General features: G+C 66.0%; 53 protein-coding genes and 1 pseudogene (2 of these 54 cut by a window edge). 30 read left to right on the forward strand and 24 right to left on the reverse strand.

Annotated features, from left to right (window positions below):
* Positions 1-185 carry the end of a hypothetical protein gene (locus B1756_RS10265; RefSeq protein WP_186336446.1) on the forward strand. It extends 682 nt beyond the left edge of the window, so 185 of the gene's 867 nt are visible here — the last part of the coding sequence; its start codon lies off the left edge, out of view; its stop codon occupies positions 183-185.
* Between the two features lies 1 nt (position 186).
* Here the strand turns inward: B1756_RS10265 and B1756_RS10270 are convergent, their stop codons facing one another.
* A complete protein-coding gene (locus B1756_RS10270) occupies positions 187-1,263 on the reverse strand; it encodes a WD40/YVTN/BNR-like repeat-containing protein (RefSeq protein WP_086888451.1) in 1,077 nt (358 codons plus the stop codon).
* A gap of 215 nt (positions 1,264-1,478) precedes the next feature.
* Here B1756_RS10270 and B1756_RS10275 point away from each other — a divergent pair, with 215 nt between their 5' ends.
* The 3 genes from B1756_RS10275 (at position 1,479) to B1756_RS10285 (ending at position 3,624) form a co-directional block, all read left to right on the forward strand.
* Positions 1,479-2,672 carry an MFS transporter gene (locus B1756_RS10275; RefSeq protein WP_086888452.1) on the forward strand — a complete coding sequence of 398 codons (1,194 nt, stop codon included), beginning with the start codon at positions 1,479-1,481 and terminating at the stop codon, positions 2,670-2,672.
* 87 nt (positions 2,673-2,759) lie between these two features.
* The gene (locus B1756_RS10280; protein WP_086888453.1) at positions 2,760-3,056 is read left to right on the forward strand and encodes a UPF0175 family protein; all 297 of its coding nucleotides are present in this window, start codon (positions 2,760-2,762) and stop codon (positions 3,054-3,056) included.
* A gap of 4 nt (positions 3,057-3,060) precedes the next feature.
* Positions 3,061-3,624, forward strand: a complete 564-nt coding sequence (locus B1756_RS10285) for a PIN domain-containing protein (RefSeq protein WP_086888454.1) — start codon at positions 3,061-3,063, stop codon at positions 3,622-3,624.
* A gap of 92 nt (positions 3,625-3,716) precedes the next feature.
* Here B1756_RS10285 and uvrA read toward each other — a convergent pair whose 3' ends face one another.
* Entirely contained in the window at positions 3,717-6,680 is a 2,964-nt protein-coding gene (gene uvrA, locus B1756_RS10290) for an excinuclease ABC subunit UvrA (protein ID WP_086888455.1), read from the reverse strand.
* Positions 6,681-6,938: 258 nt separating this feature from the next.
* Here uvrA and B1756_RS10295 point away from each other — a divergent pair, with 258 nt between their 5' ends.
* Positions 6,939-7,460 (forward strand): hypothetical protein, encoded by a 522-nt coding sequence (locus B1756_RS10295; RefSeq protein ID WP_086888456.1) that lies wholly within the window; start codon positions 6,939-6,941, stop codon positions 7,458-7,460.
* Between the two features lie 27 nt (positions 7,461-7,487).
* Here B1756_RS10295 and B1756_RS10300 read toward each other — a convergent pair whose 3' ends face one another.
* From B1756_RS10300 to B1756_RS10310, 4 genes are all read right to left on the reverse strand, one after another.
* The gene (locus B1756_RS10300) at positions 7,488-8,342 is read right to left on the reverse strand and encodes a universal stress protein (protein WP_086888457.1); all 855 of its coding nucleotides are present in this window, start codon (positions 8,340-8,342) and stop codon (positions 7,488-7,490) included.
* 96 nt (positions 8,343-8,438) lie between these two features.
* Positions 8,439-8,585, reverse strand: coding sequence for a hypothetical protein (locus tag B1756_RS19420; protein WP_161493174.1), 147 nt, complete (start codon positions 8,583-8,585; stop codon positions 8,439-8,441).
* A 55-nt stretch (positions 8,586-8,640) separates the two neighbouring features.
* On the reverse strand, positions 8,641-9,759 hold the full coding sequence (locus B1756_RS10305) for an aminotransferase class V-fold PLP-dependent enzyme (RefSeq protein ID WP_086888458.1): 1,119 nt from the start codon (positions 9,757-9,759) through the stop codon (positions 8,641-8,643).
* Between the two features lie 282 nt (positions 9,760-10,041).
* Complete coding sequence (locus tag B1756_RS10310) at positions 10,042-11,154, reverse strand: transposase (RefSeq protein ID WP_086888459.1); 1,113 nt, start codon at positions 11,152-11,154, stop codon at positions 10,042-10,044.
* 257 nt (positions 11,155-11,411) lie between these two features.
* Between B1756_RS10310 and B1756_RS10315 the strand changes: the two genes are divergently transcribed.
* Positions 11,412-11,900 carry a chemotaxis protein CheD gene (locus tag B1756_RS10315; protein WP_228434325.1) on the forward strand — a complete coding sequence of 163 codons (489 nt, stop codon included), beginning with the start codon at positions 11,412-11,414 and terminating at the stop codon, positions 11,898-11,900.
* An 8-nt stretch (positions 11,901-11,908) separates the two neighbouring features.
* Here the strand turns inward: B1756_RS10315 and B1756_RS10320 are convergent, their stop codons facing one another.
* Positions 11,909-13,138, reverse strand: a complete 1,230-nt coding sequence (locus tag B1756_RS10320; protein WP_086888460.1) for a chemotaxis protein CheC — start codon at positions 13,136-13,138, stop codon at positions 11,909-11,911.
* 211 nt (positions 13,139-13,349) lie between these two features.
* On the opposite strand from B1756_RS10320, the gene B1756_RS19645 reads away from it, so the two are divergent.
* Together B1756_RS19645 and B1756_RS10325 are read left to right on the forward strand one after the other, a co-directional pair.
* Positions 13,350-13,499, forward strand: a complete 150-nt coding sequence (locus B1756_RS19645) for a DUF7557 family protein (RefSeq protein WP_186336447.1) — start codon at positions 13,350-13,352, stop codon at positions 13,497-13,499.
* Between the two features lie 3 nt (positions 13,500-13,502).
* A complete protein-coding gene (locus B1756_RS10325; protein WP_086888461.1) occupies positions 13,503-14,201 on the forward strand; it encodes a triose-phosphate isomerase in 699 nt (232 codons plus the stop codon).
* A gap of 33 nt (positions 14,202-14,234) precedes the next feature.
* Here B1756_RS10325 and nrfD read toward each other — a convergent pair whose 3' ends face one another.
* Together nrfD and B1756_RS10335 are read right to left on the reverse strand one after the other, a co-directional pair.
* Complete coding sequence (nrfD, locus tag B1756_RS10330) at positions 14,235-15,611, reverse strand: NrfD/PsrC family molybdoenzyme membrane anchor subunit (RefSeq protein ID WP_086890139.1); 1,377 nt, start codon at positions 15,609-15,611, stop codon at positions 14,235-14,237.
* A 169-nt stretch (positions 15,612-15,780) separates the two neighbouring features.
* Positions 15,781-17,019: an NAD(P)/FAD-dependent oxidoreductase gene (locus B1756_RS10335; RefSeq protein ID WP_086888462.1), complete on the reverse strand. Its 1,239-nt coding sequence runs from the start codon at positions 17,017-17,019 to the stop codon at positions 15,781-15,783.
* A 321-nt stretch (positions 17,020-17,340) separates the two neighbouring features.
* Between B1756_RS10335 and B1756_RS10340 the strand changes: the two genes are divergently transcribed.
* On the forward strand, positions 17,341-18,606 hold the full coding sequence (locus B1756_RS10340) for an MFS transporter (RefSeq protein ID WP_086888463.1): 1,266 nt from the start codon (positions 17,341-17,343) through the stop codon (positions 18,604-18,606).
* Positions 18,607-18,699: 93 nt separating this feature from the next.
* Here B1756_RS10340 and B1756_RS10345 read toward each other — a convergent pair whose 3' ends face one another.
* Both B1756_RS10345 and B1756_RS10350 read right to left on the reverse strand, forming a co-directional pair.
* On the reverse strand, positions 18,700-20,058 hold the full coding sequence (locus tag B1756_RS10345) for an ABC transporter substrate-binding protein (protein ID WP_086888464.1): 1,359 nt from the start codon (positions 20,056-20,058) through the stop codon (positions 18,700-18,702).
* A 141-nt stretch (positions 20,059-20,199) separates the two neighbouring features.
* Positions 20,200-21,525 carry an ABC transporter substrate-binding protein gene (locus B1756_RS10350; RefSeq protein WP_086888465.1) on the reverse strand — a complete coding sequence of 442 codons (1,326 nt, stop codon included), beginning with the start codon at positions 21,523-21,525 and terminating at the stop codon, positions 20,200-20,202.
* A gap of 276 nt (positions 21,526-21,801) precedes the next feature.
* Between B1756_RS10350 and B1756_RS10355 the strand changes: the two genes are divergently transcribed.
* The 7 genes from B1756_RS10355 to B1756_RS10385 all read left to right on the forward strand — a co-directional run bounded on the left by B1756_RS10355 (position 21,802) and on the right by B1756_RS10385 (position 31,096).
* The gene (locus B1756_RS10355) at positions 21,802-25,038 is read left to right on the forward strand and encodes a methyl-accepting chemotaxis protein (protein WP_086888466.1); all 3,237 of its coding nucleotides are present in this window, start codon (positions 21,802-21,804) and stop codon (positions 25,036-25,038) included.
* Between the two features lie 108 nt (positions 25,039-25,146).
* A complete protein-coding gene (locus B1756_RS10360) occupies positions 25,147-26,037 on the forward strand; it encodes a homoserine kinase (RefSeq protein WP_086888467.1) in 891 nt (296 codons plus the stop codon).
* Positions 26,038-26,142: 105 nt separating this feature from the next.
* Complete coding sequence (locus B1756_RS10365) at positions 26,143-27,135, forward strand: MBL fold metallo-hydrolase (RefSeq protein ID WP_086888468.1); 993 nt, start codon at positions 26,143-26,145, stop codon at positions 27,133-27,135.
* A gap of 126 nt (positions 27,136-27,261) precedes the next feature.
* Positions 27,262-27,741, forward strand: a complete 480-nt coding sequence (locus B1756_RS10370) for a Tfx family DNA-binding protein (protein WP_086890140.1) — start codon at positions 27,262-27,264, stop codon at positions 27,739-27,741.
* A gap of 102 nt (positions 27,742-27,843) precedes the next feature.
* Positions 27,844-28,629: an SDR family oxidoreductase gene (locus tag B1756_RS10375; protein ID WP_086888469.1), complete on the forward strand. Its 786-nt coding sequence runs from the start codon at positions 27,844-27,846 to the stop codon at positions 28,627-28,629.
* Positions 28,630-28,775: 146 nt separating this feature from the next.
* Positions 28,776-30,260: an APC family permease gene (locus tag B1756_RS10380; RefSeq protein WP_086888470.1), complete on the forward strand. Its 1,485-nt coding sequence runs from the start codon at positions 28,776-28,778 to the stop codon at positions 30,258-30,260.
* 2 nt (positions 30,261-30,262) lie between these two features.
* Complete coding sequence (locus tag B1756_RS10385; RefSeq protein ID WP_228434327.1) at positions 30,263-31,096, forward strand: universal stress protein; 834 nt, start codon at positions 30,263-30,265, stop codon at positions 31,094-31,096.
* Positions 31,097-31,112: 16 nt separating this feature from the next.
* On the opposite strand, the gene B1756_RS10390 is transcribed toward B1756_RS10385, so the two are convergent.
* On the reverse strand, positions 31,113-31,919 hold the full coding sequence (locus B1756_RS10390; protein WP_086888471.1) for a universal stress protein: 807 nt from the start codon (positions 31,917-31,919) through the stop codon (positions 31,113-31,115).
* Between the two features lie 146 nt (positions 31,920-32,065).
* Between B1756_RS10390 and B1756_RS10395 the strand changes: the two genes are divergently transcribed.
* Positions 32,066-32,605, forward strand: coding sequence for a hypothetical protein (locus B1756_RS10395; protein WP_086888472.1), 540 nt, complete (start codon positions 32,066-32,068; stop codon positions 32,603-32,605).
* A 22-nt stretch (positions 32,606-32,627) separates the two neighbouring features.
* Here B1756_RS10395 and ubaA read toward each other — a convergent pair whose 3' ends face one another.
* Positions 32,628-33,500 (reverse strand): SAMP-activating enzyme E1, encoded by an 873-nt coding sequence (ubaA, locus tag B1756_RS10400; protein WP_086888473.1) that lies wholly within the window; start codon positions 33,498-33,500, stop codon positions 32,628-32,630.
* Positions 33,501-33,675: 175 nt separating this feature from the next.
* On the opposite strand from ubaA, the gene B1756_RS10405 reads away from it, so the two are divergent.
* The 4 genes from B1756_RS10405 (at position 33,676) to B1756_RS10415 (ending at position 37,403) form a co-directional block, all read left to right on the forward strand.
* Positions 33,676-33,861: an HVO_0416 family zinc finger protein gene (locus B1756_RS10405; RefSeq protein WP_086888474.1), complete on the forward strand. Its 186-nt coding sequence runs from the start codon at positions 33,676-33,678 to the stop codon at positions 33,859-33,861.
* A 236-nt stretch (positions 33,862-34,097) separates the two neighbouring features.
* Positions 34,098-34,256, forward strand: a complete 159-nt coding sequence (locus B1756_RS20050; protein ID WP_422656506.1) for a DUF7563 family protein — start codon at positions 34,098-34,100, stop codon at positions 34,254-34,256.
* Between the two features lie 162 nt (positions 34,257-34,418).
* Positions 34,419-36,290 (forward strand): UvrD-helicase domain-containing protein, encoded by a 1,872-nt coding sequence (locus tag B1756_RS10410; RefSeq protein ID WP_086888475.1) that lies wholly within the window; start codon positions 34,419-34,421, stop codon positions 36,288-36,290.
* A 3-nt stretch (positions 36,291-36,293) separates the two neighbouring features.
* The gene (locus tag B1756_RS10415; protein ID WP_086888476.1) at positions 36,294-37,403 is read left to right on the forward strand and encodes a M24 family metallopeptidase; all 1,110 of its coding nucleotides are present in this window, start codon (positions 36,294-36,296) and stop codon (positions 37,401-37,403) included.
* A gap of 7 nt (positions 37,404-37,410) precedes the next feature.
* Here B1756_RS10415 and B1756_RS10420 read toward each other — a convergent pair whose 3' ends face one another.
* Complete coding sequence (locus B1756_RS10420; RefSeq protein WP_086890141.1) at positions 37,411-38,493, reverse strand: DUF7972 family membrane protein; 1,083 nt, start codon at positions 38,491-38,493, stop codon at positions 37,411-37,413.
* A 107-nt stretch (positions 38,494-38,600) separates the two neighbouring features.
* Here B1756_RS10420 and B1756_RS10425 point away from each other — a divergent pair, with 107 nt between their 5' ends.
* Positions 38,601-39,248 (forward strand): riboflavin synthase, encoded by a 648-nt coding sequence (locus B1756_RS10425; RefSeq protein ID WP_086888477.1) that lies wholly within the window; start codon positions 38,601-38,603, stop codon positions 39,246-39,248.
* Between the two features lie 227 nt (positions 39,249-39,475).
* On the opposite strand, the pseudogene B1756_RS10430 reads toward B1756_RS10425, so the two are convergent.
* Positions 39,476-40,483 (reverse strand): annotated as a pseudogene (locus tag B1756_RS10430) (PrsW family intramembrane metalloprotease); the annotation flags it as partial.
* A gap of 162 nt (positions 40,484-40,645) precedes the next feature.
* Between B1756_RS10430 and B1756_RS10435 the strand changes: the two are divergent.
* Positions 40,646-42,073, forward strand: coding sequence for a ribonuclease FAU-1 family protein (locus B1756_RS10435; RefSeq protein ID WP_086888479.1), 1,428 nt, complete (start codon positions 40,646-40,648; stop codon positions 42,071-42,073).
* A gap of 4 nt (positions 42,074-42,077) precedes the next feature.
* Here B1756_RS10435 and B1756_RS10440 read toward each other — a convergent pair whose 3' ends face one another.
* On the reverse strand, positions 42,078-42,536 hold the full coding sequence (locus B1756_RS10440) for an NUDIX hydrolase (RefSeq protein ID WP_086888480.1): 459 nt from the start codon (positions 42,534-42,536) through the stop codon (positions 42,078-42,080).
* A 114-nt stretch (positions 42,537-42,650) separates the two neighbouring features.
* On the reverse strand, positions 42,651-43,637 hold the full coding sequence (locus B1756_RS10445) for a bile acid:sodium symporter family protein (protein WP_086888481.1): 987 nt from the start codon (positions 43,635-43,637) through the stop codon (positions 42,651-42,653).
* Positions 43,638-43,950: 313 nt separating this feature from the next.
* On the opposite strand from B1756_RS10445, the gene B1756_RS10450 reads away from it, so the two are divergent.
* The 4 genes from B1756_RS10450 to B1756_RS10465 all read left to right on the forward strand — a co-directional run bounded on the left by B1756_RS10450 (position 43,951) and on the right by B1756_RS10465 (position 46,433).
* A complete protein-coding gene (locus B1756_RS10450; RefSeq protein WP_086888482.1) occupies positions 43,951-44,703 on the forward strand; it encodes a GIDE domain-containing protein in 753 nt (250 codons plus the stop codon).
* Between the two features lie 93 nt (positions 44,704-44,796).
* On the forward strand, positions 44,797-45,006 hold the full coding sequence (locus B1756_RS10455; RefSeq protein ID WP_086888483.1) for a hypothetical protein: 210 nt from the start codon (positions 44,797-44,799) through the stop codon (positions 45,004-45,006).
* A gap of 121 nt (positions 45,007-45,127) precedes the next feature.
* Complete coding sequence (locus B1756_RS10460) at positions 45,128-46,027, forward strand: acyltransferase (protein WP_086888484.1); 900 nt, start codon at positions 45,128-45,130, stop codon at positions 46,025-46,027.
* Positions 46,028-46,100: 73 nt separating this feature from the next.
* Positions 46,101-46,433 carry a DUF7577 domain-containing protein gene (locus tag B1756_RS10465; RefSeq protein WP_086888485.1) on the forward strand — a complete coding sequence of 111 codons (333 nt, stop codon included), beginning with the start codon at positions 46,101-46,103 and terminating at the stop codon, positions 46,431-46,433.
* A gap of 27 nt (positions 46,434-46,460) precedes the next feature.
* On the opposite strand, the gene B1756_RS10470 is transcribed toward B1756_RS10465, so the two are convergent.
* Positions 46,461-47,204: a hypothetical protein gene (locus B1756_RS10470; protein ID WP_086888486.1), complete on the reverse strand. Its 744-nt coding sequence runs from the start codon at positions 47,202-47,204 to the stop codon at positions 46,461-46,463.
* 278 nt (positions 47,205-47,482) lie between these two features.
* Here B1756_RS10470 and B1756_RS10475 point away from each other — a divergent pair, with 278 nt between their 5' ends.
* Complete coding sequence (locus tag B1756_RS10475; protein WP_086888487.1) at positions 47,483-47,728, forward strand: hypothetical protein; 246 nt, start codon at positions 47,483-47,485, stop codon at positions 47,726-47,728.
* Between the two features lie 90 nt (positions 47,729-47,818).
* Here B1756_RS10475 and B1756_RS10480 read toward each other — a convergent pair whose 3' ends face one another.
* Positions 47,819-48,247, reverse strand: coding sequence for a universal stress protein (locus B1756_RS10480; RefSeq protein WP_086888488.1), 429 nt, complete (start codon positions 48,245-48,247; stop codon positions 47,819-47,821).
* A 73-nt stretch (positions 48,248-48,320) separates the two neighbouring features.
* Positions 48,321-49,580, reverse strand: coding sequence for a peptide chain release factor aRF-1 (gene prf1 / locus B1756_RS10485; RefSeq protein WP_086888489.1), 1,260 nt, complete (start codon positions 49,578-49,580; stop codon positions 48,321-48,323).
* 195 nt (positions 49,581-49,775) lie between these two features.
* Between prf1 and B1756_RS10490 the strand changes: the two genes are divergently transcribed.
* On the forward strand, positions 49,776-50,624 hold the full coding sequence (locus tag B1756_RS10490) for a MinD/ParA family ATP-binding protein (protein WP_086888490.1): 849 nt from the start codon (positions 49,776-49,778) through the stop codon (positions 50,622-50,624).
* Positions 50,625-51,048: 424 nt separating this feature from the next.
* A complete protein-coding gene (locus B1756_RS10495) occupies positions 51,049-51,570 on the forward strand; it encodes a DUF8159 domain-containing protein (RefSeq protein ID WP_086888491.1) in 522 nt (173 codons plus the stop codon).
* 134 nt (positions 51,571-51,704) lie between these two features.
* Here B1756_RS10495 and argS read toward each other — a convergent pair whose 3' ends face one another.
* The 4 genes from argS to B1756_RS10515 form a co-directional block, all read right to left on the reverse strand.
* A complete protein-coding gene (gene argS / locus B1756_RS10500) occupies positions 51,705-53,489 on the reverse strand; it encodes an arginine--tRNA ligase (RefSeq protein ID WP_086888492.1) in 1,785 nt (594 codons plus the stop codon).
* A 112-nt stretch (positions 53,490-53,601) separates the two neighbouring features.
* A complete protein-coding gene (locus tag B1756_RS10505; protein WP_086888493.1) occupies positions 53,602-54,441 on the reverse strand; it encodes an acyl-CoA thioesterase in 840 nt (279 codons plus the stop codon).
* A 220-nt stretch (positions 54,442-54,661) separates the two neighbouring features.
* Positions 54,662-55,228, reverse strand: coding sequence for an NUDIX domain-containing protein (locus B1756_RS10510; RefSeq protein WP_086888494.1), 567 nt, complete (start codon positions 55,226-55,228; stop codon positions 54,662-54,664).
* A gap of 25 nt (positions 55,229-55,253) precedes the next feature.
* A protein-coding gene (locus B1756_RS10515) for a pyridoxal-phosphate dependent enzyme (protein WP_086888495.1) crosses the window boundary here: on the reverse strand, positions 55,254-56,387 show its 3' portion. It continues 69 nt past the right edge of the window; the window shows 1,134 of its 1,203 coding nt (coding positions 70-1,203); the start codon falls outside the window, past its right edge; it ends in the stop codon at positions 55,254-55,256.

Genomic DNA, 56,387 nt, shown 5'->3' on the forward strand with positions numbered 1-56,387 from the left:
CGTGGCTGCTCGCGGACGTCTCGACCGTCGGCGCGCTGCTCAGCACCGCGATCGTCGCGCCCGTCCACGCGGTGGCGATCGTCGTCGTGCTCGACGCGAGTCCCGACTCGGCACTCGGCTCCGAACCGAACGCTGACTCCGATCTCGAGGCCGACCCCGAGGGCGAGACCGAACCCGACGACTAGTCTACGCGTCGACGACCGCCAGCCCGCGCGGCGTCTGGCCCTCGTAAGCCTCGGGCCACTCGAGTCCCAGCGGCTCCCAGCGACCGCCGAAGTCCTCGCTCACGAAGAGCCCGTGGTTGTTGAACGCGTAGACGACGCCGTCGTCGCTTGCGGTGGCGAACAGCGCGCGAACGACGCCGTTGCCGGTGGGCAGACCCGTGTCCTCGAGTCGGTCCCACGCCGCGCCGGTGGCGTCTTCGGCACCGGCACCCGATCGGCGGTAGACGTACGTCTCCGCGTTCTCGGCCGTGTGAGCCGTCCGAGCGCCGCTCGCACTCGAGACGATCACGGCCCCGGGATCGCCGGGGTCGACGGCCAGTCCCCAGCAGTAGGTGTGCTCGAGGCCCCGCTGTGGGTGTCGCCAGAACTCGCCGCCGTCGTCGCTCTCGGCGTAGCCGTCGCCCGCGGCGGTGTAAACTCGACCCTCGCGGTCGGGGTGGACGGCGAGGGTGTGATTGTCCCGTCGCGACCCCTCGGGACGCTCGTCCCACGTCTCGCCGCTGTCTGTGCTGTAGACGAACGCGCCGGCCTCGATGCCGACGTAGAGCCGCTCCGGATCGAAGGGGTCGACCTCGAGCCAGCGGACGTGGTGGGTGTGTGGTCGCGGCGGGAAGTACCACTCCTCGGCGGAGGGCAGATCGCCGATGCCCTCGAGGTGGGTCCAGGAGTCGCCGCCGTCCGAACTACGGTAGACGCGGCTCGGTTCCGTCCCGGCGTACACCACGTCGGGGTCGTGCGGACTGACCTCGAGCGCGGTGACGGACTCGCTGACGAACGGTGTCTCGAGCGGGTCGAACGAGCCCCCACCGTCGGTCGTTCGGAAGAGGCCGCCGCTCACGGGTTCACCGGTCGCTCGTTCCGAGCCGCTACGTGCCTCGCTCTCCTCGAACGTCCCGACGAACGCTCGCTCCGGCGCGTCCGGAGAGGCAGCGACGCACTCGAGTCTGTGGCCCTCGAGACGGACCTCGCTCGTCCACTCGACGCTCGAGTCGGTACAGACGAGGAGCCGATCCTCGAGGCAGGCGTAGACAGTCGCCATGGTTCGTCTTGGCGTTCCAGGGGCTTATGACCGTTCCCGGCCGTGCCGGGCCGGTCGGCGCGTCCCAGCGGTGGTTCCCCGTTTCGTCCTCGCGATACGCTCGAGTCAGGACAGTCTGGTTCGCGGCGACCCGGCCGCTGTACAGGTATCACTCGCCTTTGCGAAGACTGATTAGCTCCCTCGAGAACGCATCCGACGGGTGACGATCGACAGTCGTGCGTGTTATTTCCGAACCGAAACGCGTGATTGCAGACCTCCGGAGCGACGGGCGCGGAACCATCCTGCTGGCCGTGGCCTTTGGCTGGTTCCTGTCGATCAGCGTCAGGATGATCTACCCGGCGCTGTTGCCGGAGATCAGCGAGACGTACGACCTCACGCTGACGACCGCCGGGCTCTTGATCACGGTGCTCTGGGTCGCCTACGCGTTCGGACAGCTTCCCGGTGGCATCCTCGCCGACTGGGTCGGGGAACGCCCGCTGTTGATCGCCAGTTCGCTGCTCGCCGCGACGATGCTCGCGCTCGTCGTCTTCGCGAACTCGCCGATCGTCCTCTTTCTGGCGACGACGCTGTTCGGCGGGGCAACGGCCCTCTACGGTGTCTCGAGGTTCACGATCCTGAAGAAGGTCTATCCCGATCACCTCGGGACGGCGACGGGCGCGACGATGGCCGCCGGCGACGTCGGCAACACGGTGATGCCGCCTCTCGCCGGGGTCCTCGCGGCTGCAGTCGCCTGGCAGTACGGCTTCGGCTTCGCCATCCCGCTGTTCTTGCTCGCGGCGGTCGGGCTCTGGACGACGCTCCCGAAACGGACCACGGAGCCGACGTCGCTGGGTGAGACGATCACACTCGAGGACGTCACCGCGACGCTTTCCCGGCCGTACGTCCGGCGCGCGACCCTCCTCCTCGTGCTGTGGGCGCTCGTCATCCACGCCTTCATGGGCTTCTATCCGACGTACCTCATGGACGAAAAGGACCTCTCCGCGGCGGTCGCGACCGGACTCTTTGGCTTTTTCTTCGCACTCGGCATCCTGCTGAAGCCGATCGCCGGGCGAACCTACGACCGGATCGGCGTCCGGGCTCCGCTGCTGGTGATCATGGCTTCGGCCGCGCTGGCGCTCGTCGCACTACCGTTCGCAGGAGAACTGTGGCTGTTCGTCGTCCTCACGATCTTCGCGAGTAGCCTCCTCGGATTCGAGACGATCGTGATCTCCGACCTCACGCGACGGCTTCCGGACGGCACACAGGGGACGAGTCTGGGTGCGCTCCGAACAGTCTACATCGCGCTCGGGGCCTCGAGCCCGGTCATCTTCGGAGCGATCGCCGACCGCGGGTACTTCGACGAGGCGTTCGTCGGACTCGGCGGGATCGCGCTGGTGGTCCTCGTGGTCGTCTTCGTCTCGAGTGACTGACCGGGTGGCCGGTGAGAGCGCGAGAAACTGCCCCGCTCACTCGGGACCACAGCCATACTTAATGCGTTGCAACACGATGCAATACACATGGAGAACGTGACCGCTCGGATGAGCGACGAGGAACTGACGCTCCTCGATCGGCTCGCCGAACAGCGCGGGAGCGGCCGCAGCGACGCGATTCGGGAGGCCGTCCGGCGCGGTGCTCGCGAGGAACTGATTCGGATCGCCCTCGAGCGCTACCGCGAGGGCGAGGTCGGGATGCGCGGGGCCGCCGAAATCGCCGACGTTTCGATCGCGCAGATGATGGCTGAAGCGAACGAGCGAAACGTCCTCTCGAACTACGACGACGCCGATCTCGAGGCGGACGTCGACGCGCTCCGGTGAGCGGATGAGCGACGATCGGACCGACCGCCGGACGCTCCTCGTCGACGCGAGCGTCTTCATCACACTGGCAGATATCGGCTCGCTGGAGTTGCTTCAGGAGACCGGGGGAGACGTTTCGATGCCGCACGCGGTCGTCGAGGAAGTCTCGTCCGAACCCGCCACGAGCGACCTCGAGCGGGCTCGCGGTGACTGGCTTTCGACGGTCGATGGTCACGATTCCTCGACGTCTGATGAGTGGGCCGACCGGCTCGAGACGGCCGCGACCCAGCTCGGCCGGTCGACGAACCCGGACGACCGGGCCGGTGACGTACCGCTACTGGCGGCAGCGTTGGCTCACGAAAACCCGGTCGTCGTCACCGACGACAAACCCCTCCGAAAGACCTGCAAGACCCTCTCGATTCCCGTCTCCAGTTCGATCGGCGTCCTGATACGGGCCGTCGAACGCGGCGATCTCGAGCCCGGGACGGCGACCGACAGGCTCGAGGCGATGGACGAAGTTGGGGCACGACTCAGTGTTGGGCTGTTCAGGCGTGCAGAGCGGTTGATCGAGGAAGCCACAAAGAAGTAACGGGTCGGGTCATACGGTTTACTGTACGTCAGTTCCGCCACGACCGCGATCCGCCCTGCGGTCGAGCCGGTAAATCGATACAGTAATCCGTCTCAGTCGTCGTCCATCGGTGCCGTCACGGGCTCGACGCGCTCGCCGCGTGGCCCCTCGAGATCCACTTTCGGGAGCAGGTCCCGGAGGTAGCGCCCCGTGTGCGAATCCTCGAGTCGGGCGACCTCCTCGGGGGTTCCGGTGGCGACGATCTGGCCGCCGTGCTCGCCGCCTTCGGGGCCGAGGTCGATGACGTGGTCGGCGTTTTTCACGAGGTCGAGTTCGTGTTCGATGACGACGACGGTGTTGCCGTTGTCGGTCAGCCGGTGGAGCACCTCGATGAGCTTGCGCTCGTCTTCGTGGTGTAAGCCGGTGGTGGGCTCGTCGAGCAGGTAGAGGGTCTCGCCGGAGTCTTTCTTCCCTAACTCTTCGGCGAGTTTGATCCGCTGGGCTTCGCCACCGGAGAGGGTGGTCGAGGGCTGTCCGAGGGTCATGTAGTCGAGGCCGACGTCCTTCAGCAGCTTCAGCCGGCGGCGAATCTGGGAGTTCGACTCGAAGAACTCGTAGGCCTCGCCGACTTCCATGTCGAGGACGTCCGAGATGGTCTTGCCCTTGTAGGTAACGTCGAGCGTGGCGTCGTTGTAGCGAGCGCCGTCGCACTCCTCACAGGGAACGTAGACGTCGGAGAGGAAGTTCATCTCGATCTTGACGGTGCCCTGTCCGCCACACTCCTCACAGCGGCCGCCCTTGACGTTGAACGAGAATCGCCCCTTCTCGTAGCCCCGTTGCTTCGAGAGCTTCGTCTGGGCGAACAGCTCGCGAACGTAGTCGAAGACGCCGGTGTAGGTCGCCGGGTTCGAGCGTGGCGTCCGACCGATCGGCGACTGGTCGATCAGGCGTACGGTCTCGATTTCCTCGAGCCCCTCGAGTGCGTCGTGGTCGCCGGGGACGACCGAGGTGTTGTCGTTCATGTCTCGGGCGAGGCCCTTGTAGAGGACCTCGTGCATGAGCGTCGACTTGCCGGAGCCCGAGACGCCGGTGATCGCGGTAAAGCATCCCAGCGGAATGTCGACGTCGACGTCGTCGAGGTTGTGCTGGCGGGCCCCACGGATCGTCAGTGCACCGTCGGGGTCGCGACGCTCCTCGGGGACCGGGATCTGTGTGCGCCCCGAGAGGTAGTCGCCGGTGATCGACTCCTCGCAGTCCATGACCTCCTCGACGGGGCCGTTGACGACGACCTCGCCCCCGCGCTTGCCTGGCCCGGGACCCATGTCGATGACGTTGTCCGCCCGGCGCATCGTCTCCTCGTCGTGTTCGACGACGAGCAGGGTGTTGCCGAGGTCCCGGAGTTCACAGAGCGTGTCGAGCAGGCGGTCGTTGTCCCGCTGGTGGAGCCCGATCGAGGGCTCGTCGAGGACGTACAGCACGCCCACGAGGCCGGAGCCGATCTGGGTTGCGAGCCGAATGCGCTGGCTCTCCCCGCCCGAGAGCGTCGATGCCTCTCGATCGAGGGTCAGGTACTCGAGTCCGACCTCGACCATGAAGCCAAGCCGGGCGCGGATCTCTTTGAGGATTTCCTCGGCGATCACCTTCTCGCGCTCGGAGAAACTCGCCTCGAGCGTCTCGAAGTGCTCCAGGGCGTCGCCGATGCTCATCGCGTTGATCTCCGTGATCGCGGTGTCGTCGACGAGCACGGCTCGGCTCGCGGGCTTGAGGCGGGTTCCGTCACAGGACGGACACGCCGTCGCGGACATGTAGTCCTCGATGTGCTCGCGGGTCGAATCCGAGTCCGTCTCGAGGTACCGGCGCTCCAGGTTGGGGATGACGCCCTCGAAGCGTTTGCGCTTGCGCCGGGTACCGTTCTTCGTGTGACGTTCGAAGGTGACCTGCTCGCTCGTTCCGTAGAGGAACGCCTGCTGGATCTCCTCGTCTAGCTCCTCGAACGGGGTCGACAGCGAGACGTCGAAGTGGGCGGCGACGGCGTCGAGTCGGGTCTGGTAGTACGACCGGTTGTAGCTCCAGGGTTCGAAAACGTGTTTCAGCGGCTTCGATTCGTCCTGGATCACGAGACTCTCGTCGATCTCCTTGGTCTCGCCCAGCCCCTCACACTCCGGACAGGCACCGTGTGGGGAGTTGAACGAGAACGACCGGGTCTCGATCTCGGGGACGTCGATCCCGCAGTGAGTACAGGCGAGATCCTTCGAGAACTCGGCGACGAACCGATCGTCGTCGTCGTCCTCCTCGCCCAGCGCACCGGTCCGGCGCGCCTCGGTGCCGAAGTCCTCGACGACGTCCTTGGGTGCGTCCGGCAGGATGACCTTCATGACGCCGTCGGCCTCCTCGAGTGCGGTCTCGACGCTGTCGACGATCCGCGGGCGAGCCTCGGTGCTCACCTTCACGCGGTCGACGATCACGTCGACGGTGTGGACGAAGTTCTCGTCTAAGTCGGGTTTCTCGAGGGTGAGGTCGTGTTCCTCGCCGTCGACTTCGACGCGGGAGTAGCCTTCCGAGACTAGCTCGTCGAAGAGGTCCTCGAAGGCTCCCTTCTGATCGCGGACGACCGGCGCGGCGAGTTTCGCCTTCGTTCCCTCGGGCAACTCGAGGATGCGCTCGACCATGTTCTGGGCCGACTGCTCGCCGACCTCGCGGCCACACTCCGGGCAGTGGGGGGTTCCCACCCGGGCGTACAGTAGCCTGAGGTAGTCGTGCAACTCGGTGACGGTCCCGACGGTCGAGCGGGGGTTGTTCGCGGCGTTCTTCTGGTCGATCGAGATCGCCGGCGAGAGGCCTTCGACGGTCTCGACCTGTGGTTTGTCCATCTGCCCGAGGAAGTTCCGGGCGTACGCAGAGAGGCTCTCGATGTAGCGACGCTGGCCTTCGGCGTAGACGGTCTCGAAGGCGAGTGAGGACTTGCCCGACCCCGAGAGGCCGGTGACGACGGTAAACGACTCCCGTGGGATCGTCACGTCGAGGTCTTTCAGGTTGTGCTCTTCGGCGCCCCGTACCTCGATATTCTCTCTCGTCATGGGTTCGTGACGAACGGCGGGGACGGTCTCCGACTCGGTACCCGATTCATCGTGATATCGTCAGTGGCCCGAGCAACTTAACGGGTCTGATACCGGCCTGCAGGCCGCTCTGTTCTGTTATAGTAACAACTGCAACGATCCACACACTGATCGCCGATCCGTCTGGCGATCAGGTGCGTACTGACGTGCAGTGACTACTATAGCACGTATCAGGATTCGGTCCAAAGTGACTTCGCCCGGGAGTGAGAACCCTCCGGCATGGACGAGGACACCGAGGAGGCCACCGCGGCGGCGCTGTCCCGCGCGGACGTCGTCGAGTACTGTCGCATTCAGGCTGGACTCCTCTCGGGCGAGGTCGAACGGATGGGCGAGGAGGCGACCGATCTGCTCGAAGAAGTCGACGAACACGTCACCGAGATTCGCGCCCGGCTGGCAGACCACAAGGACCGGACCCGGACCGAGACGCCACCGTCGACCGACGGTCCAGCACCCGGCGGGCCCGACGTCGCCGAACTCGAGTCGCTGCAGGCCGACCTCGAGGAAAAGCAGGCGCGAGTCGAGCAAAAACAGGCCCGGATGGAAGCCACCCAGGAACTGGCCGCGAGCTACGTCGGCCTCGCCGAGGACATAGAGTCGGACGGCGTCGACGGGACGACGGCCCTCGAGCGTGTCCTCCAGTTCGAGGCAGACGAAGACGCCCCCGCGTACTTCACCGAGCGGGAGACGTTGCTCGAGGCTGCGGCGTCGTCGGGCGCGTCACGAGAGTCCGGCGAGGAGTAGCACGTGATCGGTCAGTGTCCTGCTCGCTCAGTCCTGCGCTGCGGTGACCGTCAGCACCGGAACCGGCGCTGTCCTGAGCACGCGTTCGGTGACGCTGCCCAGCAGGAGTCGATCGAGACCACTTCGGCCGTGGGTCCCCATCACGATCAGGTCGACGTCGTTCTCGACGGCATACGATCGGATCGACCGGTAGATCGACCCGTAGCGGACCGCACTCGTCACCTCGACCCCTGCAGCCTCGGCCCGGTCGACGGCGTCCTCGACCACCGTCTCGGTGTGGGTCTCGAGACGGTCCACCCGGAGGTCGCTGCCCTCGCTTACCTCCGCTGGAGCGACGTCGATCGCCGAGAGCACGTGGCAGTCCACCGAACCCTCGGCTTCGCCCTCGAGATCCTCGACGAGCGAGATGGCGCGTTCGAGGGCGGCATCGGCGTGGCTGCTCCCGTCTGTGGGGACGAGGACGCGCTCGATGGGACAGGGCCGTCGGACGTCGTCGCCAGCACGGACGACGAGAACCGGGACGTCGGCGTCGCGAACGACGTCCTCGGTGACGCTACCCAGTAGCAGCCGGCCGACTCCCCGCCGGCCTCGGGTCCCCATCACGATGGCGTCGATCGGCTGTTCGGCAGCGAACTCGAGAATCGACTCGACGGGCGTCCCCGTCCGGACCTCGTCGATTACGGGCGCGTCCGCCTCGGCCGCCCACGATCGGTCGTCCTCGAGCAGGTCGTCGATCGTCGCCTCGTCGCCGCCTGCGTCTCCCTCTCGCACGTGGAGGACGTGGACGGTGACGGCCGATCGGGCGGCGATCTCGCCGGCGTACTCGAGGGCGGCGCTCGCCGGCTCGCTTCCATCGGTCGGGACCAGAATGCGCTCGAACATACAGGGGGGTACGAGGAAGGTGTACTTGACGATGGGTGTCGATTCCAGTAGCCGGGAGTGTTCCGACCGCGTGTCTCTCACAGCCGTCGCATCTGCTCACTCGCGGTCGATACCGGGCCGATCGAGTACCGCGTCTGTCTCCTCGCGATCGACCGCCTCGAGTCGACCGAGCCGCTTCCGCTGGCGCTGGGCCGATTCCTCGTCCATCCAGCCAGCCCAGTCGACGAGTGACCAGTCGGTCACCGTCGGTCACTCCTCTCATCATCGACCGTCGACCCGATCACCGGAAGTGGAACGATCACGACGCCAGCACCTCGAGCACCCGATTCACCTCGGCCTCGGTGTTGACGGCGTGGATCGACACCCGTACGGCCCCGGGATAGGGGAGCGAGCGGATCACGATCCCCTCCTCGGCCAGTCGATCGACGGTCGCCTCGGGATCGTCGTCGGCGATCGTCACCAGGCCGGACTCGAACTCGAGCGGGCTCAGCAGTCGCTCCTCGGGAAGCCCGTCTTTCAGGTGGTCGGTGAGCGACTCGATCCGGCTGCCGATCGTCTCGAGGCCAACGTCCTCGACGAGGTCGATGGCCGCGGCGAGGCCCGCGTGGGGAGCCGGACTCGAGGTGCCGACCTCGAACCGTCGTGCGCCCGACTCGTACTGGTAGGGGTCGGCGTTCGCGTCGTCGACGCTCCGGTAGCCGATCGCTTGCGGGACGAGGTCGTGCTCGTCGACGACACCTTTCCGGACGAAGAGAAAGCCCGAGCCGAACGGGCCCATGAGCCACTTGTGGCCAGCACCGGCGACGAAGTCCGCGCCCCACTCGCGGACGTCGACGGGGACCTGTCCCGGCCCTTGCACGGCATCGACCAGCACCAGCCCACCGGCCTCGTGGGCGATTTCGACCACGTCGGCCACCGGCAGCCGCGTCCCGTGGGTCCAGGTGAGCGAACTCAGGCAAACGAGTCGGGCCTCCGCGGTGACCGCAGCGACCTCCTCGAGATCCAGTCGACCGTCTTCGGTCTCGAGCACCCGGACGTCGATCCCGCGCTCGCGCTCGAGGCGCTGCCACGGGAGGACGCCGGCGGCGTGCTCGAGATCGGTTCGGACGACGACGTCGCCTTCGTTCCAGTCGATCGCGCCGGCGACGCGATTGATACCGTCGGTCGTGCTCTCGGTGAGTGCGATCTCGTCGGGAGAACCTTCGAGGAAGTCGGCGACGGTAGCCCGTGCATCGTCGAAGGCGTCGAACGCGGCGGTGTAGGGTCCCTCGGCGGTCGGCGCGTCGTACTCGTGGTGCTCGAGAGCCGACTCGGCGGCCTCGACGACCTGCCGGGGACTCGGTCCGGCAGCGCCCCAGTTGCAGTAGACGCCCGACTCGAGGGCGGGGATCGACTCGCGCAGCGCGATCGGGTCCATGCGAGGTTCGACGGCCCGCTGGTGGTTCGTTCTGTCGGTTTGGCCAGTCGACTGCCGGGACCGGTGCGGTTGACATCTTCCCCGCGCTGAACAGTAGTTGCCGATTCAACGCGGACAGACGAACGAAACTGGTCGATCAATCGATTTGGATTGCAGCGTTCCAACGATCTATGCGACACAGCGAGGAAGGGAGCGAAGAAACGCCGCTGTCGGCGGCGTTTCTGAGCGTTGTCACTCAGTTGCGGCGTTCTGACCGATCAGCTCGGTCGGACCGATCTCTCTCTATCCGTAATCGGTCACAACAATGAATTCCCTGAAGACACGCGTCGAGATCGGCGGTTTCTCCGGGATAACACCGCCAGAGACGAGTACATTTGCGAGGATCCACAGATTGTACATCGAAACCGCGAACAGGAAGTAAAAGAGCCGTACCGAGAACGTCGGCGACGACGTTCTCGGGAGAAAGTCACCGATCTGGCGGTAGGAGGTCTCAATTCCCCAGCGGCGGCGGAACGCCGCCGCGTACGCTCTCGCTGCCTCAGGCTCGAGGTCGAGATTCGTGACAAACCAGACGTGCTCGTCCTCGGTCGATCGATGTGGGACCGCAAACACAGTCACGGCAGCTGAGGCGGTTGACTCACGCTTCCGCTGCATGAGATAGTCGTCGATAACCGTCTCAGCACCGGCGCTGAGACGGGCTTTCATCCCGTTGCTCAGGCGTGCACGGATGATGTAATCGACGCCAAGTTGCTCGAGTTCCGGAACGACGTGAATCTGGTAGAACCCTCTGTCGAGGGAGACGTGTCTGATCGAGGCGTACTCTCGTGCCGTTTCCAGCAGCGAGCGAACGGCTTCGCGTTTTTCGCGAAAGCCGTTCGCCTCCAGTGCCAGCACGTCGAGCGTGAACCGCGTTCCTGGTGCGACGATACAGATCGTCGCAAAACAGTAGGTTCGATTCGTTCCCTGATCGGGATAGGTGATCAGGACGTGGTCAGTGTCTGCGTCGCCGTAAAACCGCCACTGGTAGAGGTCGATCGCAACATCGACACAGTCGGGCAAGAGTCGTTGTTTCCGGAGGATCTCGAAGAGATCGTCGCGGACGCCAGCGAACTGGCCGGCGATGGCGTCCGTCTCCAGATTTCGAAGGTGGTAGAACAGTGATTTAGCGAGTCCGTTGCGAGCCGTCGACGTCACGTCGACCGAATCGCCATCATCGAGTTGGCACGTTTTCCCGGCGGTATTGGCAAACTCCTGTTCGAAGGCGACACGGGAGAGGACGGTCAGAAAGTCCTCTCTCGTATAGCTCCCACAGGGTTTGATATCGAACTCGAGCGCTGGATACACGACGGTGGAAGCGGCGCGACAGAGCTGTGTTGCTTCGGTCGTCTCGACCAAAGCCGCCCTACCAGCAACGGTGCAAATTAGGTTCGGCGTCTACTGTGAAGGGCGAGGCTTTCGCCTCGAATTTTTCGTAACGTGGGTCATCCAGTCGCCGTGGACACCGCGTCCATCTCGGAAGTCACCTCTGCCAGTCCGTATCACCAGTTTCGATCCGCGATGGCCGATCGCTCGTGGGCGTCGACGGCCGGAACTACTACCACCGCCGACTGACCATGTGAACCCGGAGCCACAGCTCTTTGGGTGATTTCGCCGTGGAAGATACGACCAGACCCGTGCCAGTCGGCGTCGCAGAGTACGCCATCTCGAGCGACGAGCGGCCGCTCCGGACCAGCGGCGTCGGCTCCTGTGGCGTGGTCGTCGTCCACGACGAGCGGGCGGGCGTCAGCGGCCTCTTGCACTTCATGCTCCCGACGGCTGGTCGACGAGCCGACCGGGATCCCGACGCGAAGTTCGCCGACTCGGGGATCGAGGCGCTACTCGAGGCCTTCGAAGACGCGGGCGGCTCGCTGGCGCGTGCGTGGGCGAAGCTGGCCGGCGGTGCGGCGATGCTCGACTTCGAGAGCTTCGATCGGCCGATCGGAGAGCGGAACGTCGAGGCCGCCCGCGAGGCGCTGGCGGCCCACGACGTGCCGGTCCGGGGCGACGACGTCGGCGGCGACGCCGGCCGGATGGTCACGTTCGACCCGGCGACTGGCACGTTACGGGTGAAGACGGCGACGGGCGAGCGCCGTGAGATCTGAGCTATCGCTCAGTTCCCCGAGTGAAACACGTCCCCGGGGTCGGCCCGGGTCTCGGTCGCCCGTTCGACGAGCAACTCCTCGAGTGCCGACTCGAGTTCGCCGGGTCGGGGGAGCGCAAAGAGCTGGCAGGTGACCGACTCGGCGTCGGGGGTTTCGATGCTCGAGTCCAGCAGGAACGCGTAGTTACCGGAGCGAGCGACGTCGGCGACGATGGGGCTGACGATCGACGAGCCCATGTCCGCAACGAACGACGGCGGGGAGTGCTTGATCGACGTCTGGAGGACGTTCGCCCACCCGTCGAGAAAGCCGCTGACGACGACGTTACACAGTTCCTCGAAGGCACCCTGCGCCGTGTCGTCCCACTCGATCGGCTCGCCGTCTCCGGCCCCGTCCTCGAACGCCACGGGGGCCAGCGCTTCGACGCTTCGACGCGCCGACGCCGGATCGAACAGGACTGCGAGGTAGCCACTGGGCGTTCCCCGGTACTCGACGACCGTACCGACGCGCTGGTCGTCGCCGACTTGCCGGGAGATGTCCGTCACGGGCGTGAAGTTGAGCCGATTGACCTCGACGTCGGTCTCGAGGCCGGTCATCGTCGTCACGTTCTCGGCTGCGCGGACCGCCCCGCGCTCGGTCATCTCCGTGAACACCTCGAGTTTTTCGAGCGAGACGCCGCCGCTCGTCCGTCGTTCGAGCAGTCGCTCGAGCGCGTCGACGTCCGGAACGAGGAGGATGCTGAAGTGCACGTCCTCGTCCACGGCGTCGACGCTGCTCCGGAAGACGAGAATCGGTCGTTCGTCGCCCGTCTGGTACGGGAGGACGGCCGAGCCGGTTCCCTCGAGGTACGATGGTGGTGCGGTCTCGACTTTCGTCCCGAGGTAGTCGGCCCAGCCGCTGACGAAGCCGTTTGCGACGATGTTACCAACCTCGACGATCGCGCTTTCGGCCCGGTCTTCGTCGCCGGGCGGAACCAGTTTCCCGGTGATCGTCTCCCGGCCGTGGTCGTCGAAGACGAGGACTGCCTCGCCCGAGAGCGGTTCACCGAGGGCGACGCTGACGCCGGCGTACTCGTCGTCGCCGTACTCGGCCCGGAGATCCGCCGGCGACTGGATCGAGACGCCGGTCACCTCGACGTGCGTCTCGATCCCCGTCAGTTTCGACAGCGCCGCGGCGGCCGATTCGGCGCCATCGCGGGCGAGTTCGTTGTAGATCTCGAGTGACTGGACGTCGACCTCCATCGACTCATCCCCCCGCCGCGGACGAGCGACCGGCTGTGCGTGGCATACGGCCACACTAGTCGGGTCGGCTAATCTATCTTTGGGAAGACTGCCAGTTTCGCTAACCGATCGCCGGCGACCTGCCAGTTCGCCATCGCTGGCGACTCCAGTCGGTTGGGGGGCCCCGTGGGTATTTCACTGCAGAACGCGTTCTCGAACGTGGGGTCAGTCAATGCCAGAAACGATCGAACTCGACGACGACCTGTACGAACGGATCGAAAGCCACCGCGACGACGGCCAGTCTGTCGAGGAGTTCCTCGAGGAACTGGTCACGATCTACGAGACGGAAGGAGCGTTCCTCCAGGAAGGATACTCCGAGTAATCGATGGGGCTGTCGTACCCACTCTTCCTCGTCAATTTCAAGAGCTACCGGGGGACCGCCGGCGAGGACGCCCTTCCGTTCCTCGAGACGATCGAACGGGTGAGCCGCGAGACCGGGACGCGATTCGCCGTCGCTCCGCAACTACCGGACCTCCGGTGGCTCGCCGACCGGACCGACCTCCCGCTGGTCGCCCAGACCGCCCTCCCGCGCGAACGCGCCGGGATGGGCGACGTCAGCCTCGAGAGCGTCGCCGACGCCGGGGTGGCCGGGGCGTTTCTCTCCCATCCCGAACGGACGGTTGGTCTCGAAGCGCTCCGCCCGGCGATCGACCGCTGTCGCGAACTCGACCTCGAGTCGATCGTCTGGGTACCCGACCGCGAGACCGCTCGAGCGGCACTCGCGCTCGAACCCGACTGTCTGCTGTTCGAGCGGCCGGCTGACATCGCCTCCACTGAGGGGATGGTCCGGACCGATCCAGAGCGGATCGAGCGGTTCGTCGAGACGGTTTTGGCCGCCGACTCGGGCACGGGGAAACGGCCACACGTCTTCGTCGGCGGCGGCGTCCGAACCGGCGAGGACGTTGCACGCGTCTTCGCCTGTGGTGTCGACGCGACCGGTGCCGCCTCCGCCGCAGTCGAGGCCGACGACCGCGAGACGTGGCTGCGAGCCGTCGCCGACGCCGTTCCCGGATCGCTCGAGTGAGCCTCGAGGAGAGCACCACCGGGGTGATCCTCTTCACTCGTGACTGCCAGTGCCGCCAGTGCCGGCTTCCGAACCGCCGTGGCCACCCTCGTCGATTCCCCGCTCGTGGCGCAGGTGTTCGATCGCGTGGAGTTCGACCACGGGGAACACCTTGGTGATGAGCAGGAAGAACAGCGTCACCATCCCGATCGTCCCCGTGATCGAGGCGATTTCGATCAGGCTCGGCTGGTAGGTCCCCGGTGTCGCCCCGTAGATTTCGAACGACGGGTGCAAGAACCCCTCGACGACGAACAGCACCTTCTCGAACAGCGTCGCCGTCAGCACGGCGACCGCACAGACGATCGCTCGCTCTTTCGAGAACAGCGCCGGTCTGATCGTCTGGGCGAAGATGTACGCCAGCACGAGACCGACCAGTGACATCGCGAAGATGTAGATCGGTGCCTCGATGGTCGCGATCCAGGCGACCTCGAGTTCGATCGGTGGGAAGAACGTGCCGGTGGTGACCTGCTGGAGTTGCAGCCAGAGGAACAGCAGGCAGAAAAAGCCGAGCCAGAGGGTCAGCCCGCGGAAGACGTCGTCGGTGATGATGTGCCCCCAGTCGTAGGCCCGGCGGAACGCGTACGAGAGGATGATGACGCCGGAAATTGCGGAAGTGAGTGCGATCGTGAGGAACTGTGGCCCCTGCACGCCGCCGAACCAGCGTGGATACGTCGGGAGGACGGCGAACAGCCACGGGATCACCCCGCCGTGGAGGAGGAGTGGTGCCATGATGATGATCGCCAGCGCGAGCCACCAGACCATCCGCTGGACGACCTCGTCCTCGCGTTCGGTGTACCCGATGGTCAACATCGTGTAGATCGGGCTGAAGTGACTCGGCAACTGGTCGCGCAACCTCGAGACGTCGTACCGGAGCGTCAGCCCGAGGTAGGTCGCCGTCAGCACGAGGTAGGCCGTGATGACGGTCACGTCCCACACGAGCGGCGAGTTGTGGACCGTGATGTGGTAGTGGCCGAGGACGCTCGTGACCATCCGGTCGGGACGGCCCATGTGGACGATGATGTAGAAGCCCGCGGCGGAGAGGCCGGCGATCGTCAGCAGTTCGGCCAGCCGCGCGACCGGCATGTAGCGGTCCATGCCGAGCAGGCGAACCGCCGCCGAGAGGATGATTCCCCCGTGGGCGATTCCGACCCACCAGATGAACGCGCCGATGTACACCCCCCAGGTGACGCCACCGCCGGTCCCCCAGTCGGAGAGACCGGTGACCGCGAGTCCCTCGTACAGCTGATACATCCACCCGATCAGGAACGCACCGAACGCCAGCGCCGCCAGCGCAAACAGCGCGTAGTAGGCGGTCGACGTCCCCTGAAACGGCCGCAGAATGTCGGCCTCTCGTGGCGTTTTCGTGCTCATTCCGAGTTCCCGATACCTATCCCGGCCACCCACGTCGTTCGATCCCATGCCTGTGCAAGTCACTGCCGGGCGCTCTCGAGGCCGTGCCGGGAGCCACCGCTCGCGTCGTCGAAAACTGTAGCCGATACCGGTCGTCGAAAATCGCCGCCGACGCTGGAATGGCGGGGCGCTACTGCTCCTGGGCGGGCGCGAGTTCGTCGGCGTCGACGGACTTCTCGAGGAGGACCTCTGCCTGATCGGCGACGACGCGCTGTTCGCGCATCAGTTGTTTGAGCGTGCTCTGCGGGGAGAGGTCGCCGATGAGGACGCCGCCGACGATCTTGCCGTCTTTGAACGCGATGCGTCGCCACTCGGTGTCGGAGTACTTCCGTTCGGCGTGCTCGTCGCCGAGGGTCGGATGGCCGAAGGAGAGGAACGGGAAGTCGAAGTGGGTGATCGAGTACGAGGAGACCCACTCGAAGGCCTCTTTTTCTTCGTCGGCAGCCATGTTGACCGCGGCGATGCGGCCCTGTTCTTTTGCCGAGCCCCACGAGCCGTTCTGGGCCTGCTCGCCGAGCAGGACGTCGTAGAAGCGGGTGATGTCGCCGGCGGCGTAGACGTCATCCACGGTCGTCTGCATGTACTCGTCGACGACGATGCCGTTGTCCTGTTCGACGTCCGTCTCGCGGAGGAACTCGGTGTTGAACGTCAGGCCGATGGCGACGCCGGCCCAGTCGCACTCGTAGCGCTCGCCGTTGGGATCGACCGCAGCCGTGACGTGCCCGTCGTCGTCGACCTCGAAGCGGTCGACGCCACTGTCGAAGACCGGTTCGACGCCCACGTCGCGCATGCCCTCGTGCATGATCTCGGCGCCGTCGGCCGACAGCGCGTAGCGCCACCAGCGGTCCCCGCGCATCAGGTACGATCCCTCGACGCCCTGTGCACCACAGACCGCGGCGAAGTCGATGCCGAGCAGTCCCGCGCCGACGATGACTGCCTGCTCTGAGTTCTCGGCCGATTCCTTGATCCGCCGGGCGTCCTGGAACGTCCAGAAGTGGTGGATGCCGTCGGCGTCGCTGTTCTCGACCGGCAGCTGGGTCGGCGTCCCGCCCGTCGCGACGAGGAGCTTGTCGTACGGGAGGTCCTCGCCCTCGTGGGTCCGGACGACCTTCTCGTCCGTGTCGACGGTCGTCACGTGGGTGTTGAGCGACAGCTCGATGTCGCGCTCGTCGTACCACTCCTCGTCGTGAATCGAAATCGGCGCCTCGGGGAGCTTGCCCTTCGCGTGCTCTTTGATGAGAATCCGGTTGTACAGGGGCTCCCCCTCATCGGTGACGACGGTAATACCTGCCTCCGGGTCAGCTTCCCGGAGTGTCTCGGCAGCCGAACTGCCGGAGATACCGTCCCCGATGATCACGTACTGGGTCATGTCCGGATGGTTCGTAATCCGGGTTAAAGTGGGTTGCTATCCCGTCTATTTTGCCTGCCGTGCTGACCATTCGAAACGATCTACGTTCGATTCGACGAATCGGTTTACAATTTTAATCTTCACACCCCCTCGAGCCACCTGCCCGTGCCGTTTGCACGATTTGCCCCTGTCTCCGACGCCCATGGCACGTGGTTTCACTCTTTTCGGGTCGGTGCCCCTCCTCGCTCCTCGCGCTCGTATCGCCCGCCGCGGTCCCGAACTGCCGGTCGCCAACCGATAGCCTCAGTACCCGTCGCGTCCCGCTACGAAAAGAACACGCGTATGGAGGCGAACGATCGATCGATCGCCGGGTTCACTATGGCAGGCCACGGACTCGTCCACTGGTTCGAGACGGCGATTCCGATCTTCCTCGTCGTCTGGCTCGCCGAGTTCGACGTCGGCGTCGCCCTCCTCGGCCTCGTCGTCGCGCTGGGGTACGCGCCGTTCGGCCTCGGCGCGCTCCCAGCCGGCATCCTCGTGGATCGGTTCGGACCGAAACGACTCGTTCTCGTCTGTCTCGCGGGGATGAGCCTCGGCTTCTTCGCGCTCGCGGCGAGTCGCTCGATCGTCGCCATCGCACTCGCGCTCGTCTGCTGGGGCGTCGCCGCGAGCATCTACCACCCCGCCGGGCTGGCGCTCATCAGCACCGGCGTCGAGGATCGGGGCACCGTCTTCGCCTGGCACGGCATCGCCGGCAACGTCGGCATCGCACTCGGCCCGTTCGTCGCCGCGACGCTACTGATCGTCCTCGAGTGGCAACTCGTCGCGGCGATCATGGCCGTCCCCGGACTGCTCGCAATCGGCTACGGGCTCACCGCCGACTTCGACGCGACCGCTGCGGTCGACGACGACGTCGACGCCGGCCCCGCCGAGGCGCTGTCGCTGTCCGAACTCCTCACGAACTCGCGCGCACTCTTCGCGAGCGCGTTCGCCATCGTCTTCGTGATCGTCACCTTCGAGGGGCTGTACTACCGCGGGATGCTCACCTACCTCCCCGAGATCCTCCACGGGCTACCCGCGATGGAAGCCATCGCACTTCCGGAGGGACTCGAGGGGATCGAGGCCGCAGACTACGTCTACGTCGGCCTGCTCGTCGTGGGGATGGCCGGCCAGTACGTCGGCGGGAAGCTCACGAACCGCGTCGACCCCGGCCGCGGTATGGCCGTGCTGTTCGCCGTCTTCGCCCTCCTCGCGCTGGCGTTCGTTCCGGCCATCCAACTGGGGCTCGGCGCGATCGTCGTCCTCTGTGGCGTCTTCGGCTTCTTCCTCTTTGCTATCCAGCCGTTTTACCAGAACGCCGTCGCCGTGTACACGCCCGCAGACACTCGCGGACTCTCCTACGGCTACACCTACCTCGGCGAATTCGGCCTCGGCGCGGCCAGCATCGCCATCGGCGGCTACGTCCTCGACGGCTTCTCCACGGCCGCGTTCTTCTTCCTGATCGCCGGCTTCGCTCTCGCCGGGATGATTCTCTCGGCGGCCCTCGCAGCCGGTCTTGATCGCGTGCTCGAGGCCAGGACGCCCGTCGAGACTGGAACCGACGACTAACCGGCCCGGATAACTGCTGGCGTCCCGTAGACTGGACTCGAGGATACCGGAACCGCGCCGGCAGTTTCAAACCGCGAAACTGGGACTTCGGACCTACAGCCAGGGCGGGGAGACGAACTCGCTGGTCGCGTGTTCGTCAGGCCAGATGACTTCCTGGACGCCCTCGCCGTCGTCGTTCTCCTGCCACTGGAAGAATAGTGTGTCGGCCCCCTGATACTGGAGGTCGTGAGCGAACTCGTGGTCGCGGTCGTAGAACTCGATCGTACCCGTCGCACCCTCGAACGAGACGTCCTCGAGCGCCGGGACCAGGTCGTCTTCGTCGAACGTTCCGGCCGATTCGACGACGTGGTCGTAGAGCATGACTGCCTCGTAGGTCGTGTAGCCGGTGTACACCGGGTTTTCGTCGAACTCGCTCTCGTAAGCGGAGACGAAGTCCTGGGTCAGCGGCCCGGGTTCGCTGTTTGCGGTCGCGCTGATCTGACTGAACGTGTACCGGCAGGCCCCATTCGTCTGGTCGTAGTAGGACGGAAGCTGGGCCGGGACGTGGATGCCGCCGAAGGCGAACGGATACGGTCGTCCGCTGGGCGGGGCCGCCCAGTCGAGAAGAGCGTCCGTGCCAGTGTGGGCCATCGCGACGAGTGCGACGTCGGCACCCTGCTCGCTCACGGGGTCGTACAGGTCGACGAAGTCGTCGGTCGCGGGCGGATAGCGCTCCTCGAGCACGACGTCGAGACCGGTTTCGTCGAGGTCGTCCTGCAGGACCGACCACGGACCGTCGGACCAGTCGTAGTCCTCCGCCAGCACCGCGACCGACTCCCAGCCGACGTCGGGTGCGATCCCATCGACGAAGTCGACGGTTCCGCGTCCGAGGTCGATCTCGTTCGTCGGACCGACCCGGAAGTGGTACTTGTACGACTCGTAGTCCTCGCGGATGAGTTGACTCGTCACCGTCGTCGCTGCCCCCGTCGTCAGGTGGAGCAGTTCCTGCTCTGCGATGTCTTCCATCACGTGCACGAGCGCCGGGCTATCGAACATCCCGACGGTCACGTCAGCGCCTTCCTCGAGGACGAGTCGGTGGTACTCGCGCCGGGCCTCGAGTGGGTTCGCCGCCGTGTCGCCGACGGCCAGTTCGACGTCGCGGCCACCGATGCCTCCGCGCTCGTTGAGTTCGGCGACGGCCACTTCCGCTCCGCGAGCCATCGACCGGCCGACGAAGTCCCCGTCGGGATTCGGTGCGAGCACACCGACGGTCACCGGTCCCTCGGCAGCCTCTGTCGATCCGATCAACCCCTCGAGACTCGTCTCCTCGAGACAGCCAGCGAGTGCGAGCGTCCCGGCGCCACCGGCAGCCTGTAACACGCGCCGCCGTGATCGCGTCTCTCGCCCACCACGCCCGCCAGCTGTCGATTTCAGTCTCTTCTGCTCGCCCGTACCCCACGAATTTTCACCCATATCTTTCATGCAAAACGCCCATTACGTTTAATATTTTCTTGTCCTGACAGGCGGTTGACCAGTATCGGTGGGGCGCAGTCGCTCCGAACAGGTCGAGGCAACTCGGGCAGACAGAGGGGCGATCAGATCGACGTCGGGCGTTCAGGACCAGTCGGGCTCGACGTACTCGCTCGTCGCGTGCTCGTCAGGCCAGATGACTTCCTGTGTGCCCTCGCCGTCGTCGTCTTCTTGCCACTGGAAGTACAGCGTCTCTCCTCTCTGATAGACGAGGTCGTGTGGGTATTCGTGATCTCGGCCGTAGAACTCGATCTGTCCGGCGCTTCCGGTAAACGCGATGTCCTCGAGCGTCCCGACGAGGTCGTCAGCGTCGAAGGTTCCGGCCTGTTCGACGGCTTCTGCGAAGAGTGTGACGGCGTCGTAGGCGAAGTAACCGGTGTAGACGGGGGTCGATACGCCGTATCGATCCTCGTAGGCGTCTTCGAACGTCGACGTCTTCTCGGTAACGTCGGCGCCCAGCGGGGCGCTGCTCTGCCCGATGCCGTACAGGCAGGCCCCGTTCGTCGCGTCGTAGTAGGTGGGCAATTGCATCGGCACGTGGATGCCGCCGAACTCGAACGGTCGCTGCCCACCGGTCCAGTCCAGGATTGCGTCGGTTCCGGTGTGGGCAGTCGAGATGAACACGGCGTCTGCTCCCGCTGTCTCGGCCTCGTCGTAAATGTCGGTGAAGTCGTCGAGCGCCGGGGAATAGCGTTCCTCGACGACGATATCGACCTCGAGTTCGTCTCGCTGCTGCTGGAACGTCTCCCAGGGCCCCTCCGACCAGCCGTAGTCCTCTGCGAGCAGTGCGATCGACTCCCAGCCCATTTCGCCGGCCATGTCCGTGAGAAAGTCGATCTGGGCCTGTCCGAGATCGTACTCGTTTACCGGGCCCGCCCGGAAGTGGTACCTGTAGTCGTCGTACTGCTCGCGAACCAGATCGCTCACGCCTGTCGTCGCCGCACCGGCGGTGATGTGGATCGTCTCCTGTTCGGCGACGTCCTCGATGACGTGATCGAGAACCTCGCTCGTCGAGATGCCGACGGTCACGTCTGCACCCTCGTCCAGAACGAGACGCTGGTACTCGCGTCGTCCCTCGAGCGGATCCCCCTTCGTGTCACCGACGACCAGCTCGACGTCCCGACCGTCGATGCCACCGTCGTCGTCGAGCTGGTCGACGGCGAGTCGCGCCGATCGCTCGATCGCCCGTCCGTTGAAGTCGCTGTCTGGCTCGGGCGCGAGGACGCCGACCGTGACGACTTCCGTTCGGTCCTCCGGTGACCCGGCGACGGTGTCGAACGTCTCGAGACAGCCAGCGAGCGGGGCCGCTATCGCCCCGGCCGCAACCCCCTCGAGAAATCGCCGTCGCTTCGAACCGGCAGCGCGGCCGGCATCTGTATCGCTCGCTCGGTTCCGGCGCGAAGAGTTCATATCGTTCAGCCGTTCCGATCACTATTTCTTAACCGTTCCGGACAAAGTCTCGAGAGCGACCGTGGTTCAATGAAGAAACGACGCCACAAGTGAATAGGAGTTTACTGGTCGAAGTTCCCACGGTATTGTCCTGTTGTCATCTCTACGTGATGTCGATTAATACTATTTTTCAGTTAATTATTCTAAACCGGACACTCGGTCGTCGGTTCCCGATTATCATTGCCGATAACCGCGGATCACAATTTATGTACCGACGGTGGCATCCGTTCGGTATCCATGGATTTCGCTCGACGACTGGTGCCAGCAGCGATCCGACGCCGCTACGCGGTCAAGTTCGCGATCGCGCTGCTGATACTCGGGCTGTCGGTGGGGATCATCGGTTTCGTCGCGACGGCCGAACTGACGGCCAGCGTGGAAGATCGCGTCGAAGACGACCAGACCGCCTTCGTCAGTCAGGAAGCACAGGGACTGCAGATGTGGCACGAACAGAACGAACGGACGATGAGCGTCATGGCGCACACGGACGTCGTCGCAACCGACGAGCCAGCGGCCATTCAGGCGAGCTTCCTCGAGTGGGAAGAACACCTCGCCGACGACACGTTCGCGATCAGTTACGTCGATACCGACGCGGAGACGGTGCTCGCGAGCACGGACGCCGACCTGCGCGAGCAGTCCGTCGACGCCATAGCGGGCGTCGAGGACGAGGCCTTCGACGAGGCGACCGATCAGGTGCCGTGGGTCTCGAGTCCGTACCAGACCGAAGGTGAACTCGGTGAGGAAGCCGCGGTCATCACTTACGTCCAGACCGTCCCCGGTGACGACGAGCGGGCGATCGTCTACACGGCCGAACTCGAGGCACACTCACTCGATTCGCCCGACGGCGTCACGACGGTCGTCGTCGACGGGAACGACGAGATCGTCCTCGACAACGCAGACTACGGCGACGACTACGAGACACTCGGCCAGTCCTACGACCACGCCTCGATCGCCGAGACCGCCCGACTCGAGGGTGCGACCACCGAGCAGGCTGCTGCAGGGACCGCAGCGGTCCTCGGCGACGCGTACGGCTTCGGTGGCGGCGAGGATTACGTCGTCAGTTCTGCGCGCGTCCACGGCACCGACTGGGTCGTGCTCACCCACGAACCCGAGAGTCAGGCGTTCGGATTCGTCCACACCGTCAACGAGTGGGGGATGTACGCGACCGCTGGCGGCGTCCTGCTGATCGCCCTGATCGGGGCCGTTCTCGGACGCAACACGGCCGTCTCGATCGACCGGCTCACCCGCAAGGCAGCCGAGATGGAAGACGGCAACTTAGACGTCGATCTGGAGACCAAACGGATCGACAACATCGGCCGGCTCTACGAGGGCTTCGACTCGATGCGCGTCGCCTTGCGTGAGCAGATCGACGAGGCCGAGGCCGCCCGTGAGGAGGCCGAACGCGAACGCGAACGCATCGCGGAGATCAACGACCACCTCGAGGCGAAAGCCGACGAATACAGCGACGTGATGGAGGCCGCCGCAGACGGCGACCTCACCGCTCGCATGGACGCCGACAGCGAGAACGAGGCGATGGAGGCCATCGCCGCGGAGTTCAACGAGATGCTCGCAGAGATCGAGGTCACCGTCGCCGAGTTGAGCGAGTTCGCGACCGAGGTCGCGACGGCCTCCGAGCAGGTGACCGCCTCGAGCGAGGAGGTCCAGTCGGCATCCGAGCAGGTCACCGAATCGATCCAGGAGATTTCCGACGGTGCGGAGCGACAGAACCAGTCGCTGCAGTCGGTCAACCAGGAGATGAGCGGCCTCTCGACGACGACCGAAGAGATCGCCGCCTCCTCGAACGAGGTCGCAGACATCGCCGAGCGGACGGTCCGAACCGGTCAGGACGGTCAGGAGGCCGCCCGGGACGCCATCGCCGCGATGGACGACATCGAGGCCGAAGCGGAGGGGGCCGTCGCGGAGATGCGCCGACTCGAGGAGGAAGTCGGCCAGATCGACGAACTGATCGCCGCGATTTCGGAGATCGCCCGTCAGACCAACATGCTCGCGCTCAACGCCAACATCGAGGCCTCCCGATCCGCCAGCGGCGAGGACGAGGAAGGATTCGCCGTCGTCGCCCAGGAGGTCAAGGCGCTGTCGGAGGACGTCGCCGACGCGGCCGACGAGGCCGAACGGCGGCTCGAGGCGATCCGCGAGCGAACCGAGCAGTCGACCGCCGAGGTCGAAGGGACGAGCGAGCACATCCAGGACGCTGGCGAACGCGTCGAGGAAGCCGTCGACGCCCTCGAGCAGATCGCCGACCTCGCCCGTGAGACCAACGTGGGCGTCCAGGAGATTTCGGCGGCGACCGAAGAGCAGGCGGCCTCGACCCAGGAAGTCGTCGCCATCGTCGACGAGGCCGCGACGGTCTCCGAGGAGACCACGACGGAAGCCGAGAACGTGGCTGCAGCGGCAGAAGAACAGACCACGGCCCTGACCGAGGTCACGGAGGCCGCTTCCGGTCTCTCGGCACAGTCGACCCAGCTGTCGGCGGGACTCGCCCGATTCGACACCGACGTCGACGAGGACGCAGCCGCATCGACCTCGCTCGCGCCGTCGCTCGAGGAGCAAGCCGACGAATCGACGGATATCGAGGATGGTGCCGCCGAGACGGCCAGCGCGTCGATCACGTTCGACGAGGACGACGACCTCGACCTCGAGACCGGTTCCGATGCGGAGGTCGATTCCGACGCTGGCGACGAGGGACCAGCCGGTGACGACGGCGGCGATCCTCTCTCGTTCGACGAGGGCGGTCCGCAACTCGAGTCGGACGCGCCAGATTCGAGCGCAGACCCCGATCCGATGGCGGACGTAGCAGAACCGACCGCCGAAATCGACCTGTCCGGGGACGGACGCCAGTCGGACCCGGCGGAGGACGCCCTCGCAGACGATACCCTCGAGTCGGCTGCAGGGGATGCCCCGCTCGCACCGTCCGACGGCGACGACGATGGTTCGGCCGACGAGATGAACGCGGCTGGTGGAGACGAGGACCAGCAACTCGATACCGAGTCGATCGACTTCGGGCTCGAGGAGTCCGCAGCCGAATCGAGCGACGACGGACTCGAGACGACCGGTGCCGACGAGGCCGCCGAGTCGGACGACGATTCGTCGGAAGACGGTGACGAGCCGCTGGCGATGGGGCCAGCCGACGACGAGCCGTCGACGGAGCCCCAGCCGGATCCGCTGGCAGGAGACGAACGTGATCCGCTGGCCGACGACGCGACCGATCCGCTGGCGATGGAACCGACGGACGACGATCTGACAGCGTCGGACTCGGGTACCGAGGAGTCCGCCGATCCGCTCGACGACGCACTCGAGTCCGACGACGCCAGTGGTGTGGCCGACGCTGGTGACCCGGACGACGCAGTCGAAGACGAAGATGCCGCTGGCGACGACGCAGCCGAAGACGAAGACGAGGACGGACCCGAGACCGCAGACGACGTGTTCACCTTCGGCGACACGCCCGACGAGGAGTAACCCCCGCGTTACTCGGCCACTTCGGCGGCCACACGTCGACGTGGTTCTGGCCGGTGGCTGCTGTCGTCGTTCGCTACCTTTTTGCCCGCACTGTAGCAAGACTCGAGCATGCTGACCGTTCGGGCCCCGGCGACGAGCGCGAACCTCGGGAGTGGCTTCGACGTCTTTGGCGTCGCGCTCGGGGCTCCAGCGGACGTCGTCCGGGTCGAACGAGCCCCGGAGACGACGATCACGGTCACGGGGGTCGGAAGCCAGTACATTCCGGAGGACCCGGCGAAGAACACCGTCGGTGCCGTCGCCGAGGCGCTCGACGCGCCAGCGCACATCCGAATCGACAAAGGTGTCCGCCCTTCGTCCGGACTCGGATCGTCGGCCGCGAGTGCGGCGGGTGCCGCGCTCGCGCTCAACGAACTCTACGATCGCGGCCTCTCGCGGGCGGACCTCGTCCCGATCGCCGCAGAAGGCGAGGCGGTCGTCTCCGGCGAGGCCCACGCGGACAACGTCGCCCCGTCGCTGCTTGGGGGTTTCACCGTCGTCGCCGACGGCGGCGTCACCCAGGTCGACGCGTCGATCCCCGTCGTGGCCTGTCTCCCCGAGACGACCGTCTCGACGCGCGACGCTCGCGGCGTCGTCCCCGACAGCGCCTCCCTCGAGTCGGTCGTCGACACCGTGGGTAACGCCGCGACGCTCACCGTCGGGATGACCCGAAACGATCCCGTCCTCGTCGGCCGCGGCATGGACGACGAGATCGTCACGCCCGAACGCGCGAAACTCATCCGCGGCTACGAGGACGTCCGCGAGGCCGCTCTCGAGGCGGGTGCCACCGGCGTCACCGTCAGCGGCGCCGGTCCGGGTGTCCTCGCAGTCTGTCGGCGTGCGAGCCAGCGAGCGGTCGCCGCGGCGATGATCGATGCCTTCGATTCCGCCGGCGTCGACAGCCGGGCCTACCAGACGACAGTCGGTGAGGGTGCCAGGCTCTACCGTCCCGGTTCGGACTGACTCGCGTCGTCGCCCGGGGTGTTGACCGATGGATGCGAGCGCGAGAACCCCGCGTTCACTTCCGTCTCGCAAACAGTTTTGCTCTCGTCTCTGTCACTGGTGTGCATGGAACGCATCTCACTGTCGAACGGCGCGTTCGAGGGCAACAACAACGCATACCTCTTCGCTGGCGGCGAGGACGTCGTCCTCGTGGATACCGGCGACTGGATGCCCGCCACGCGCGAGCAACTCGAGGCTGAGTTCGACGACCGGGGCGTCTCGTTTTCGGACGTCGACCGAATCTTTCTGACCCACTGGCATCAGGATCACACCGGCCTCGCGGGCGAGATTCAGGCCGAGAGCGGTGCCGAGGTCTACGCCCACGAGGCCGACGCGCCGCTGATCGAAGGCGACGAGGAGACCTGGGAGGCGATGCGAGACACACAGGAGACCTACTTCGAGGAGTGGGGGATGCCCGAGGCAAAGCAGGTCGAACTCCGCGAGCGGATCGTGCGCAACGACGAGCCGATCGAACTCCCCTCGGTGACGCCGTTCGAGGACGGCGATACGTTCACCGTCAACGGAACCGAGTTGACGGCCGTCCACACCTCGGGTCACGCCGCCGGTCTCTGTCTCTTCGAATTCGAGCGAGACGGCAACCGTGAGATCCTCTCCGGCGACGCCCTCCTGCCCGTCTACACGCCGAACGTCGGCGGCGCGGACGTCCGGGTCGACCGGCCGCTCGAGCGGTACCTGCGGGCGCTCCAGTCGATCGTCGACGCCGACTACGACCGCGCGTGGCCGGGTCACCGTGATCCGATCGACGACCCCGCAGCTCGGGCTGCCCACATCATCCACCACCACGAGGAGCGCTCCTACCGCGTGCTCGACGCGCTCGACCGTCTCGGCCCCTGTGACACCTGGACCGTCAGCGACGACCTCTTCGGCGACCTCGAGAGCATTCACATCCTCCACGGTCCGGGCGAGTCCTACGCCCACCTCGAGCACCTGGAACGTGACGGGACGGTCGTCCGCGAGGGCACCGAGTACCGGCTGGCCGACGGCGTGGCCGAGGAACTGGCGGCGCTCGAGGACGAACGCTGGGAACTCGAGTTCTGATTCTGGGCCAGCGCGATCGACTCGAGCGACGTCGAAGCTGGTGGCCGGTCGAACGTGCGAGACCGTGGAAGCTTTGGTTCTACCGACACCTCGCTTTGATATGTGCAGGCGCGTCCGGCCGGGGAGGTGCAGGCGATGATCGACGAGGTCGACCAGCTACTCGAGGACGTCGGGTTCGACCCGGACTCGAGCGTGTTGACCCACAGGCAGGCACAGGTGCTGGCCCTGCGCGAACGGGACATCTCGCAGGCGGACATCGCGGCGGAACTCGGCACCTCGCGGGCGAACGTCTCCTCGATCGAGTCCAGCGCGCGAGAGAACCTGCGGAAGGCCCGCGAGACCGTCGCGTTCGCGGAGGCCCTGCGAGCCCCCGTTCGCATCCGTGTCCCGGAGGGGACCGACCTCTACGACGTGCCGGAACTGGTCTACGAAGCCTGCGACGACGCCGGCGTCAAGGTCGACTACACGGCGCCGGACCTGATGAAGTCGGTCAGCGATGCCGCCGGCGCGGCAGTCGAGGGGCGACAGGTCTCGCGGCCGCTGGTCGTCGGCGTCACCTCCGACGGGATGGTCCGCGTTCGCCATCGTGATCAGGACGTCGAGTAGCCCACGTTCAGTTCTGTTCTGTTCTCGAACTCCCGACTGACCCACCAGCACCGAGAGAGAACGGCCCCCGAAGATTTGCCCACTCGCGTCCTCGAGTCCCGTATGGACCTCGAACTCGACGATAGCACGGCACTGGTGACGGCCTCCTCGAGCGGACTCGGTTTCGCGAGCGCGCAGGCGCTCGCATCGGAGGGTGCGAACGTAACCATCTGTGGCCGCGACGGGGACCGCCTCGAGGACGCCCGTGAGGACGTAGCCGAGACCGGACCGGGCGACGTCCTCGCGATTCAGGCGGACCTCACCGATCCGGACGACGTCTCGCGACTCGTCGGCGAGACGGTCGAGACGTTCGGCGGGCTCGATCACGTCGTCACTTCTGCCGGCGGCCCGCCGAGTACGACCTTCCTCGAGACTGACGAGCGCGACTGGTACGCGTCCTTCGACCTGCTCGTGATGAGCGTCGTCTGGACCATCGAGGAGGCCCACCCGCACCTGCTCGAGTCGCCCCACGGGACGATCACCTGCATCACCTCCCGGACGGTGAAGGAGGTCGCCGACGGACTCTTGCTCTCGAACGCGGTTCGCCGAGGTGTCGAGGGGCTGGTCAAGACGATCTCCCGGGAGTTCGCCCCGGAGATCCGGGCGAACACGGTCGTTCCGGGAACGATCGAGACCGCACGCATCGAGGAACTGCTCGAGGCACGCATCGAACGCGGCGTCTACGCGGACTACGAGGAGGGCCTCGCCGACTTCGCGGACTCGGTTCCGATGGACCGTATCGGCGAACCACGCGAACTCGGCGACCTGGTGGCCGTCCTGGCGAGTCCCCGCGCGAGTTACGTCAACGGCGCGTCGATCCCGATCGACGGGGGCGAGTTGCGCAGCTAGTGGCGGTCTACGCCTGCACTGCTGGGTGACATCGGTGGTCGACGCCCGATGTCACGCAGCAGTCGACGCGTGAAACGGTACCAGTGGCGATCCCGACTTCCGGCACGCGACAACAGAGCTAACAGTCATGCGACTCGAGTTGCCGTATGGCCGAGGAGTCGTCTGAATCTGTGAACGCTTCATCTCCTTCGTCCCCGCCGTCCCCACCGTCGACGGGACCTGACGCGTCGGTCTCCGGAACCAACCTCGACGGCGAGGCTCCGCGGGTCGAGCCGACGGTCGAGACCGACGAGGCCACGATCACCGACGACGCCGAACTCGAGCGGACGATCGGCCTTTCCGGTGGGCTCGCGATCGGTATCGGGACGATGATCGGCGCCGGGATCTTCGTCTTTCCGGGGCTCGCCGCGGGTAACGCCGGACCGGCCGCGTCCCTCTCGTTCGCCATCGGTGCCGTGATCGCGCTGCTGGTCGCGTTACCCACGTCGGAACTGGCGACGGCCATGCCGAAGAGTGGCGGTGGTTACTACTTCATCTCCCGTGGGCTGGGAACGCTCGCCGGGACCGTCGTGGGCCTCTCGCTGTGGTTCGGGCTCGTCTTCGCGACGGCGTTCTACCTCGTCGGGTTCGGCTACTACGTGGTCGACACGCTCGTCGAAGTCGGCGTCGCCGCTGGTGAGTGGCTCGTCATCCCGATCGCAGTCCTAGCCGGGGTCGCGTTCACGATTCTCAACGTGACTGGCACCGAGAACGCGGCGAAACTCCAGAACGGCGTGGTGGCGCTGTTGCTCTCGATCATCGTCTGCTTTCTCGCTGTCGGCGGGCTGGACGCGGCGGGTGTGTTCGGCGAGCCGTCAACGCCCGAACGGTTCGCCCCCCACGGCGCGATGCCGATCCTGTCGACCGCAGCGCTCGTGTTCACCTCTTACCTCGGGTTCGCACAGGTCGCGACCGTCGCCGGCGAGATGAAAGACCCCGGCCGGAACCTCCCACTGGCGATGGTCGGTTCGGTGCTCGTCGTCGGCGTCCTCTACGTCGCCACCATCTTCGTCGCCACCAGCGCGTTCGGGAGCGACCAGCTCGAGACCCTCGGCGAGACCGCGATGGTCGAGGTCGGGCGTCACTACCTCGGCACGGTCGGGGCCCTCGCGATCCTCGTCGGCGGCCTGCTGGCGACGATGTCGAGCGCCAACGCCTCTGTCCTGAGCACCTCCCGGGCGATTTACGCCGTCTCGAGGGACGCGCTGTTACCCCGGGATGCGAGCCGGATCAACCTCCGCTACGGCACGCCACACGTCGCGCTCGGACTCGCTGGTGGGCCGATCGTCGTGTTGACCGCAACCGGTCGCGTCGAGTTGCTCGCCGAAGTCGCCTCCTTCCTTCACCTCGTGATGTACGGCCTGATCTGCGTGGCACTGCTCGCGCTCCGGCGGAACGAACCCGAGTGGTACGATCCCGCGTTCCGCGTCCCCGGTTACCCGATCGTCCCGATCCTCGGGGCGCTCTCGAGTTTCGCGCTGGTCGCGTTCATGCAACCAGCCTCCCGGTGGATCGGACTCGCGATCGTCGTCCTCACCGCCGGCTGGTACGCCTACTACGCTCGCGACGTCTCGCTGCGAGGTGTGCTCTGAATATGACCGACGATACTGACCCACAGACTTCCGACGACGCATCGCATCCACGGACGCGCATCCTCGTTCCACTGCCTATCCTCGAGGGCGGCGCCGTCTCGGCCGGGCTGGCAGACCTGCTCGAGCCACTGGACGTGACCGTCCTCGGCTTCCACGTCCTGCCCGAACAGACGCCACCCGATCAGGCCCGACTCCAGTACGAAGACCGGGCGACCGACGCGCTCGAGGACCTCGCCGTGGAGTTCGGGGCCGAGGACGGAACGGCCGACTACCGCCTCGTGTTCACCCACGACCGGAAACAGACGATCGATCGCGTCGCCGCGGCGACGACGGCCGGCGTCTACGTCGTTCCCGGAGCGACGGGTCCCGTGGAACGCCTGCTGGTGGCCCTGACAGGCGACGTCGCGGTCGATCACGTCTGTGCGTTCACCGCCGAACTGGTCGGTGACCGGGACATCGAGGTCACGCTCTTTCTCGCGACCGACGACGAGGCCGCCGGCCGCGACCTGCTCGAGGCTGCGCGCGAGCGGCTCACTGACCGCGGCATCGACGTTCAGACGGACCTCGCCGTCGACGTCGCGCCGCTGGAGGCGCTCGTCGACGCGGCGGCCGATCACGACGCCGTCGTGATGGGTGAACGCGCCCCATCGCTTCGCTCGCTCGTCTTCGGCGAGGAGGCCGAACGAATCGCGGCCGAGTCGGTCGGTCCGGTGTTCGTGGTGCGACGGCTCGAGGGTGACGACGGCGAGGAACGAACGCTCGAGGGCGACGGCGAGGGCACGGAGTCGGACGCAGCGCGGGACGACGACGGAGAACAGTCCAAGGACGGCGGATAGACGTCGCTGGCAGCCGTCACCGGCTCTCGGCTTCCGTGTCGTCACCCCCACTCCGGCTTTCGGACTCACCGTTTTCGTCGTCCGCGGCGTCGTCCGCGGGAGACAGGTACTCACCGCGAACGACGAGGACGGGGTCGACGGCTCCCCGCGCCAGGACCCGCGCACGGTCTCGAAACACCAGCCGGCGCACCGAAGGACGACTCTCACCGACGACCAGCAGATCGTGGTCCGTCGAGGCCGCGAGAATCGCCCGCGTCGGCGAGCCGTCGACGACGAGGCTGGTCCCGATCCGCTCGCGATCGACGCCCGCGGCAGCCAGTTCGTCGGCAGCCGTCTCGAGGACGCCTATCCCCTGCTCGCGGTCGTCTCCGCTCGTCACGTGAAGGATCGTCACCGTGAGGTCGGTCCCGTCGAGGACGCCCCCGAGGAAGGCCGCGATGGGCTCGAGGTTGACGTCGCCGCGGACGGCGAGCAGGACCGACTCGAGAACGGGTGCCGGCTCGAGGAGGGCGATCGCCGTACACCGCTCTTCGATGGCGACCCGTTCGATCGTCTCGAGGCGATCGTGGGTGAACACGAGACGCGTCCGAACGTCGACGCAGTCTGCCTCGCGAAACGCGTCCGCGAGCGCCTCGAGTTCACCTCGTGCGCGGTCGCCCCACTGCTCGCGGGCGTGGTCGGTCCCGACCTGGTCGGGGAGTTCGCGATAGGCGAGCAGGGTGACGGGAACGGACGCGAGGGTCTCGACGATCGCCTCGGGGACGGCCTCCCCGCCGAGGACGTCGACCGGAACGAGCACGCGGTGGTCGCGGCTGGTTGCCATACTCGGTGGGCCAATCTGCAACGTCGAGCGGGATATAACGGGGGTCCGTTCGGGGGATCGAGGGTGGTGCTGTCCCGTCGGCACGGCCGGCAGTCGGTGTCGACCACCGGGGAACACCTGAACCAGATCACATCGAACACTGACATATGGCCGGAACGCTCTGCCGTCGACTCGGTCCCGGACGGTTGCCCTACGCCTCGAGACGCGATGCCGGCGGCGGGATCGCCATGGGCGCGACGGCGCTGCTGGCGATCGCGGTCTGGTTCGGCGGCGCCGCAGTCCTGTTCGGTACGGGGGTCGTGACGGGAGCGTCGGCCGGCCACCTCGCCGGCTTCACCCTCGGGATGAGCGTCTTCGTTGCCCCGCTGTCGGTACCGACGGCCGTCGTGGTGGGGATCGCGCTCTGGCGGTACGTCCACCCCGGCGGCCCACGCCCGTTCCTCGGTGGCGTTCTCGGCGCCTGTACGGCCGTCGTGAGTGTGGCTGGCGGTGCGCTCGGCATCGGCTTCGTCGTCGGCCTCTCGAACGTCGCCGACGGGACGATGGGCCTGCTCGAGGCGGTCCAGTTCGTGCTGGGGACCACGATGCTCGCGGTCCCGTTCGCGATCGCGTTCGGCGGGTGGCTGGTCGTCCCGCTCGGCGCGTTCGGCGGGTGGTATCACGAGCGGGCAAAACGGGCTGGTTGACGCGCTCTGTTCTCGCTTGCGTTCAGTCTGCGGGCATCGAACAGGTTCCCTCGTAGGAGACCTCCTCGACCGACTCGATCTCGGGCTGGTCGCCACAGACCGGACAGGCCGGGTTCGCCCGCATCTCGACCGGTTCGAAGCTCATGTCCATCGCGTCGTACATCAGCAGTCGCCCCTCGAGCAGGTCGCCCTTCCCGAGCAGGTACTTGACGACCTCGGTGGCCTGGATGCAGCCGACGGTGCCGGGGAGGACCCCGAGGACGCCGGTCGTCGCGCAGTCGGGGACCGTCCCGGGTTCGGGAGCTTCGGGGAACAGACAGCGGTAGCAGGGTGAGTCCTCCTCGTCGGCGTTCACGTCGGTCTCTTCGCTGGCGGCGCTCCCGTCGCGCTCGTTCGTGAACGTCGTCACCTGCCCTTCGAATCGGTAAATCGCCCCGTGAGCCAGCGCCGTGTTCGAGAGGACGCAGTAATCGTTGAGCAGGTACCGCGTCGCGAAGTTGTCGCTGGCGTCGCAGACCACGTCGTAGCCGTCGACGAGGTCGGCCACGTTCTCGGGATTCAGCCGCTTCTCGTGGGTCTCGACGTCGATATCTGGGTTGAGCGCCCGGACGTAGTCGGCGGCGCTCTCGACTTTCGGCCGCCCCACGTCGGCGTCGGCGTGGACGATCTGGCGTTGCAGGTTCGACCGCTCGACGACGTCGTCGTCGACGATCCCGATCCGGCCGACTCCCGCCGCCGCCAGATACTGGATCGCCGGCGAGCCGAGTCCCCCGGCGCCGACGACCAGCACGCTCCCCTCGAGCAGTCGCTGTTGCCCCTCGGGACCGATCTCGTCCATGATAACGTGTCTCGAGTACCGGTCCAGCTGGGTCGCGTCGAGGCGTAAGTCGCTCATATCCCAGTATTGGTGCGTCCCGGAGAAAAGTTCGTGGGTCACCCGGACTCGAACCGGTTGCCGTCGACCTCGAGCGTCTACCCGGCCGACCGATGTGTGGTAATTCGTCGCACGATCGAGGCAGACGTTTCGCCCACCCCAACGATTATGTAGTGTGCTGCACGTTCACACACGTATGGCATCCTCACCCAACGGTGCCGGTGACGACGTGTTCGATCAATTCCTCGCGGATCGCGGTCATGCGGTAGAACGTGTCGGGTGGGAACGAGAGTATAACAAGAAACAGTGTCCAGAATGCGGCGGGCTTCACGACCCGTCCGCGAGCGCCTGTACCGTCTGCGGCTGGGAACCGACGGTCTGATCCTCTGGCGGAGGCCGCCGTCCCTGCGTCCTCCTGTCTCGTTCGACGACCGCAGACCAGCAGGACTCGACGCGCATCGGACCAGTCGACGGTGCGACCCAGCCACTCCCGCCCAGCGTCTCCCCCTCTCGACGCTGACTACGAACGGTAATTTCTCCAACCAGTCGGGCCATAATTAGAAGATGCGATACGGTACAATTATTATCGCTCACGCCAAGCGTTCAGTGAGTACGACCATGCCGGAATGTCAAAATTGCGGTGCATTCGTGACGGACGCCTACGCTCGAGTCTTCACCCCTCGTGGCGTCGACGATCCGCGCGTCTGCCCGGAGTGTGAAGACAAGATTCGTGACGGTTCCCAGATTCGTGCCGCCCGCTCGCCGCGAAACACGTAACCGAGGCTTTCAGATCGTTTTCCCCCTGTGGTTCCGAAAATTACTGCCGCTCGCTCTTCGCCGGCCACCCACCGGTCAGGTCGCTTACCGGTACTCGAGCGTGGCCGTTCCAGCGAAGACAACCCACGTCACTTATAGGTCTCGCCCGCCTGAACAGGGACAATGGCTCCCACCGAGACGAAGGTGACCCGGTTGTTCGGCGGTCCGGGTAGCGGGAAGACGACCGCCCTCCTCGATCACGTCGAAGACATTCTAGACCAAGATGGCGTCACCTTTCGGGACATCCTCGTCGTCTCGTACACGCGCGCCGCAGCACAGGAGGTTCGCGAGCGTCTCGCCGACCGACTCGACGAATCGCCCCGTGCACTCCAGGGCAACGTCTGTACGATGCACGCGAAGGCCTACGATCTGCTCGATCTCTCTCGTGGCGACGTCATCGGCGAAAAGGACAAAGAGGAGTTCTGTGAGGACTACGGCCTCGAGTTCGAAGACGAGTACTCCGGCGCCGGCCGGCGTACCGCTCGCTCGACGACCATCGGGAACAAGATCATCGCCACGAGCCAGTGGCTCCAGCGAACCCGCCGGGACGTCGCCGACTGGTACGACGTCCCCTTCCAGTGGGACGTCGAGGAGGTTCGCCTCCCGCCGGAGATCGATCCGAACGCTCAGGAGGGCAACAAGTACACGCCCACCTGGCCCAGCGACGACGACCGGATCGACGTCCCCGAGGCGATCCGTGCCTGGCGTTCCTACAAGGGCGAACAGGGCAAGATCGGCTTCGCGGACATGTTAGAGCGCGTCAGACAGCGCTCGCTCGTTCCGAACGTCGAGTACCTCGTGATCGACGAATTCCAGGACATCACCACGCTCCAGTACGACGTCTATCAGGAGTGGAAACCCTACGTGACGGAGGTCCTGATCGCCGGTGACGACGACCAGGTCGTCTACTCCTGGCAGGGTGCAGACCCCGCCTTGCTGCTCGAGGAAGACGTCGACGAAGACGTGATTCTCCCGAACTCCTACCGGCTGCCATCGAACGTCCTCAACGCGGTGAACAAGGAGATCCGTCACATCGAACAGCGTCAGGACAAGGACCTCAACCCGCGCAAGGAAGGCGGCAGCGTCGAGGCCAAGCGCAACGGCTCGATGCTCGACGTCGTCCGGATGGTTCGCCGAACGCTCGTCGAAGGCGACGGCACCATCATGGTACTGTTCCGTGCGCGCTACCAGATGTTCCAGTTCATCGATGAATTCATCACCGAGGGGGTGCCGTTCACCTCGCTGACCGACCAGCGGATGTGGACCGATCGGCTCACCGACTACGTCCGCGCCGTCGAGGCCATCGACGCCGGCAAGGACGTCACCGGACTGCAGGCGCGCCGACTCGCCGACATGCTCCAGGAATCGGCGTTCGGCACGGGCGAGCGCGACGACCTGTTCGACGAGATCGACGAGCGACAGGAAGACGCCGGCATCGACGATCTCGAGGAACTGATGATCCCCGGTGATGTGATCGAGGACCTCGTGCCGTTCATGCCGACGCCCGCCTCGGCCGCCGACATGGTCCGCAAGGTGACGAGCTTCCAGAAGAAGTCCATCCGCTCGTACTTCGCGATCGGCGAGTACCAGGGAATGGATACCGACCGGGTTCGCGTCGGCACCATCCACTCCGCGAAGGGTCGCGAAGCCGACCACGTCTTCGTCGCCACCGACCTCACCGAGAAAGTCGTCGAGCAGATGGTCGCCACCGTGGACGATCCCGAGGACGTCCCCGGCATCGAGGAGTTCACCAAGACCACCTCGCCCGTGCCCGTCCTCACCGACAACGAACGCCGCGTCTTCTACGTCGGCATGTCCCGCGCCCGCGAACGGCTCGTCCTCCTCGAGAACTTAGTCGACGGTGCCCCGACGCTACCGATCGACGTCTTGCTCGAGAACGAACCCGTCGACGCCACCGTCGAGGAACTCGTCGAAGCCGCCCAGGAACCGATCGAGGACGCCGAGACCGAAGAGGTCGAAGCCGAAGCCCCCTGAGCCGTGGTTCGCGAGGTCCGTGCCTACCTCGAGTCGACGCTCGAGGCCGAACTCGACGCGCGAGCGGCGACCGGGGTCGTTCACGCCGGTCCCGCTCGCGACCCAGCGATCCGGTACTGGCTCGAAGCGAGCGACGAAGCGGCAGGTGCCGCGCGAGTGAGCTACGTCGACGAGCGACGACGCTTGGCGGTCGCCTACACCGCCGCGTCGGACTCGACGATCGTCCACTCGGACGCAGACTCGTCACACCCAGCCGAGAAACTCGCGAGTGACCTCGCCGATCGGGGCCTCGATGGAACGGTGCTGACACCGGCTGCGATCCCCCACGACGCCGCGCTCTACCTCGAGCGCGCCGGCTTTGGCCTCGCCTCGACGGACGTCCTCGAGCGCGCTCGAGCGACGAAGATCCCCGGTGAACGCGAGCGGATCGCGGCCGCCCAGTCGATCGCGGGCGACGGAATCGAGCGCGCGGCCGCGGTGCTCGCCGGGACGACCGTCCGCGACGATGGCTGGCTCGAGCACGATGGTGTGCCATTGACACCCGACCGACTTCGAATCGCCGCCGACGAGGCGATCGTCGCCGCGGGTGGCCTCCCGTCGGGGAACACGCGCGTCGATCCGGGAGTCACGGGGGCCGACGACGGAGCGCTCCGGGCAGGCGATCCGATCGTCGTCACCGTCGCTCCCCGGACCCGTGACGGCTACCACGGCGGGCTCGTCCGCACGTTCGTCGTCGCTGGCGAGGGTGGCCCGGAACGACGCGCCCACGTCGGCGTCACCCACGCCTTTCGCTCGAGCGAGGCGATGCTGACCGCTGACAGCCACTCGGTGACCGCCGTCGAGGCCGACCTCGAGGCCGAGGTCCGCGCCTTCGGCGTCGCAGGCGAGGAAAACGTCGAGACGGACGTCGCAGGCGTCGGCCTCGAGCCCCGTGAAGCGCCACTCGCTGGCGGGGACGAGGTCGGACCCGGGTGCGTCGTCAGACTCGAGGCCGCCGGGTGCGTCGACGGTGCCTGGGTTCGCGTGGCCGACGTGCTCTCGGTCGAGGACGACGGCGTCGAGTGGCTCCCAGCGCCATCGCGCTCGCTCGAGCCGACGGCGCTGCTCGAGTGACCGTCGCTCAGTTCACCGCTTCCTGGTCGTCGTAGGCCGTCTCCCGGTCAGCGTCGAGGAGGAACGGCCCCTCCTCTGGGGTCAGCTTGGTGACGGTCGCAGCCCGCAGGATGTACGACGTGAGCACGGCGTACGGTGCGAGGGCGAGCGTGTACGCGAAGCTGATGAATACCGTCAGCGGCGTGTAGCCGACCAGCGAGACGTCGGGGAAGAGTCCGGTGTCGAGTGCGAGCAAGACGTAGGTGATGAAGACGATGATCGGCAACGAGACGGTCAACAGCGTCGTCGAGAGGTCAGAGAGCTCGAGTTTGTAGTACAGCGTCTTGAAGTACTCGCGACAGACCATCAGTTTGTGGAGGGTGTCGACGATGTCCTCGATCACGGTCCGCTCCTCGTCGGTCAACTGGTCGTCGTACTTGGTGAGGATTCGTCGCGACTGATAGAGTTGCCACGAGGAGTCGTAGTTCAATCCCGTCAGGAGTTCGTCCGTCGAGCCCTTCGGGACCCGCGAGAGGGTGGTCAGCACCTCCTCGGTGTTCGACTGGATGTCGGCCTGCAGGCGGTCGACGTCCTCGCGGTAGTCGTCGCTGCTGGCGTCGCCTGCGCCCTCGAGTTCCTGCAGCTCGTTGGCCCGCTGTTTGATCGAGCGGAGGACGACGGCCGTGAACTGCCCGGGGCGGGCCGGGCTCACGTCGACGATGCCGTGGTCTTCGATCGCTGCCTGAAAGTCCATCGTCGTCTCGACGCGCTCTGACTGGTCGCCGAGGGAGGTCAGTTCCTGTGAGATGCCGACGGCGGCGATGGAGACGACGATCGAGACGAGCAGAATCGTCCCGGAGAGGAGGGTGTTGAACACCGTCTGGACCATCGTCGTCTCGCTCAGCAGTTCCTGGTACTCGATCGGCCAGACGCCACCGAGGACGAGCAACAGGGCGAAGACGGCCGCGAGCAGCGCCGTCGCCACTCGCTCGCGGTTGCCGTCGAAGAGGATCCACTGTTTCAGGCGGTTCTGACTCGAGCGATCGACCCGTCTTCCCGGCGTTCCAACCCAGTTCCGTGCGGCGTGAAGCAGTGACTCACCGTCGGCCATCTGTGGTCCGACAGCGCCGACGTGCAAATAGTCTGTACCGGGAACTGCGTCCCTCGCCCAGCAGCCGACCCGGAACGGCTTTCCCTCGCCGCCGACCACCCTCGTGTATGTTCACCGGAATCGTCGAGGAGACCGGCGAGATCGTCGCCCGCGAGCGGACCGACGAGGGGCTCAGGCTGCAGATCGGTGCCGACGAGGTGGCGACGGGCCTCGAGCATGGCCAGAGTATCAGCGTCAGCGGAGCCTGTCTCACCGTCGAACGCTTCGCCGAGGGGGAGTGGTTCGAGGTCTTCCTCGCCAGCGAGACCGTCGATCGAACTTATCTCGGGGACCTCGAGACCGGCGACGTCGTCAACTTAGAGCGGGCGATGCCTGCCGACGGTCGGTTCGACGGGCACGTGGTCCAGGGCCACGTCGACGCGGTGGCGACGGTTCGGGACGTCGAATCGGTGGGTGACGACTGGTACTTCGCGTTCGACCTCCCCGACGGCTACGACCGGTACGTCGTCGAGAAGGGCTCGATCACCCTCGATGGGATCAGCCTCACCGTCGCTACCCTTGAGAGCGGTGCGTCCTCGGCGCACCGAAATGGAGACGGTGAAACCGTCGACGAGGGAACCGTCACCGTCGCGATCATCCCGACGACCTACGACCTGACGACGCTCTCGGAGAAAGAACCCGGCGATCCGGTCCACCTCGAGGTCGACGTGCTCGCGAAGTACGTCGAACGGCTGCTCGAGGCGCGGTTCGACTGAGTTCGTCGTCATCCTGACGGCTCGCCGTCGGTGTCCTCCTCGATCGCCCCGTCTTCTTCCCTCTCGTCCCCGGATGCGTGGAGCGGCGGGTCGAACTCGAAGCCGCTCTCGCGATCCGATTCGCTCGCAGACTCGAGATCTTGACGGTCGTCCCCGTGGTCACGTCTGGAGTCGAGATTGGCCCGCTCGACGCGGCCGTCGTGGGTGGCCCGCTCGCTCGAGTCCGCTCGAGTTCGCGGGTCGAACTCGGTCTTCTCGGGGGTGAGGTCCCGGCGGCCGGCGTCCTCGCGAACGGTGCGATAGGTGCTGCGGTATCGCGAGACCTTCACGTAGAGGTAGCCACCGATGGCGAGGTTGTAACTGACCACGTAGCCGATGAACGCGACCTCGACGCTGACGGGGTAGAGCGCGGCGACGAACGGCGGGACGAGACCGACGGTCGTGTTGTAGAGGGCGTGGGCGACTGCGGCGACCAGCAGGCCCTTGACGACCAGCGGGCCGGCGTACTGGGGGTTGAACTTCGCCAGACCGAGGTAGTAGCCCGCGATGGCCGAGTAGATCACGTGTCCGGGGCCGACGAGCGCCCGGACGCTCGCGATTCCGGTCGCGGCAGTAAACAGCCCGGCGTCGGCCTGGGCCACGGTGCCGGTGATGTAGATGGTGTTCTCGATGGCGGCGAACCCGAGGCCGGCGACGGCCCCGTAGACGGCCCCGTCGAGCACCGAGTCGAACGTCGACGACCGGTAGGCGAACGCACGAACAGCGAGCAATTTCACGGTCTCTTCGACCGGACCGACGATCAGGAAGAAAAAGAGCACCCAGCCGATCAGCGGAATCGCCTGCAGATACGGTCTGGTGACGTCGTTGACGATCGCCGCGATGGTCGCGAAGACGATGGCGAGCAGGAAGGTGACGACCAGCAACCCCAGCGGCTGGCGGGTCGTCACGTCGGTGTACCAGATAAAGGCTGCGAGCAGGGCCGCGGGAACGACAGAGAGCGCGAAGAAGCCGCCGATCCAGGGCTCCTCGAGTACGAGGACCGTCGGCTGGAGGAGCAAGACGAGCGTGATCGAGATGGTGACGACGAGGACGATCGCCTGCCAGCCGTAGGAGATCGCAGTGTAGATCGCGCAGGCGAGCCAGTCGACCAGCGACCGGGGCTCCCACGTCGAGACGTCGTAGAGGTCCCGATCCTCGTCGTCGGCGCGCTCGATCGGGTCTCGCCTGCGATCCATGCGGCGACTTACGGCGTCCGGTCCGGTAAGCGTTCGGCAGTCGGCGGCTCTTGTCCGTCTCTCTGAAGCCCACGCTCAGGCCACGCCGAATCGGCTCTGGGAATGATACGGACGATCGTGCACTCGGAATCCACAAAGGGGTGGGGGGCAAACTGGGGACCCATGACCAGGGTGCGCGTGCGCGGCATCTACGCGACGGCGGTGACACAGTTGCTGACCGACGCCGGCCTCGAGGTCGTCCAGGCCTCGGACCCCATCCGCGATCGGTTCGACGAGTCGTTCCCGACGGCGTCGGCAGACGCCTCGGTCTGGACCACCCGCGATCGACAGGGACTCGAGGTGTCTGGAGAGTCCGATGCCGTCGAGGCCGTCGTGGCGGCACTCGCGGACCTCGCGATCGACACGTTCCGCTGGGACGGCGACGTGGCCCGCGACGAAATCTACGACGCCGAGGTGCTCGAGGCCCGCGGCGGGAGCGGCGCTGTCGTCGACCTCGGAGCGGGCCACCGGGGCTATCTCAAATACGACGACGTCGACGGCTACGTGGACGACGGCAACCGCTACCGCGTGCAGGTGACGGAGCCGACGCCGCCGTGGGACGACGACCGCCCGCAGGTCTCCCCCTCGCTCGAGGTGGGCGGCGGCCTCTGTACGCTCTCGCAGGATCGCAGCGGCGTCTCGGCCGACCTCCGTGGCGGCGCTGCAGACGAACTCGTGGGGATGACCGACCTCCTCTCGGTCGACGTTCCCGACGGGTGGGGCCTGCGCTGGCAACGCGGCGCCGACGGGGCCGACCTCGAGTCGATGACCGCGGCGCTCGAGACGGCCGTCGACCGCGCGGAGACGCTCGAGGAGGCACTCGAAGACGAGCCCGAAGAACCGGGCGAGCCGGGCAAACTCGTGGCGACGGGACAGACCGTCTGGCTGTGGTTCGGCCGGGAGTCCCGGTTCGCTCTCGATTCGGCCCGCCGAACGGTCGAGACGACGATGGCGGGTCACCACCGCACGAAGACGGCCACCCGGGCGGCGAGCGCGGCCGTCGACTTCGCCGAAGCGGTCTGTGAGACGCCCGCGACCGGCGACGATGCGTTCCCGTTCGGGGCAGTCACCCGCCAGTTCGGGCCGACCGAGGGCGATCGCCTCGAGATCGGCCACGGAAAGCCCGATGGAAGGCTCATCTCGCTCGGTTCGGGCGAGGTAACCGACCGGGACGCCGAGGGGTCGATCACCCTCGAGCGCTCGATGAGCGCTGGCGGGAGCTACGACGCGCTGGGGGTTCCGAAAGAAGCGGGCGACGTGGCGGTCACGACGTTCCGCGAGGGCCGGTGGTGGTACCCGACGACGTACAGGGCCGACGACGGGACGGTGAAAGGCACCTACGTCAACGTCTGCACACCGCTCGAGGTCTTCCCCGACGGCGTCCGGTACGTCGACCTCTACGTGGACGTGATCCGCCTCCCCGACGGGACCGTCGAGGTCGTCGACGCCGACGAACTCGAGGCGGCCGTTGCGGAGGGGCTGGTGAGCGAGGGTCTCGCGGAGAAAGCACGGACCGTGGCAGAGGCAGTCGAGCGCGCACTCTCGTCGTGAGGGGTCAGTCGGAAACGCTGGCGACGTCGCCAACCGCGGGTGTCGACGGCAGCAAGCGGACGTAATCGTCGAGGTCCAGCGCGAACTCACCCACCGTGGCGGGGCGGACCCACCGCAGGTCGAACTCGGCACCGTGTTCGTCGCCGCCGTCGGTCACCGTGTGCGTCCAGCGATCGCGTGGCTCGTGGACCGTCGCGTGGAAGAAGTGGCGCACGTAGCGTTTCGGTGGCGAGCGTCGGCGCGTCCAGACGTCCGTCGTCAGGTGGGTCACGCCGTTGAGCGTCCCGAGACCGGTCTCTTCTGCGACCTCCCGGTAGAGCGCTTCCCGTGGAGATTCGCCGCCCTCGAGTGTTCCCTTCGGAATCTGGAGGCCGTCGTGGCCCGGCCCCTCGAAGACGAGCAGTTCGCCCGTCGCTCGCGTGACGTAGGCGCAGGCCTTCTGCACGTAGGTGGGTTCGGTCATGCTATTCTTCCACAATGGGTGGGCGGTTAAGTGTACGTACGGAGACCCTAGAAGGGATTAAGGGAATTTACCGCCTCGAGCGGCAGCTACCCGCGAAACCCGCGCGGGCGACGCTCAGTCGGAGGCGATCTCCGGTTCGTACTCGGCGACCGGTTCGCCGTCGATCTGGGTGAAGACCGTCGCGAGTGCGGGGCCGGAGACGTTGTGCCAGACGCTGAACAGTGCCGGGATGAGCGCGGCGACGGGGTCGAAGAACGCGATGGCGATCGCGACCGCGAGGCCGCTGTTCTGGAGTCCGACCTCGAACGCGCAGGCGCGGGCCCGATCTTCGGCCATGCCAGTCACCTTGCCGACGCCGTAGCCGGCACCGAGCCCGAGGCCGTTGTGGAGGACGACCGCGAGGAAGACGACTGCGCTGGCGGCGAGGATCTCCTCGACGTTCAGGCCGACGACGGCCGCGACGATGGCGACGATGGCGACGACGCTGATCGCCGGGAAGATCGACAGGCCGGCTTTCGCTGCGGTCGGGGCGTACTTGTCGAGTACCAGCCGCAGGAGCAACCCGGCGACGACGGGGATCAGGACGATCAGGACGATCTCCTGGGCCATCTCGGCGAACGTGACGGTGATCTGCTCACCCGCGAGCAGGACGACCCACGCGGGCATCACGAGCGGCGCGGCGATCGTCGTCACCGACGTGATCGTTACCGACAGCGCCACGTCGCCCCGCCCGAGGTAGGTCATCACGTTCGAGGCCGTCCCACCCGGTGCGGCACCGACGAGGATCAGCCCCAGTCCGACCTCCCACCGAAGTCCGAGCGCGACGACGAGCACGTACGCGAACGCCGGCATCAGGATCCACTGTGCGAGCGCGCCGATCGCGACGTCTCGAGGTCGCTCGAGGATCCGCCTGAAGTCTGCGGGCGTGAGCGTCAGCCCCATCCCGAGCATGACGAGGCCAAGCAGCGGGGCGATGTAGTCGCCGATCGGGACGAACGTATCAGGAGTGAATAACGCGATAATCGAGACGAGAAGTACCCAGACGACGAAGTACTTGCTCGTCAGTTGACTAACTCGCTCGAGTAGTGCGAGACTGTTCATCTGTATATCACCTTATTGATACTCATGTTTGCCGATCAGTCAGTTCTTACGTATAAATCGTGCGACTCGGAGCTGCCATCGGTCTCGACCTCGCCTCCTGATGAGGTCAGAGACGGGCCGGAAGCGCCACCTGCTGGATGGACGACTGTCGGACTGACACACCGGTCGATAGTGACAACTGCAACGATTCACACACTGATCGCCGATCCGTCTGGCGATCAGGTGTGCAGTGACTACTATAACTGTAACAGCGTACAGTTGTCTGCATTGAACGTATCGGAACGATAATATTTCCCTGCTGAATAGTGGGCGTATGCCACTCGAGTCTTCCTTCGTCGGTCTCGTCTTCGGGGTGATCGGTCTCGCGGCCGCGGGCTACGGCGGGCTCCAGCTTCGAACCTGGCACCGAATCCGCTCGAGCGACCCGGTTTCGGTCAGAGACGCCGCCATCGAGTCCGGACCGGTCGAACTCGAGGGACGGGTTCGCGCGATCGCAGAGCCACTCTCGTCGCCAGTGCAAAACCACGCGTGCGTCGCCTACGAGTACGAAGTCGAGGAGCGCCGCCGTCGGCGGTCGAACGCGAACTCGAACGGGAGTCGCCGAACCTGGAAGACGATCGACTCCGGGAGCGACCGCCAGCGATTCGTTCTCGAGGACGACAGCGGGCGGGCCGTCGTCGACCCCTCGGGGGCCAGGCTGACGATGGCGAACGAACGGACGCATTCGATCGACAGCACGTCACAGCTTCCGCCGGGGCTGCAAACCGGCGTTTCGACGCCGCTTTCGATCGACATTGGCGGCCTCTCGATCGGCTCGCGGCCGACGCGGTACACCGAACGGCGACTCGACGTCGACGACACGGTGTACGTCTTCGGGCAGGCCGAGCCGAACCCGCCAGAAACGGACGCGCTCGTGGCGGTCTCCGACGGACCGGACGCGCCACAGTTCCTGATTTCGGACGCCGACGAGTCGGCGACGATGCGGCGATTCCTGAAACTGGGCGTCGGTGCGATCGCACTCGGTTTCGTCTTTCTCGCCGTCGGTGGACTCGTGTTCGTCGCCTGACCGGGTTCTCCTGGACGTTTTTGGCTCGGCCGCCCGCTTCGGATCGTGACGCCTCACCGAACCGTTCATGGACCTCCCTCGTGTACTTCCACTATGGGCGACTCCCACCGGTGGTCACCACAGCGGGTCCTCTTCGTCATCGTGCTCGCCGCCGCCGTAACGGTCCCCGTCGCCGCGACCCAGCTCGAGGTCAGTCCACACCGGGTCACGCCGGGGACGGTCGTCGCGGGGACTGCGCTTCTGGTCGGCTCACTCGCGTTGCCGGCGCTGCTGTTCTCTCGCTGGGCGGCTACGGTGGAGTGACTGGTCTCTTTCGTGCCGGGTGCGAATCCGATCGACGGTCTGTCGTGCTGGCGGGCGGAGATCCGGCGACGTGGAACGGACAACCGAACCCCTATGAGTGGGGCCGGCCATACGACGGTATATGACCAAGCGGTACGTCTCGCTGCCCGACGAGGCGGAAGCGGGCATGCGGGAGTTCATCGACGAGGTCGACCGACGGCTCTCCGGCGACGAGGACACCTGTGCAGTCGTCGAAGACGTCCTGATCGACCTCTCGGGTGATCGAGAGGCCTACGAACGATGGCAGGCTGGAGAGTCCACCTCACCGGCCGAACGCGTTCGCCTCCAGAGTTACGATCCGTGCAACACGACTCTCGAGAGCGAGTACTACGCCGAGAAGGACGAGGAGAAATTCCGACGCTCGAAACACCTCCAGTGGCTCTGGCGACAGTTCGACAGCCTGCCCATCGCAGATAACGTCGAGTTCGCGCTGCGATTCCGGCGGATGCTCGCCGACCACCTCTTCGAGAAGTGTGGTGACGACTGCCGCTTTTTCAAGGGGATCACGTTCACCTACGGCCACAACATCACCGTCGGCGACAACACTGTCATCCACGACGACGTCCATTTGGACGACCGCGGGAAACTGACCATCGGTGACCGCGTCTCCGTCTCCGACGGCGTCCACGTCTACAGCCACGACCACGACGTCGTCGACCAGACCGAAGTCCGAAACTACCACACGATCGTCGAAGACGACGTCCGACTCACCTACGACTCGATGATCCGTGCAGGTTGCAAGGTCGGCGAGAACGCCATCGTCGGGGCGCGGGCCATCGTCCAGCACGACGTTCCGGCCCACCACATCGCCGTCGGTGCGCCCGCACAGAGCGTCAAGATCAAGCCCGGCTGGGAAGACGCCGCCACCCCGCTCGAGGAAGCCGGCGTCACCCGTCAGGAGCAGCGCCAACTCGAGTACGACCTCCCCGAGGACCTCGAGGTCTTCGACGAGTTCGAACGCGACCTCCAGCCGCCGGAATAATTCTCCCTCGAGAGACTGTGTTCCCTGTCGATTCGGGGAATATCCAAGTGCATAGAGAACCTAGCACACGGTGATGGAGCTCTGGGGGTGGCTCGTCGCGTACGTGGTCCTGTTTGCCCTGCTCCACCTGGTTCTCTACTACGTCTACGTTCGTCGGTCCGACGGCGACAGTTCCGCGACGCCGTCGCTGGCCGATCCGGATCACAGCCACTCGCGAGGCTCACCCAGTCCTGATCGCTTCCCCCCGGCTGGCGACCGCGATGGCGACCTCGAGGGGTCAGAGGGGCCGGACGAGGACCACCACGTCACCGGCGACTCCGTGACCTGCCCCCACTGCGGCGCGACTAATTCGGCCGACCCGACCTACACCTACTGCTGGCACTGCGTCTCGACGCTCCGGCAGTGACTGTGCGGGGACGGTGCCAGTTCGTGGTCAGCGTTCGGCCGCGAGCGCGTCCGCGAGCGTCTCGAGGTGGTCGACGCCGACGACGGCGACGACCTGGTCGTCGCCATCGGCTCTGATCTCCTCGAGTCGGTCGATCATGCAGCGTTCGCGTGTCTCGTCGCGGTAGGAAAGGGCACTTCCGTCGGTGTCGACGCTGGCCAGCAGCGTCTGCACCCGGGCGACGTGCTCGCGTTCGTGGGCGGCCTGAACGGTCGGAGGATCGTCGTGGCTGCACTCGTACTCGATCGGATCGTCGCAGGCGACCGTCATCGACGTCGCGTGGGTGACCGTCGCGGCGACGCGGCAGGTCAACGCCTCCCGGGTCGCCCCGGAGAGACTCGAGACGACGCGTCGGGCGGTGGTCGCGGAGACGCGGTCGGCGATCAGTCGGGTGGCGAGGCGGCGGACGAACGACCAGTTCGGAGCGTCGATGCCGACGACGTCGGCCTCCGGGGTGGCCCGAATGGCGGCGCTCATCTCGCCGCCGAACCGCGGCGGCCCCTCACCTGCGCCGTCGCGGGCGTAGGCTCGATACAGCGGGACGGCAGCGGGCGGCAACTCGAGTGCGAGGGTCGCAGGCTGGAGGTGGCGGAGGACGCGGTCGACGCGCGCGACGCTCGCGGGGTGGTCGTGGACGACGCCGAGGAGGGTCAGATCGGTGGGCCCGGTCACCTGACGGACGAACTGGTCGGTGACCCGGGGGTCGTCGAACGATGCGGGGAAGTCGGGCATTGATCGGCTGGTAGTACGTGACTACCGGCATAACCCTTCCGTTGTCGACGGTCGCCGTCCCCGCAATTCCGGGAAACGGAGCGGTGGCGTCCCCACAGCGTGGGCGACGATCGTTTCACGGCTGGTAGGCCCGGCGTACCGTGACCGTATCGCGAAACGATCACCAACCTCTGACAACGATTTCATCGATTTATATGCGGACCGTTCCACTGCTGGGCTACACAGGTGCCACGGCGAACACTCGATCGGGGGGACGACCGACGTGGAGGTGACCAGCCATGACGAAGGAGAGTCTCACGAAAGCAGACGAGGGGAAACGCGTCCTGAACGCAGACGGTACCGACGTCGGCCGCCTGGTGGCGGTCGAAGATGGCCGCGGATACGTCGACGCCGACCCCAGCCTCTTCGAGACGATCAAGGCAAAACTCGGCTGGCGTGACGTCACCGAGGACGCCCACCCGCTCGACGAGGGGAGTATCGAACGAATCACCGACGATGCGATCTACCTTCGCGGAACGCTCTGATACGGTTTACTGTAAATCATTGCCGACGCAACCGCCCACGGGTCGCGGTTGCGTCGGTAAACCGTTACAGTAATCCGTATGAGTCGGTCGTTACTGCTCGATCGACGTCACCACGGGACAGTCGGCGTTCAACAGGACCGACTGGGTAACGCTCCCGAACACTGCCTTTCCCGTCGGCGACCGCCGCCGTCCGGCGACGACGACGTACCGTGCGTCGTGTTCGTCGGCGTACTCGAGGATCGCGTCGGCGGGATCTCCTACCAGCCCCACGGCTTCGGTGGGGACGGTGAGATCGGCTGCAGCCTCGGCTGCGACCGCTCTTGCGGCCGCTTTCACCTCGTCCATACTGATCGAGCCACCGACCTCCTCGGCCGCCGTCCGTCCCATGTCGACGAACTCCGACCGGGTCAACACGTGGACGACGTGAACCGGGTCGTCGAACGCTTCTGCGAGCCGTTCGGCTTCCTCGACTGCGTCTGCCGCTCGCGCTGACCGATCGACTGCTGCAACGATAGCCATAGGAACGGATGGTGCCGCTCGCTTGTTACTGTTTGCGTGGCCACCCGTTCTCGGAAAATCTCCGCCTGTCGTCTCAGACGCCGGTGTCGTACCGCAGGATGCCGGCGAACCCGCCGAAGGCGTTGTAGAGCTGTTCGCCCTTCTCGAAGTCCGTGGAGATGAACTTGGGCTCTGTGCCCCGCTGTTCGGCGATATCGATCAGGTGCTCGATGGCGTCCTCGCGATCCTCGTCGCTCGCTTCGACGTCAGCTCCGCAGTCGGTGCAGGTGTGGTCGGGGGTCGCCTTCCGTCGGTCGACGACCTCACGGTCGGTGTTCCCACACTCGCCACACTCGTAGGAGATGACGTCCTTGCGCAGGTCCTCGCTGATGAGCAGGCGGTCGACCGATCCCATCACGAGGTTCTCGCGAGTCTGCTCGAAGCCGTAGGTGGCAAGGTTGCCCGCGTTGAGTTCCTTGAAGAACTCCTCCATCTCCTGTTTGTCCTTCATCACCTCGGCGTCGGCCAGCGCGTCTTCGGCGTTGTCGACGAGTTCGCGGAGACCGGACTCGTCGGTGTAGGAGACGTCGAACTTGCCGATGACCGAGTCCTGGAGTTCGTGGTGGAGGTAGTCGCCGTCAAGGAACTCCTCTTTGGTGGGCGAGGGACCGCCGACGAGCACGCCGTCGATGTCGTGGCGCTTGGGGACGAACAGGTCGTTCGCCATCCCGGCAACTTCCTGATAGAAGTTGTCGATTGCTTCGAGTCGGAGCCGAGCGAATCGCTGGGCGGACTGGCCACCCTTTCGCTGTTTGCCAGGGACGAGCGAGGAGGCGGACTTGACGGCCTCGATGCGCTTGCCTTTCAGCCAGCCGACGTTGGCCTCGCGCCGATCGAGCACGATCAGCCCGTAGAGGCCACTGTCGGTCAGCATCTCCTCGAGGGGTTCGGTCAGAAAGTCAGAGTCACAGTGGTAGCGGAACGACTCGACGGGCTGTGGTGGGCTCTCCAGCACTTTGGTGACCATCTCGGTCTGGCCGCCGCCGGAGTCGACCGCACCGGAGAACAGCACCATGCCGTTTTCCGGCGGGTAGGTGTCGTAGTAGCGCAGGCGGTCTTTGATGCTGGTCAGGGCATCCTGGACGTTCGTCCGGGTCTGCTTCGATTTGATGTTGGCCGCTTCGCTGTGTTCCTGGGTGACGTGGGCAGCGACGTCGCTGATCTGGCGGTCCTCGGGAACGTAGATGGTCACGAGTTGGGTGCCAGAGCCCTCGTAGTTCTTCAGATCCTCGATGACCTTCCGAAATTCGTATTTCTTCCGGTCGGAGTGGTCCTGCTCGGCCTCCTGGCTCATTGCCAGTACAAAACGGTGCGCGGGGTAAGTATCCTACGACAGTCCGTGAGCGTTCCCGCGCAATCGCCGATGTGTGACGAATCGAACGCACACACATGAACGTAACGGCCGTCAGCCCGCTTCTTACAGCCCGCGCGTCGGTCACTCGAGGTGACGTTTTAAGGTGTAGCCGTTCCACTGTTGGGGTATCCGAGCATGTCCCACGAGACGGTCTACGCTATCGCGAGCGGGAAAGGCGGCGTCGGCAAGACGACGACGACGGTCAACCTCGGGACGGCGCTCGCCCAGGCTGGCGAGCGCGTCGCGATCGTCGACACCGACCTCGGCATGGCGAACCTCGCGGGGTTCGTCAGCCTCACGCCCGACGCGACGACGCTGCACGACGTACTGGCAGGTGACGCATCGATCGAAGACGCAACCTACCGACTGGCGGACAACATCGTCGCCGTTCCCAGCGGGACGGACTTAGACGAGTACGCAGAGACCTCGCCCGAGGGCCTCCGGGAAGCCGTTTCCGACCTTCGAACGGAATACGACTACGTCTTCCTCGACGTCGGCGCGGGTATCAGCCACGAGACGGTCCTCCCGCTCGGGCTGGCAGACGAGGTGATCGTCGTCTCGACGCCCGAACCCGCCTCCGTTCAGGACTCCGAGAAGACGATCGAACTGACCGAACACGCCGGCGGAACGGTCGCCGGCCTCGTCGTCACCCGCATCCACCCCGACACGGACGTCACCTACGACGAAATCGCAGACCGCCTCGGGCTCTCGCTGCTCGGCGCCGTCCCCGAAGACGGCGCTGCGCGCGAGAGTGTCTACGCCGGCACGCCGCTGGTGGTCTACCAGCCCGAAAGCGCTGCAGCAGTCGCCTACCGACGCATCGCCGCCGACATCGCCGGTATCGACACGTCGACCTCGAGCTCGAATTCGAGTTCGAACGGTGCCGACGCGAACGGAGCCGGCGCGCAGTCGACGGGCGAACGTGAGCAGGCAGCGCCGGACGAGGTCTCGAGCGCCATCACCGAGGCAGAATCCGACCACTGACCGGTCGACCGGCGACCGATCGTCTCGTGGCGTCTCACTTCGCCGCGCCGTTTACGCCCGTTCACTGGAGTTGCCGGGGTCTGGCTGGCTGGTCAATCGCGCCGACTGTTGTCCGTCCGGGACGGTGCTGGAGGCGACCGCTTACCGTCCCGGTAGGCCCCACCTGATTCGGCACGTTCGACGCTCGAGACGCCGAATCGATTCGAATGCTGTGACTACCACTCGAGCCGAACGGTCAGCGTCTCACGATAGTCGTTGTCGGAGACACACGGCTCGGCCATTTCTACGAAACTGGTAAATTACCGGCTTTCGGGCCCTCTATCTCCACGTTATCGCCCATATGAACGTCACCCTCGTCTGACCGGTCGGGATCGCAGAGAGTACGAGCTAATTACTAATCCGGGTTCGACTGGAGCGCTCGACCATGGAGCGACGAAAAATCCTCCTCGGCAGTGGAGCGGCGTTCGCGACCGTGCTTGCGGGCTGCTCTAGTACCGAAACCGACGAAGACGTACCAGACGATTCGGGCACCGACGACACGTCCGGGTTCGACGACGACGGTGGAAGCGACGACAGCGACACCGGCGGCGACGACGACGGCGAGGATCTCCCCGGCGTCGAGGGCGTCACCGACCTCGAGTCCGACCACCTCTCGGTCGTCGACGTCCAGGCCAACCCGGACACCCTCGGGGTGTACGTCGAGACCGACACGACCGACACGCAGAAACTCCACGACGAACTCGCCTACGTGGCCGACGACCTCTCGAAGGCGATCGTCGACCGAGACCGGTTCAAGTCCGAGATCGAATCCATCGAACTGGTCGTCGAACACAGCGGTGCGCGCGTGTTCGAAGTGTACATCGACGTCCAGTGGCTGCTCGACTACCTCGACGAGTACATCACGCGCGAGGAGCTGAAGCACAAGGTCGTCGACACGAAACACTGACACCGTCGGCCGTCTTTGCCGACGAGAGACGAAGTGGTTCCGTGGCGCAGCCGCTGCGTCGTCCACGCGCTTTTACGCGCCAGCGATTCCCTCGAGCGGGAGCGCCGACCCCGACAGTGAGCCTGGCGACCGTGTTACATCGAGCGCGGCGCTGCTACGCCGAGGATGGCGAGCGCGTTCGCGACCGCGTGTTTCGAGGCGGCCACGAGGGCGAGTCGGGCTTCCCGGAGGTCGTCGTCGACGCCGTCTGCCAGCACGGGACACTCGCGGTAGAAGCCGTTGAACCGGTCGGCGATCTCCCGGGTGTAGGTCGCGATCTGATGCGGCTCTAGGTCCTCGGCGGCCTCGTCGACGACCGCGGGGAACCGGGCGATCGTCTCGAGCAGGTCGCGTTCGGCGTCGGTCTCGAGCAGGTCGGCGTCGACGGCCGTCTCGAGGCCCTGGGCTGCGAGGTCGTCGTCGGGGTCGAGCCCCGCTTCCTCGAGAATCCCACAGCAGCGGGCGTGGACGTACTGGACGTAGGGAGCCGACTGGGCTTCGAAGTCGAGGGCGCGGTCCCACTCGAAGGTGATCGCTTTGGTTGGCTGTTTCGAGACGACGTCGTAGCGGACGGCGCCGATGCCGACCTGATGCGCGATTCGTTCGACGTCCGCCGCATCGAGGTCGTCGTCGCGGATACGGTCGTCCAGTCGATCCTCGACCTCCTGGCGGGCGCGGTCGATGGCCTCGTCGAGCAGGTCGTCCAGATCCACGCCGGTACCGCGGCGAGTCGACATCTTCCCCTCGGGCAGGTTGACGTAAGAGTACAGTACCTGCTCCAGGTCCTCGGTGTCGGTACCCAGCAACTCGAGGACGGTCTCGACCTGTCTGGCCTGCAGTTTGTGGTCCTCGCCGAGCACCGTGACGGCGCGGTCGTACTCTTCGAATTTCCACTCGTGGTGGGCGATATCGCGCGTCGCGTACAGCGAGGTACCATCCGAGCGCAGGAAGACGAGGTTCTTGTCGATCCCGTGATTCTCCAGCTCGAGCTGCCAGGCGTCCTCGTCGTAGACCGCCTCGTCGAGGGCCTGCAGTCGGTCGACGAGGTCGTCGGTGTCGCCGTTGCGCATGAACCGGGTCTCCTTGACGAACTCGTCGAACTCCGCGGGCAGGCGCTCGAGACACTCGCGCATCCCCGAGAGCACCTGGTCGACGACCTCGCTGACCCGCTCGTAGGCCTCCTCGTCGCCCGCCTCGAGGCCCTGCATGATCGACTCGATCTCGGCTTCGGCTTCCTCGACCTCGGCCTCGGAGGCGTTCTCGAGGTAGGCGTTCCCCTTGCGGTAGTAGCGCACGAGGTCGTACTCGATGCGGTCGCGTTCTGGCTCGCTCTCGAGGTCTGCCTCGTCGAAGGTCTCGTAGGCCCACGTGAAGACGGCCATCTGTCGGCCGGCGTCGTTGACGTAGTAGTGGCGATCCACGTCGTAGCCGGCGTACGCGAGCAGATTGGCGACGGCGTCGCCGATGATCGGGTTCCGCGCACGGCCGACGTGGACCGGCCCCGTCGGGTTGGCGCTCGTGTGCTCGACGACGACGGAGGTCTCCCGATCCGTGAGGTGACCGTACGCCTCGTCGGTCGCCGCGACGAGCGTCTCGTCGAAGTAGGCGTCACTCGGCAGGAAGTTGAGGTACGGACCCTGCGTCTGGATCTCGGCGACGTAGGTCAGGTCGTCGACGTCGATCTCGCCTGCGATCTCGCCGGCGACCTGCGGCGGCGCCGCGCCGGCCTCACTCGCCAGTCGGAAGGCCACGCTCGAGGCGAGGACGCTCTCGACGTCCTCCGGCGGTTCTTCGATCCCGAGGTCGTCCGTCGGGTACCCGAGGGTCGAGAGCGCCCCCTCGAGGGCGGTTTCGACCTCCGTGCGTAGAGACAGGAACATACCCGCCCGTATTCAGGGGGCGACTAAAGGAATGTCGGGTTCTGCTTTTGCCTGTATGGCGACCCACCCGATAGTCGACTTCAGCTCACCAGCAGACGCGGCTCCAAAACGGCTACAGGAACGGTTCGAGCATCTCGTCGTCGTACGGCGCGGGTTTCCCGTCGGCGTCGAAGCAGCCGTACTCGGAGACTGCTTCGATGTTGGTCCGGCCGTCGGTCGAGAACTCCTGGGCGACTCGGATCGTGTCCTCGCTGACGGTCTCGACGTCGCACTCGACCTCGAGGGTGGTCCCGAACAGGACGGGCGATTTGAACTGCCACTGCCAGTCGCGAATGCGGTAGGGGTGTTTCTCGCCGCGCAGTTCGGGGAGGCTGGTGTCGTTTGCCTCGAGGTGGTGCTCGATGGCGATCGTCGCGAAGTTCGGGTAGTTCTCGAAGTAGGCGAGTTCCGCGCCCTCGATGTACGGACTCCGGACGTCGAACGACGAGGCGAAGGAGACGTCGCTCTCTTCGCCGGCGGGCTCGTCCTCGGGGCCGACGACCGGGTCGCGGTCGACGCAATCGTCGATGAACGCCTCGCGGACGGCGTCGGGTAACTCGAGGGCGGTCCCCTCGTCGTCGATCGTCACGTGGACGATCCGGGTGGTCATCAGACTGTCGCCGGACTCGTCGGTTACTTCGTAACAGAGTTCGACGCTCGTGTCGCCCGCCGAAATCGGGACGGTCTCGACGGTGATCGCGTCCCCGGTTCGGGGGTAGCGGTCGACCGAGGTCTGGACCACGACGGGGGCGTAGGGGATGCCGTCGTCGGCCAGAATCTCCTCGAACGAGTAGCCGTAGGCCTCCGCAAATTCCTGCGTCGAGACGAGTTGCCAGTCGAAGAGCGTCCCCCCGTGGACGAGCCGTCCCGAGAGTTCGCCAAATCGCACCCGCTGGTCGCCAATGGTTTCCATGCCCCATTCCAGTGTCGACCACATTACAGTGGTTCCGAAACCGGCAACCGAGGTGCAAACCACTACCGGGCGACCGGATTGGGGTTGGTAAGTTGACACGCAACGGTAAAAACTATAACGTATCCGATAAACTCGAAACGGGATGTAAGTGGGGTCCTGGTCGGCGTCACTCGAGACTGGGGGCTGCCAGAATCGTCGATTCCCTGCCCGGCGGCCGAACTCACTCGAACCGGGCTGCCGCTGCCCGGAATCGCTGCTCGTGGATCGGTCGGAACGCCTCGTCGGACGCGTCGAACTCACCCGGCGAGAAGAAGCGGGCGTCCATCGCGTCAGAGCCGGCCGACGGAACGCCGGTGGTCGCCGACCGCTCGACGACGTAGTGGATCGTCACCACGTGTTTCCCCGTTCGCGGCGGAAGATTTGTCGCGTCGAGGATCTCGAGCGCGTCGGGGTCGACCGAGATGCCGGTTTCCTCCTCGAGTTCGCGGGCGGCGGCCGCGGCCGGCTCCTCGCCGACTTCCATGTGGCCACCGGGGATCGTCCACTCGCCGACGCCCGGCGGAACCCCGCGCTTGACACAGAGGACGGCGGGCTCCGTGTGGCGATCGCCGTCGCGCCCTGTTTCGTCCCCGCCGCCGTCCACGACCGCGACGCCCGCACAGGGGACCGGGTTGTGCCAGACGACGCGGTCGCAGGCGGGACAGTTCGCGCGCTCGCGTCCGTCGAACGTGATCGTCTCGAGAGCGGAACCACAGCGGGGGCAAAACTCGGCCGGGCGGCTGACCATCTATCCGCCCGTCGGGACTCGAGGCTCAAAGCGTTTTCAGTCCGCTGCCGGTCAGCGGGACGACGACGTCGGCACCCGGTGCGAGGATTCCGTCCTCGCGGTAGCGTTCGAGTGCGGCGGCGGCGACCGCACAGGTCGGTTCGACGTAGAACCCGTCGCGGTGGAGTCGGTCGAGTGTCGCCTCGACGGGGTCGTCGCCCAGCGCGATGGCGTCGCCGTCGGTCGTCTCGATCGCCTCGAGAATCTCTTCCTGTCGGGCGGGCGCGTCGATCCTGAGGCCAGTCGCGATCGCGCTCTCGGCGTCGCTCTCGCCGAAGGGGTCGCCGTCGAGTGCCTCGACGATCGGTGCGTAGCCGGCTGCCTGTGCACCCAGCAGCCGGGGGACGCGGTCGATCATGCCGGCTTCCTCGAGCAGCGTGAAGCCGCGATACGCGCCGAGAAACAGCGTTCCGTGACCGATCGGGAGGACGACCGCCTCGGGTGCGCGCCAGTCGCGCTGGGCGGCGAGTTCGAAGGCGAACGTCATCGTGCCCGCGAAAAAGGCCGGGTTCCACGCGTGGCTCGCGTACCAGCCGTCGCCGGTCTGGTAGGGTGCGTCGTCCCCGTCGTCGTTCGCTCCGCCGCCGCCCGATTCACCATCGCTGGCCGTTGCGCCGCCGTCGTTGTCGCCGCCCGACACACCAGTGACCGCCGCCTGACAGGCCTCTGTGACCTCCTGCCGACTCCCCTCGATCCGAACCGGACGGGCACCGGCGCGCTGGATCGCCATCAGCTTCGACTGGGCGACGTCCGCCGGGACGTAGATGTCTGCTTCGAGTCCCGCTCGCGCTGCGTAGGTGGCGATGGCCGCACCCGCGTTGCCCGAGGAGTCTTCGACCACTCGCTCGACGCCGAGTTCGACCGCACGCGAGAGGATCGTCGTCGCGCCCCGGTCCTTGAACGACCCCGTCGGGAAGACGTACTCGAGTTTGAACGCGGCGTCCCAGTCGGGTGCGTCGACCAGTGGGGTAAATCCCTCGTGGAAGGTGACGTGCGGTTCGATCGGCAGGAACTCGAAGAACGTCCAGAGGCCGTCGCTCGTGTCGACCCGTGAGAGCGGCAGTGGGTCGCCCTCGGGATAGGGCCGCTCGGTGAACTCGAGGGGGTGGCCACAGCCACA

Source organism: Natrarchaeobaculum aegyptiacum (assembly GCF_002156705.1).
GTDB lineage: Archaea > Halobacteriota > Halobacteria > Halobacteriales > Natrialbaceae > Natrarchaeobaculum > Natrarchaeobaculum aegyptiacum.

Bases quoted from the DNA above. Each gene is read 5' to 3' on its own strand.
- B1756_RS10425 (WP_086888477.1), top strand. From the start codon at position 38,601: ATGTTCACCGGAATCGTCGAGGAGACCGGCGAGATCGTCGCCCGCGAG.
- B1756_RS10440 (WP_086888480.1), bottom strand. From the start codon at position 42,536: ATGACCGAACCCACCTACGTGCAGAAGGCCTGCGCCTACGTCACGCGA.
- ubaA (WP_086888473.1), bottom strand. From the start codon at position 33,500: ATGAGCGACTTACGCCTCGACGCGACCCAGCTGGACCGGTACTCGAGA.
- B1756_RS10375 (WP_086888469.1), top strand. From the start codon at position 27,844: ATGGACCTCGAACTCGACGATAGCACGGCACTGGTGACGGCCTCCTCG.
- B1756_RS10410 (WP_086888475.1), top strand. From the start codon at position 34,419: ATGGCTCCCACCGAGACGAAGGTGACCCGGTTGTTCGGCGGTCCGGGT.
- B1756_RS10380 (WP_086888470.1), top strand. From the start codon at position 28,776: ATGGCCGAGGAGTCGTCTGAATCTGTGAACGCTTCATCTCCTTCGTCC.
- B1756_RS10510 (WP_086888494.1), bottom strand. From the start codon at position 55,228: ATGGTCAGCCGCCCGGCCGAGTTTTGCCCCCGCTGTGGTTCCGCTCTC.
- B1756_RS10385 (WP_228434327.1), top strand. From the start codon at position 30,263: ATGACCGACGATACTGACCCACAGACTTCCGACGACGCATCGCATCCA.
- B1756_RS10490 (WP_086888490.1), top strand. From the start codon at position 49,776: ATGTCCCACGAGACGGTCTACGCTATCGCGAGCGGGAAAGGCGGCGTC.
- argS (WP_086888492.1), bottom strand. From the start codon at position 53,489: ATGTTCCTGTCTCTACGCACGGAGGTCGAAACCGCCCTCGAGGGGGCG.
- prf1 (WP_086888489.1), bottom strand. From the start codon at position 49,580: ATGAGCCAGGAGGCCGAGCAGGACCACTCCGACCGGAAGAAATACGAA.
- B1756_RS10505 (WP_086888493.1), bottom strand. From the start codon at position 54,441: ATGGAAACCATTGGCGACCAGCGGGTGCGATTTGGCGAACTCTCGGGA.
- B1756_RS10280 (WP_086888453.1), top strand. From the start codon at position 2,760: ATGGAGAACGTGACCGCTCGGATGAGCGACGAGGAACTGACGCTCCTC.
- B1756_RS10470 (WP_086888486.1), bottom strand. From the start codon at position 47,204: ATGCCCGACTTCCCCGCATCGTTCGACGACCCCCGGGTCACCGACCAG.
- B1756_RS10360 (WP_086888467.1), top strand. From the start codon at position 25,147: ATGCTGACCGTTCGGGCCCCGGCGACGAGCGCGAACCTCGGGAGTGGC.
- B1756_RS10335 (WP_086888462.1), bottom strand. From the start codon at position 17,019: ATGACCCAGTACGTGATCATCGGGGACGGTATCTCCGGCAGTTCGGCT.
- B1756_RS10450 (WP_086888482.1), top strand. From the start codon at position 43,951: ATGCCACTCGAGTCTTCCTTCGTCGGTCTCGTCTTCGGGGTGATCGGT.
- B1756_RS10455 (WP_086888483.1), top strand. From the start codon at position 44,797: ATGGGCGACTCCCACCGGTGGTCACCACAGCGGGTCCTCTTCGTCATC.
- B1756_RS10390 (WP_086888471.1), bottom strand. From the start codon at position 31,919: ATGGCAACCAGCCGCGACCACCGCGTGCTCGTTCCGGTCGACGTCCTC.
- B1756_RS10295 (WP_086888456.1), top strand. From the start codon at position 6,939: ATGGACGAGGACACCGAGGAGGCCACCGCGGCGGCGCTGTCCCGCGCG.
- B1756_RS10395 (WP_086888472.1), top strand. From the start codon at position 32,066: ATGGCCGGAACGCTCTGCCGTCGACTCGGTCCCGGACGGTTGCCCTAC.
- uvrA (WP_086888455.1), bottom strand. From the start codon at position 6,680: ATGACGAGAGAGAATATCGAGGTACGGGGCGCCGAAGAGCACAACCTG.
- B1756_RS10465 (WP_086888485.1), top strand. From the start codon at position 46,101: ATGGAGCTCTGGGGGTGGCTCGTCGCGTACGTGGTCCTGTTTGCCCTG.
- B1756_RS10300 (WP_086888457.1), bottom strand. From the start codon at position 8,342: ATGTTCGAGCGCATTCTGGTCCCGACCGATGGAAGCGAGCCGGCGAGC.
- B1756_RS10270 (WP_086888451.1), bottom strand. From the start codon at position 1,263: ATGGCGACTGTCTACGCCTGCCTCGAGGATCGGCTCCTCGTCTGTACC.
- B1756_RS10495 (WP_086888491.1), top strand. From the start codon at position 51,049: ATGGAGCGACGAAAAATCCTCCTCGGCAGTGGAGCGGCGTTCGCGACC.
- B1756_RS10435 (WP_086888479.1), top strand. From the start codon at position 40,646: ATGACCAGGGTGCGCGTGCGCGGCATCTACGCGACGGCGGTGACACAG.
- B1756_RS10475 (WP_086888487.1), top strand. From the start codon at position 47,483: ATGACGAAGGAGAGTCTCACGAAAGCAGACGAGGGGAAACGCGTCCTG.
- B1756_RS10460 (WP_086888484.1), top strand. From the start codon at position 45,128: ATGACCAAGCGGTACGTCTCGCTGCCCGACGAGGCGGAAGCGGGCATG.
- B1756_RS10305 (WP_086888458.1), bottom strand. From the start codon at position 9,759: ATGGACCCGATCGCGCTGCGCGAGTCGATCCCCGCCCTCGAGTCGGGC.
- nrfD (WP_086890139.1), bottom strand. From the start codon at position 15,611: ATGAGCACGAAAACGCCACGAGAGGCCGACATTCTGCGGCCGTTTCAG.
- B1756_RS10320 (WP_086888460.1), bottom strand. From the start codon at position 13,138: ATGGAGGTCGACGTCCAGTCACTCGAGATCTACAACGAACTCGCCCGC.
- B1756_RS10340 (WP_086888463.1), top strand. From the start codon at position 17,341: ATGGAGGCGAACGATCGATCGATCGCCGGGTTCACTATGGCAGGCCAC.
- B1756_RS10365 (WP_086888468.1), top strand. From the start codon at position 26,143: ATGGAACGCATCTCACTGTCGAACGGCGCGTTCGAGGGCAACAACAAC.
- B1756_RS10420 (WP_086890141.1), bottom strand. From the start codon at position 38,493: ATGGCCGACGGTGAGTCACTGCTTCACGCCGCACGGAACTGGGTTGGA.
- B1756_RS10325 (WP_086888461.1), top strand. From the start codon at position 13,503: ATGGGGCTGTCGTACCCACTCTTCCTCGTCAATTTCAAGAGCTACCGG.
- B1756_RS10285 (WP_086888454.1), top strand. From the start codon at position 3,061: ATGAGCGACGATCGGACCGACCGCCGGACGCTCCTCGTCGACGCGAGC.
- B1756_RS10480 (WP_086888488.1), bottom strand. From the start codon at position 48,247: ATGGCTATCGTTGCAGCAGTCGATCGGTCAGCGCGAGCGGCAGACGCA.
- B1756_RS10345 (WP_086888464.1), bottom strand. From the start codon at position 20,058: ATGGGTGAAAATTCGTGGGGTACGGGCGAGCAGAAGAGACTGAAATCG.
- B1756_RS10405 (WP_086888474.1), top strand. From the start codon at position 33,676: ATGGCATCCTCACCCAACGGTGCCGGTGACGACGTGTTCGATCAATTC.
- B1756_RS10445 (WP_086888481.1), bottom strand. From the start codon at position 43,637: ATGAACAGTCTCGCACTACTCGAGCGAGTTAGTCAACTGACGAGCAAG.
- B1756_RS10350 (WP_086888465.1), bottom strand. From the start codon at position 21,525: ATGAACTCTTCGCGCCGGAACCGAGCGAGCGATACAGATGCCGGCCGC.
- B1756_RS19645 (WP_186336447.1), top strand. From the start codon at position 13,350: ATGCCAGAAACGATCGAACTCGACGACGACCTGTACGAACGGATCGAA.
- B1756_RS20050 (WP_422656506.1), top strand. From the start codon at position 34,098: ATGCCGGAATGTCAAAATTGCGGTGCATTCGTGACGGACGCCTACGCT.
- B1756_RS10355 (WP_086888466.1), top strand. From the start codon at position 21,802: ATGGATTTCGCTCGACGACTGGTGCCAGCAGCGATCCGACGCCGCTAC.